This is a genomic window from Steroidobacter sp. (assembly GCF_016790065.1).
Lineage (GTDB): Bacteria > Pseudomonadota > Gammaproteobacteria > Steroidobacterales > Steroidobacteraceae > Steroidobacter.
In genome coordinates this window covers 1-50,404 of record NZ_JAEUPY010000565.1, presented here as the reverse complement: position 1 = coordinate 50,404, position 50,404 = coordinate 1, and the positions used below count along the sequence as shown (strand labels likewise).

At 60.9% G+C, this 50,404-nt stretch carries 47 protein-coding genes; 26 read left to right on the top strand and 21 right to left on the bottom strand.

The window, feature by feature from the left end; all coding sequences use genetic code 11:
• From JNL55_RS23520 to JNL55_RS23510, 3 genes are all read left to right on the top strand, one after another.
• The coding region (locus tag JNL55_RS23520) for a DUF4279 domain-containing protein (protein ID WP_293859838.1) at nucleotides 1–731 on the top strand (731 nt) is incomplete at its 5' end.
• 39 nt (nucleotides 732–770) lie between these two features.
• Nucleotides 771–1,085 (top strand): hypothetical protein, encoded by a 315-nt coding sequence (locus tag JNL55_RS23515; RefSeq protein ID WP_293859835.1) that lies wholly within the window; start codon nucleotides 771–773, stop codon nucleotides 1,083–1,085.
• A 67-nt stretch (nucleotides 1,086–1,152) separates the two neighbouring features.
• Complete coding sequence (locus tag JNL55_RS23510) at nucleotides 1,153–1,689, top strand: DinB family protein (protein ID WP_322111048.1); 537 nt, start codon at nucleotides 1,153–1,155, stop codon at nucleotides 1,687–1,689.
• Nucleotides 1,690–1,702: 13 nt separating this feature from the next.
• Here the strand turns inward: JNL55_RS23510 and JNL55_RS23505 are convergent, their stop codons facing one another.
• Together JNL55_RS23505 and JNL55_RS23500 are read right to left on the bottom strand one after the other, a co-directional pair.
• Nucleotides 1,703–2,152, bottom strand: a complete 450-nt coding sequence (locus JNL55_RS23505) for a hypothetical protein (RefSeq protein WP_293859829.1) — start codon at nucleotides 2,150–2,152, stop codon at nucleotides 1,703–1,705.
• Nucleotides 2,153–2,174: 22 nt separating this feature from the next.
• The gene (locus JNL55_RS23500) at nucleotides 2,175–3,758 is read right to left on the bottom strand and encodes a tannase/feruloyl esterase family alpha/beta hydrolase (protein ID WP_293859826.1); all 1,584 of its coding nucleotides are present in this window, start codon (nucleotides 3,756–3,758) and stop codon (nucleotides 2,175–2,177) included.
• Between the two features lie 311 nt (nucleotides 3,759–4,069).
• On the opposite strand from JNL55_RS23500, the gene JNL55_RS23495 reads away from it, so the two are divergent.
• Nucleotides 4,070–6,301: a TonB-dependent receptor gene (locus JNL55_RS23495; protein ID WP_293859823.1), complete on the top strand. Its 2,232-nt coding sequence runs from the start codon at nucleotides 4,070–4,072 to the stop codon at nucleotides 6,299–6,301.
• A gap of 74 nt (nucleotides 6,302–6,375) precedes the next feature.
• Nucleotides 6,376–7,659, top strand: coding sequence for an MFS transporter (locus tag JNL55_RS23490; RefSeq protein ID WP_293859820.1), 1,284 nt, complete (start codon nucleotides 6,376–6,378; stop codon nucleotides 7,657–7,659).
• A 62-nt stretch (nucleotides 7,660–7,721) separates the two neighbouring features.
• On the opposite strand, the gene JNL55_RS23485 is transcribed toward JNL55_RS23490, so the two are convergent.
• The 3 genes from JNL55_RS23485 to JNL55_RS23475 are packed head-to-tail and all read right to left on the bottom strand — an operon-like array spanning nucleotide 7,722 to nucleotide 10,583.
• Nucleotides 7,722–8,573 (bottom strand): TauD/TfdA dioxygenase family protein, encoded by an 852-nt coding sequence (locus tag JNL55_RS23485; protein WP_293859817.1) that lies wholly within the window; start codon nucleotides 8,571–8,573, stop codon nucleotides 7,722–7,724.
• A 31-nt stretch (nucleotides 8,574–8,604) separates the two neighbouring features.
• Nucleotides 8,605–9,636, bottom strand: a complete 1,032-nt coding sequence (dmpG, locus tag JNL55_RS23480) for a 4-hydroxy-2-oxovalerate aldolase (protein ID WP_293859814.1) — start codon at nucleotides 9,634–9,636, stop codon at nucleotides 8,605–8,607.
• Entirely contained in the window at nucleotides 9,633–10,583 is a 951-nt protein-coding gene (locus JNL55_RS23475) for an acetaldehyde dehydrogenase (acetylating) (protein WP_293859811.1), read from the bottom strand. The genes dmpG and JNL55_RS23475 overlap by 4 nt, the downstream gene beginning before the upstream one ends.
• 93 nt (nucleotides 10,584–10,676) lie before the next feature.
• On the opposite strand from JNL55_RS23475, the gene JNL55_RS23470 reads away from it, so the two are divergent.
• The 5 genes from JNL55_RS23470 to JNL55_RS23450 all read left to right on the top strand — a co-directional run bounded on the left by JNL55_RS23470 (nucleotide 10,677) and on the right by JNL55_RS23450 (nucleotide 16,198).
• Nucleotides 10,677–11,486 (top strand): aspartate dehydrogenase, encoded by an 810-nt coding sequence (locus JNL55_RS23470; protein WP_293859807.1) that lies wholly within the window; start codon nucleotides 10,677–10,679, stop codon nucleotides 11,484–11,486.
• Nucleotides 11,487–11,517: 31 nt separating this feature from the next.
• Nucleotides 11,518–12,249: a GntR family transcriptional regulator gene (locus JNL55_RS23465; RefSeq protein WP_293859804.1), complete on the top strand. Its 732-nt coding sequence runs from the start codon at nucleotides 11,518–11,520 to the stop codon at nucleotides 12,247–12,249.
• A 386-nt stretch (nucleotides 12,250–12,635) separates the two neighbouring features.
• Nucleotides 12,636–13,868, top strand: coding sequence for an FAD-dependent oxidoreductase (locus tag JNL55_RS23460; protein WP_293859802.1), 1,233 nt, complete (start codon nucleotides 12,636–12,638; stop codon nucleotides 13,866–13,868).
• Nucleotides 13,869–13,877: 9 nt separating this feature from the next.
• Entirely contained in the window at nucleotides 13,878–14,408 is a 531-nt protein-coding gene (locus JNL55_RS23455; protein ID WP_293859799.1) for a cupin domain-containing protein, read from the top strand.
• The gene (locus JNL55_RS23450; RefSeq protein WP_293859796.1) at nucleotides 14,408–16,198 is read left to right on the top strand and encodes a gamma-glutamyltransferase family protein; all 1,791 of its coding nucleotides are present in this window, start codon (nucleotides 14,408–14,410) and stop codon (nucleotides 16,196–16,198) included. Before JNL55_RS23455 ends, JNL55_RS23450 begins: the two co-directional genes overlap by 1 nt.
• Before the next feature lie 15 nt (nucleotides 16,199–16,213).
• On the opposite strand, the gene JNL55_RS23445 is transcribed toward JNL55_RS23450, so the two are convergent.
• On the bottom strand, nucleotides 16,214–16,531 hold the full coding sequence (locus tag JNL55_RS23445; protein WP_293859793.1) for a non-heme iron oxygenase ferredoxin subunit: 318 nt from the start codon (nucleotides 16,529–16,531) through the stop codon (nucleotides 16,214–16,216).
• A gap of 125 nt (nucleotides 16,532–16,656) precedes the next feature.
• The gene (locus JNL55_RS23440; RefSeq protein ID WP_293859790.1) at nucleotides 16,657–17,655 is read right to left on the bottom strand and encodes a 2Fe-2S iron-sulfur cluster binding domain-containing protein; all 999 of its coding nucleotides are present in this window, start codon (nucleotides 17,653–17,655) and stop codon (nucleotides 16,657–16,659) included.
• An 84-nt stretch (nucleotides 17,656–17,739) separates the two neighbouring features.
• Here JNL55_RS23440 and JNL55_RS23435 point away from each other — a divergent pair, with 84 nt between their 5' ends.
• The 8 genes from JNL55_RS23435 (at nucleotide 17,740) to JNL55_RS23400 (ending at nucleotide 25,153) form a co-directional block, all read left to right on the top strand.
• Complete coding sequence (locus JNL55_RS23435) at nucleotides 17,740–18,516, top strand: 2-keto-4-pentenoate hydratase (protein ID WP_293859787.1); 777 nt, start codon at nucleotides 17,740–17,742, stop codon at nucleotides 18,514–18,516.
• Nucleotides 18,517–18,558: 42 nt separating this feature from the next.
• Nucleotides 18,559–19,731, top strand: a complete 1,173-nt coding sequence (locus JNL55_RS23430; RefSeq protein WP_293859784.1) for a Rieske 2Fe-2S domain-containing protein — start codon at nucleotides 18,559–18,561, stop codon at nucleotides 19,729–19,731.
• An 11-nt stretch (nucleotides 19,732–19,742) separates the two neighbouring features.
• Nucleotides 19,743–20,579: an alpha/beta fold hydrolase gene (locus JNL55_RS23425; RefSeq protein ID WP_293859782.1), complete on the top strand. Its 837-nt coding sequence runs from the start codon at nucleotides 19,743–19,745 to the stop codon at nucleotides 20,577–20,579.
• 1 nt (nucleotide 20,580) lies between these two features.
• A complete protein-coding gene (locus tag JNL55_RS23420; RefSeq protein WP_293859780.1) occupies nucleotides 20,581–20,847 on the top strand; it encodes a hypothetical protein in 267 nt (88 codons plus the stop codon).
• A gap of 2 nt (nucleotides 20,848–20,849) precedes the next feature.
• Nucleotides 20,850–21,662, top strand: a complete 813-nt coding sequence (locus tag JNL55_RS23415) for a hypothetical protein (RefSeq protein WP_293859778.1) — start codon at nucleotides 20,850–20,852, stop codon at nucleotides 21,660–21,662.
• A 55-nt stretch (nucleotides 21,663–21,717) separates the two neighbouring features.
• The gene (locus JNL55_RS23410) at nucleotides 21,718–22,485 is read left to right on the top strand and encodes a sulfite exporter TauE/SafE family protein (RefSeq protein ID WP_293859775.1); all 768 of its coding nucleotides are present in this window, start codon (nucleotides 21,718–21,720) and stop codon (nucleotides 22,483–22,485) included.
• 119 nt (nucleotides 22,486–22,604) lie between these two features.
• Nucleotides 22,605–24,614, top strand: coding sequence for a M3 family metallopeptidase (locus JNL55_RS23405; RefSeq protein ID WP_293859772.1), 2,010 nt, complete (start codon nucleotides 22,605–22,607; stop codon nucleotides 24,612–24,614).
• Nucleotides 24,611–25,153, top strand: a complete 543-nt coding sequence (locus JNL55_RS23400; protein WP_293859769.1) for a gamma carbonic anhydrase family protein — start codon at nucleotides 24,611–24,613, stop codon at nucleotides 25,151–25,153. The genes JNL55_RS23405 and JNL55_RS23400 overlap by 4 nt, the downstream gene beginning before the upstream one ends.
• A gap of 19 nt (nucleotides 25,154–25,172) precedes the next feature.
• Here the strand turns inward: JNL55_RS23400 and aroE are convergent, their stop codons facing one another.
• Together aroE and hemB are read right to left on the bottom strand one after the other, a co-directional pair.
• Nucleotides 25,173–26,003, bottom strand: a complete 831-nt coding sequence (gene aroE, locus JNL55_RS23395) for a shikimate dehydrogenase (protein WP_293859767.1) — start codon at nucleotides 26,001–26,003, stop codon at nucleotides 25,173–25,175.
• A 4-nt stretch (nucleotides 26,004–26,007) separates the two neighbouring features.
• Nucleotides 26,008–27,021 carry a porphobilinogen synthase gene (hemB, locus tag JNL55_RS23390; protein ID WP_293859764.1) on the bottom strand — a complete coding sequence of 338 codons (1,014 nt, stop codon included), beginning with the start codon at nucleotides 27,019–27,021 and terminating at the stop codon, nucleotides 26,008–26,010.
• A 60-nt stretch (nucleotides 27,022–27,081) separates the two neighbouring features.
• Here hemB and JNL55_RS23385 point away from each other — a divergent pair, with 60 nt between their 5' ends.
• The gene (locus tag JNL55_RS23385) at nucleotides 27,082–27,681 is read left to right on the top strand and encodes a DNA-3-methyladenine glycosylase I (RefSeq protein WP_293859761.1); all 600 of its coding nucleotides are present in this window, start codon (nucleotides 27,082–27,084) and stop codon (nucleotides 27,679–27,681) included.
• Nucleotide 27,682: 1 nt separating this feature from the next.
• Here JNL55_RS23385 and JNL55_RS23380 read toward each other — a convergent pair whose 3' ends face one another.
• The gene (locus tag JNL55_RS23380; RefSeq protein WP_293859758.1) at nucleotides 27,683–28,528 is read right to left on the bottom strand and encodes a 23S rRNA (adenine(2030)-N(6))-methyltransferase RlmJ; all 846 of its coding nucleotides are present in this window, start codon (nucleotides 28,526–28,528) and stop codon (nucleotides 27,683–27,685) included.
• A gap of 37 nt (nucleotides 28,529–28,565) precedes the next feature.
• Here JNL55_RS23380 and JNL55_RS23375 point away from each other — a divergent pair, with 37 nt between their 5' ends.
• Nucleotides 28,566–29,063, top strand: coding sequence for a hypothetical protein (locus JNL55_RS23375; protein WP_293859756.1), 498 nt, complete (start codon nucleotides 28,566–28,568; stop codon nucleotides 29,061–29,063).
• 57 nt (nucleotides 29,064–29,120) lie between these two features.
• Here the strand turns inward: JNL55_RS23375 and JNL55_RS23370 are convergent, their stop codons facing one another.
• The 6 genes from JNL55_RS23370 to JNL55_RS23345 all read right to left on the bottom strand — a co-directional run bounded on the left by JNL55_RS23370 (nucleotide 29,121) and on the right by JNL55_RS23345 (nucleotide 38,885).
• Nucleotides 29,121–32,318: a S8 family serine peptidase gene (locus JNL55_RS23370; protein ID WP_293859753.1), complete on the bottom strand. Its 3,198-nt coding sequence runs from the start codon at nucleotides 32,316–32,318 to the stop codon at nucleotides 29,121–29,123.
• 358 nt (nucleotides 32,319–32,676) lie between these two features.
• Nucleotides 32,677–33,603, bottom strand: a complete 927-nt coding sequence (gene hemF, locus JNL55_RS23365) for an oxygen-dependent coproporphyrinogen oxidase (RefSeq protein WP_415923151.1) — start codon at nucleotides 33,601–33,603, stop codon at nucleotides 32,677–32,679.
• A gap of 54 nt (nucleotides 33,604–33,657) precedes the next feature.
• Entirely contained in the window at nucleotides 33,658–36,162 is a 2,505-nt protein-coding gene (locus JNL55_RS23360) for a DNA topoisomerase I (RefSeq protein ID WP_293859747.1), read from the bottom strand.
• 60 nt (nucleotides 36,163–36,222) lie between these two features.
• The gene (locus JNL55_RS23355) at nucleotides 36,223–36,702 is read right to left on the bottom strand and encodes a DUF494 family protein (RefSeq protein ID WP_293859744.1); all 480 of its coding nucleotides are present in this window, start codon (nucleotides 36,700–36,702) and stop codon (nucleotides 36,223–36,225) included.
• Entirely contained in the window at nucleotides 36,699–37,694 is a 996-nt protein-coding gene (gene dprA / locus JNL55_RS23350; RefSeq protein WP_293859741.1) for a DNA-processing protein DprA, read from the bottom strand. Before dprA ends, JNL55_RS23355 begins: the two co-directional genes overlap by 4 nt.
• 33 nt (nucleotides 37,695–37,727) lie before the next feature.
• Nucleotides 37,728–38,885 carry a LysM peptidoglycan-binding domain-containing protein gene (locus tag JNL55_RS23345; RefSeq protein WP_293859738.1) on the bottom strand — a complete coding sequence of 386 codons (1,158 nt, stop codon included), beginning with the start codon at nucleotides 38,883–38,885 and terminating at the stop codon, nucleotides 37,728–37,730.
• Nucleotides 38,886–39,175: 290 nt separating this feature from the next.
• Here JNL55_RS23345 and def point away from each other — a divergent pair, with 290 nt between their 5' ends.
• From def to JNL55_RS23315, 6 genes are all read left to right on the top strand, one after another.
• Nucleotides 39,176–39,712 (top strand): peptide deformylase, encoded by a 537-nt coding sequence (gene def, locus JNL55_RS23340; protein ID WP_293859735.1) that lies wholly within the window; start codon nucleotides 39,176–39,178, stop codon nucleotides 39,710–39,712.
• 138 nt (nucleotides 39,713–39,850) lie between these two features.
• Nucleotides 39,851–40,792 (top strand): methionyl-tRNA formyltransferase, encoded by a 942-nt coding sequence (gene fmt, locus JNL55_RS23335; protein ID WP_415923152.1) that lies wholly within the window; start codon nucleotides 39,851–39,853, stop codon nucleotides 40,790–40,792.
• The gene (rsmB, locus tag JNL55_RS23330) at nucleotides 40,789–42,168 is read left to right on the top strand and encodes a 16S rRNA (cytosine(967)-C(5))-methyltransferase RsmB (RefSeq protein ID WP_293859729.1); all 1,380 of its coding nucleotides are present in this window, start codon (nucleotides 40,789–40,791) and stop codon (nucleotides 42,166–42,168) included. The genes fmt and rsmB overlap by 4 nt, the downstream gene beginning before the upstream one ends.
• A gap of 21 nt (nucleotides 42,169–42,189) precedes the next feature.
• On the top strand, nucleotides 42,190–42,822 hold the full coding sequence (locus tag JNL55_RS23325) for a DUF4390 domain-containing protein (RefSeq protein WP_293859726.1): 633 nt from the start codon (nucleotides 42,190–42,192) through the stop codon (nucleotides 42,820–42,822).
• 47 nt (nucleotides 42,823–42,869) lie between these two features.
• Entirely contained in the window at nucleotides 42,870–45,032 is a 2,163-nt protein-coding gene (locus JNL55_RS23320) for a sensor histidine kinase (protein ID WP_293859723.1), read from the top strand.
• Nucleotides 45,029–46,390, top strand: coding sequence for a sigma-54-dependent transcriptional regulator (locus JNL55_RS23315; RefSeq protein WP_293859720.1), 1,362 nt, complete (start codon nucleotides 45,029–45,031; stop codon nucleotides 46,388–46,390). The genes JNL55_RS23320 and JNL55_RS23315 overlap by 4 nt, the downstream gene beginning before the upstream one ends.
• Before the next feature lie 45 nt (nucleotides 46,391–46,435).
• Here the strand turns inward: JNL55_RS23315 and JNL55_RS23310 are convergent, their stop codons facing one another.
• The 5 genes from JNL55_RS23310 to JNL55_RS23290 all read right to left on the bottom strand — a co-directional run.
• Nucleotides 46,436–46,780 (bottom strand): STAS-like domain-containing protein, encoded by a 345-nt coding sequence (locus tag JNL55_RS23310; RefSeq protein WP_293859717.1) that lies wholly within the window; start codon nucleotides 46,778–46,780, stop codon nucleotides 46,436–46,438.
• Between the two features lie 18 nt (nucleotides 46,781–46,798).
• Nucleotides 46,799–47,782 carry an ATP-binding protein gene (locus JNL55_RS23305; RefSeq protein ID WP_293859714.1) on the bottom strand — a complete coding sequence of 328 codons (984 nt, stop codon included), beginning with the start codon at nucleotides 47,780–47,782 and terminating at the stop codon, nucleotides 46,799–46,801.
• Nucleotides 47,783–47,869: 87 nt separating this feature from the next.
• A complete protein-coding gene (locus JNL55_RS23300; RefSeq protein ID WP_293859711.1) occupies nucleotides 47,870–48,451 on the bottom strand; it encodes an SPOR domain-containing protein in 582 nt (193 codons plus the stop codon).
• Nucleotides 48,452–48,460: 9 nt separating this feature from the next.
• The gene (gene argS, locus JNL55_RS23295; protein ID WP_293859708.1) at nucleotides 48,461–50,164 is read right to left on the bottom strand and encodes an arginine--tRNA ligase; all 1,704 of its coding nucleotides are present in this window, start codon (nucleotides 50,162–50,164) and stop codon (nucleotides 48,461–48,463) included.
• Between the two features lie 36 nt (nucleotides 50,165–50,200).
• On the bottom strand, nucleotides 50,201–50,404 hold a 204-nt coding region (locus JNL55_RS23290; RefSeq protein WP_293859705.1), incomplete at its 5' end, for a hypothetical protein.

Sequence of the window (50,404 nt, the reverse complement as noted above, 5' to 3'; positions counted from 1 at the left end):
GTCGCAATCAACATTGCGATCTCCGCTGCATGTTACATCTGGGCCGGGGCGATCTCAGCGGCCCTGAGTTCACAGCGTTCACTACCTCATGCGCTCGCAGTGGGCGCGGTGCTTCTTCTATGGTCCTGCGCTTTGACGCTCGTGTCGCAGCCGCTTGTCATTGCCCAGTTGATTGTGGCTCTTGTTCTTCCGATTCCTTTGGCGGTTTGGGGCTCTCGTTTGCAACAGAAACTAGCGAGAGCGTCGCATGGCTGACAGCGCCGAGCTCACGATCCTCGTTGGGTTTTCAGATGGCTACAATTAATAGAACCCTTGCGACACTGCGCATCTCCGGAGAGGATCTAGACCCGGAAGAGGTATCGACTCTGCTTGGTCATCCTGCGGAACGGTCTCAGAAAAAGGGTGAGGAGATCATCGGCCGCAGCACTGGGGAAGTGAGAATTGCAAGATTCGGTATATGGGTGCTTAAAGCACCTGAGGCGCAACCCGGCGATATTGATGGTCAGCTAAACAGTATTCTTGAAAAACTGACGGATGATCTCTCGGTGTGGAAGCAGTTATCGGCGCGATTCGAGATGGACTTATTCTGTGGCCTGTTCATGGAAGGCGGAATGGAAGGATTATGCATCTCGCCGGAATCTTTGCTTCGCTTGGGTGAGAGGGGCATCGAGTTAGGGTTAGATATCTATGCCGGTGATGGTGAGCTCGCACGGGATGCTAACGCCGGTTGAGCGCAGCGATAGGCGGCAGAAAAACATAAGGGGTGATTTATGGGAATCGTGTTAAGCGCATTGCTTCTGTACGTGCTGGTGTCGAGTTTCAACGACGGGATCGAAGACGAGATCCGTTGGAAAGTGTTCGTCATCGCTGGCTTGGTCATTGCCCTTGAGCTGGGCGTTCGATATCTCGGGGTGTCGATGGCCTTGGCTCTGGCGGCTCTGCTGGGTTCAACCATACTGATTGCGCTGTTGCTCGTGGCTTGGTGCAAGCTCTCTCGCGCCGTTGCAGGCAAAGTCGCGGCTTCGTTTCTGGGCATTCGCGTGGCGCTTGGTCTGCTGCCGCTGTTGTTACAACGGATGGCCTGACGACTTATTCGGGAATAGCATGCACTCCAAGCCTGGCGCTCATGCCTTTCGAAAGAACTCCGACTAAATGCGCGATCATTTTATAATCATGGCTTCCTACAACACGTGGATGAACACGAAGTTGTACCAGGCAGCCGGCGAACTTTCCGCGAGTGAACTGAGCGAGAATAAAGGAGCATTCTTCGGCTCAGTGCTCGGAATTCTGAATCACCTGGTGGTTGCAGATCGGATCTGGCTGCAGCGATTCTCGGAGCATCCATCCCGCCACGAGGCGCTGTCGGATGTGCGTCTGCTGCCGAAGCCGCAAGCGCTGAACGAGATTCTATTCGCCGATTTCAAGGAACTGTCGGAGCACCGAAGAATGCTCGATGCAGTGATCGAGCGATGGGTGGGTAGCCTCACCGAGGCGGATATGGACCAGGCCATATGCTATGCAAACTCGAAGGGCGTTCGATTTTGCAGGCGGTTCCCCAGTCTGGTGCTGCACTTCTTCAATCATCAAACGCATCATCGCGGCCAAGCCACGACTCTGTTGTCGCAGTTCGGTAAGGACGTGGGTGTGACAGATCTGTTGGCGTTGCTGCCGAACGAGCTAGAAACATAACGGCGGCGCGTCTCTATGCTTTGGCGCGTGAGCTTTGCAGCTCGACACCTGAATCGTGGGGCGAGACGAAAACGGAGGCCGTGCTGACGTACGAGCCGCCTAAGTCGGTTACAACGCGAGCTTCGAATTCCAAGTCGTAGCCAGTACGAGTCCGGTCACCGGCGACGGCGGTTCTGCTCTCGGGTGAGCGACGAATATCGAGCCGTGCCTCGCGAAGCCACGCCGCGGGAAGACGACCCTTACGAAGCTGATCTTCGAATTTCTGCACGGCTAACCGGCGAGCGACTGCTGTCGGTGTCGAGTCGGCGAGTTCCTCAACCTGCTCGAGCAAATCAAAGTGAAGGCTGTCCGAAACCTCGATCAAGAATCCGAACAGCCAATAACCCCCAAAGTCGGAATAGCGACTCGTCAACGTCCCCAGGAAGTTATGCAGCACTCCGGGAATGACGCGTCGCGTGCTCATGACTAGCCGCCCGATGCATTAGTTACTTCGGCGCTCGAAGCCAATCCAACCGATCATCCGGCTCTTTCTTTGGCGAAGCCTGCACCCAATTCGCGGCGTCGTTCACATCGCCTTTGCCAGTGTACTTCGCATACGAGGGATACGGAAACAGCGGTCGAGTGCGAATCAATCCTTGCGCGCCGCTCTGAGTGGCGACGACGCGATCCGGTGCAACACCTTGTTCGACCCACTTCACCAACTCGGGCAGCAGTTCGAAAGTGTTGGGTGCGTTGCCGCCCCGGCAATGAAACATTCCGGGAACCATGAATACACGAAACCACTCGCGCACTTTCTCGCCGCCGCCTTGGCGAGAGGTCACTTGAGCGTAGTAATCAAGCATCGCCATCGGAGAAACGCCGGCATCGGCCCAGCCGTGATAGACGAGCAGCTTGCCGCCGCGTTGCTCAAACGCGCGAAGATCGGGTGATTCGAACGGAGCGACAGGATCGTACAAAGCGGCCATCTGTTCAGTCTTGGCGACGTCGGTGTCGAAATTGAACGTGCGATAGTTGTAGTCCGCCGGCGGATTGGTCGGGAACGCGAGATAGCGCAAATAGCCTTCCGCCAATGAGCGACGACCAGCGCCACTCCATGACAACTCGCTGCCATACGGCGTCGCCCCGGGCATCAACTTCTCGCCCTTGCTGTTCACTGGCCCGCTGTACAACGCCTTGGCTGCGGACACTTGCTCGGCCGTCAAACAATCCGGGCCGTCACCTTGCTTGCATTGAAGCTTGGCCGGATCAAATTTACACGTACGCGGATCGGTGAGGATGCCGTCGACCAAGCCATCGAGTTTGTCGCACGACTTCATGACACCTGCGTTCAGCACAGCGAGCTTGGCCGGTGTGAACACTTCGGAGCCGTCGTCGCGTAACAGCTTTTGCGCATCCCAATTGTTGGCGATAGCGCCGAGGCGGCCGGGGAAGGCGGGATCGCCGGCGATGATGCCGTCGAAGTCTTCAGGATAGTGCTGCGCTTCGGTGAGTCCTTCGCGGCCGCCGGTAGAACATCCGCGAAAATATGAGCGCGCCGGCCGCTTGCCGTAGTAACGTGCGGCCAGTTCCTTACCTGCAACGGACATCAAATGCGTGGAACGGCCGGCGTAGTCCTCGCGGAGCGAGGGATCGCTACCCCAAATCGGATCTTTGACGACCAATCCCACGTGGCCCATGTTGTGAGCGGCCACAACGAAGTTGGCGGCGAGTGCATCAGCGCAGTTATTGATGTTGATCACGCCGCAGAAACCGCCGCAGCCCACCTGAAAGTAGCGGCCGTTCCAGTTCTTGCTCGGCAAGCGCACTTCAAACTGAATTTGCGGCTGAATGTAGCCGTTGACGGCGCAATACTCGCCGGTGCCGTCCTTGGCCGCGATCAGCTTTGCCGAAAGCACGGACAGCGGCGCGTCGACACTGTTCTTAAAATCCTCGTCGACCAACCGTTCGCATTGCATGGAGGCAGTCAGTGGCGCATCCAGCGGCGCTGCGCCCGCCGCGTAAACGCCACTGCCCACAGCAAGTGACGCTACTAAAAGCAGGGAATGAGCTATGACCCTCACTGCGTTCATCGTGGACTGCACGGGCTTTCCTCTCACGTCACATGGTTGAGAATTCGTTGCGCCCGCGCGGCCTGGAGCGCGATGCCGGTGCAGGGGCCTTGCGTGCCTGCACCAACTTCGCATGCCTCAGTCGCGCGCGCCGGACTTGAATTATCGCTGCCAAGGTCTCTATGATCGTCATACATCATACAAAAATACCATCGTATTATCGGTTCGAATGGTGGTATGCAAGTTGCATTGTTGCGTAGCAATCGGAAGTTGAATGGCTGTGGGGATGCGCGAGGCCCAAAGAGCCTTGCCTAAACTTTTGAGGAGCTTGCATGAGACTCAGCAATCGCCGGGGCCGGTTTGCCGCCCGGATTAGCCAGGCAGTCGCGTTGGCCGCGACCGCGACGGTGAGCGTCGCCAATGCCCAGGAGACGGTCGTCGAGGAAATCGTGGTCACCGCCACCAAGCGCGAAACCACCATGAAAGACACGCCTGCGGCCATCGGCGCGATCAGCGGCGACGCGATCCGCGAAAGCCAGGCGTTCTCGTTGGAAAGCTTCGCGCGTTTGGATCCGTCCGTTCAGGTGAACAATCGCGGCGTGGGCGACAACCAGATCATCGTCCGCGGCATTGCCTCGTCGGGCAAGCCCACCGTCGGTTTGTACTTCGACGAAGCGGTGATTACCGGTCTCGGTCTGGACGGCGGCAGCGATAACCAGCCGAACATTCAGCTCCATGACATGGAGCGCATCGAAATTCTGAAAGGCCCGCAGGGCACGTTGTTCGGCGCCGGCTCGATGAGCGGCACGGTGCGCTTCATCACCAACACGCCGGACCTGGAGAAACAGTCGTTCTCGTTCTCCGGCGCGGCCGCGAGTGTGAAGGACGGCAATCCTTTCTATCAGGGCGAAGCGGTCGCCAACCTGCCCATCATCGACGACAAGTTGGGCATGCGCGCGGTGGTATGGGGCGATTCCGGTGGTGGCTACATCGACCAGAACCGCAATGGCACTCAGCACGATGATGTGAACGATCAATCGGTGTGGGGCACGCGCTTGACGTTGGCGTCGCAGATCACCGAGCAGTTCAAAGTCACGGTGATGGGTTTGTATCAGGAGAGCGATGCCGACGGCTCGCAGTATTTCGAGTTCAGTGAAGGTCCCTATCGCAACATTTCGCCGACCCAGGAACCGTTCGAAGACGAGATCAAGCTGTTCAGCGCGATTGCCGACTACGACGCCGGCTTCGGTACCTTTACCGGCACCGTGTCGTACATGGATCGCGACCTGAATTTCTCACGCGACAGCACGCCAACCGCCAATCGCTTCAATCTCGGCGTCGATCTCGCGTATCACCAGGCGCAGGAGATCTCCAACCTGTCCTCGGAATTCCGTTTCGCTTCGACGTTCGACGGGCCGTTGCAGTTCGTCACCGGCGCGTTCTACGCCGAGCAGAAATCCACAGCGCGAAATGCAGCGCTGGTGGCCGATTCGGCCACCGGTTTGGCTCGCTGTAACTTCCATGCGGACTGCGTCGCATCCGGCTTTGCTCGCGACGACATCAACTCGTCGACCGGCGAAGTGACCATCGATCAGTTCGCGATCTTCTCCGAAACCGAATACAAGTTCACCGACAAGTTCACCGGCACGCTGGGAGTGCGTTACTACACGGCCGACATCGGTCAACAAACGATCACGACGCAGTCGCTGCGGCATCCGGTGTTCTCACCGGTGCAGACTGCGGACGTGCTCTCGCTGGATGAAGACACCAGCGAAAACGAGATGAGCTACAACTTCGCGCTGGCCTATGCGTTGACCAACGACACTACGTTGTACAGCCGCGTGGCTTCGGGCTTCCGTCCCGGCGGTGCCAACGACTCCGACGCGGCAGCTCAGCAAGGCGTGATTGCGCCGGCCAAGTACGAGTCGGACACGCTGTGGAGTTTCGAAGTCGGTGCCAAGAGCTACTTCGCCAATCGCATGTTCTACACCGAAGTGTCGGTGTATCGGATCAACTGGTCCGATCAACAGATCTCGGTGACCGATCCGGGCGGTACGTTCGTGTACATCGCCAACGCTGGTAAGAGCTACGTGAACGGCGTCGAGTTTCAGTTGAACGGTCAGCCCACCGATGCGCTGTCGTTCAATATCGGTGCGACCTACACCGACTCGCGCTTGTCCGAAGATCTGCCGTCGACGGCGCAGACTTCGGGCTTCGATGGCGATCGCATTCCGTACACGCCGAAGTGGTCGTTCGCCGGCCAGGTGACGTACGAAGTGCCGTTCTCGTCGTCGCTCACCGGTTATGCCAGCACCAACTTCAACTATCGCGGTGTCTCGTACACCAACTTCAACAGCCAGTCGGACGACTACCAGGAGCTGGATTCCTACCTCCTGGTCGGCGTGCGTGCCGGCGTGCGGGTGGACGGTTGGGACGCGGGCATCTTCGTCGACAACGTTACCGATGAAACGCCTGAGATCGGTTTGCGCGTGACAGGCGACGGTTACCGCGTCTACACGACGCGGCCGCTGACCGCCGGTGTTCGCGTATCGAAGAGCTTCTGATCGTCGTGTGACGATGGCGGCCGTCTGCCTTGCGGGACGGCCGCATTTTGTTTATCCCTCGATGCGCGATCTCTATGGCTGAATCCCTATCCCAAATGCAGGCGGCCCGCTCCGAACCGGTGTTTTATCGCGGCTGGCTCACCGTCGTGGTGTGCTTGCTCGGCATCTCCACCGGGCCGGCGGCTTTCGGACTGTCCTCGTTGTTTCTGTTGGGCGGTCCGATCGGCGAGGAGTTCGGCTGGAGTCGCACGGCCATCAGTGCCGCCGTGTCGGTGATGATGTTGTGTACGGCCATCTCGCTGCCGTTGATGGGCAAGCTCGTCGACCGCTTCGGCGTGAAGCAGGTGCTGGTGCCCTCGGTCATCATCTTCGGGCTGTGTTTTCTGGCGGCGTCGATGATCCAGAACTACTGGCAGTTCATCGCGCTGTACGTGGCGATGGGGACGATTGCCGTCGGCACCAACAGCGTGCCCTACATGCGAGTGCTCACCGCTTGGTTCGATCGCCGTCGCGGCTTGGCGATTGGCATTGCCGGCAGTGGCACTGGTCTCGGCTTCGGCTATGTGCCGTTGATCACGTCATGGCTGGTGGCGCACTACGGTTGGCGCGGCGGTTACTTCGGGCTCGGCTTGATCATGTTGCTGTTTACGCTGCCGATGATTTTGTTTCTATTGCACGAGAAGCCGCAGTCGCTCGGCTTGCATCCGGACGGCGCGGTATCCGACGAGCCAGCTGCGCATCCGGTGGCGACAGGAGATTCGCTGGCCGAGGCCATGCGACGGCGTGACTTCTGGAGTCTGATCACCATCTTCGCCGGCCTGGCGTTCGTGTTGTATGGATTGATCCCGCACATGGTGCCCATGCTTCAGGATCGCGGCGTGCCGGTCGCACAGGCGTCGTGGTTGGCGTCGGCGTTCGGTTGGTCTGCATTCGGCGGCCGGCTGTTGATCGGCTTCCTGGTCGATCGATACGACGCGCGTCGGATCGCGTTCGTGTTCTTCTCGCTGTCGGCGATCGGCTTGGGGCTGCTGTCCGCGCCGCTGCCGATTTGGGTGTTCACCGTCGCGGCCATCCTGCTCGGCTTGAGCCTAGGTGCCGAGGTGGACATGCTCGCCTATCTCACCAGCCGCTACTTCGGCTTGAAGAACTTCGCGCAGATCTTCGGTGCCATGTTCTCGGCAGTGATGGTGGCGATGAGCCTCAGCCCGCTCGCATTCGGCGCCGTGTACGACTACACCGGCTCATACAAATCCATTCTCGCCCTCGGCGTGCCTCTGTGCGTGCTCGCCATCGTGTTGGTACTAGCGCTCCGTCCGTACGGCGAGCGCGCTCGCGGCGGCCCCATCTCCGTCACCTGAGCATAAAAAAAGGCCCGAGGTCATAACGACCCCGGGCCTCAACAAACATTACCTCGCGTCGACTACGCCGACTCTTTCGGCCCGCCCTTGTCGGCGATCTGCACGCGGAAGCCTGAGCGCAACTGCGGGTAGTAGTCCCAGATGGCCAGGTGCTGAGTGCAGCGGTTGTCCCAGAACGCGACCGAGTGCGGCTCCCAACGGAAGCGCACCTGGAAGTAGGCGTTCTCGCAGTGATGGAACAGGAACTGCAGCAGCGCTGCGCTCTCGGCCTCGGGCACTTCGTTGATGCGGGCGGTGAAGCCTTTGTTCACGTACAGCACTTTGCGGCCCGTTGCCGGATGGGTGCGAATCACCGGATGCACGGCGACCGGGTACTTGCCGTCCGGATTGAAGCGGCCGAAGGCGAGCTTGCCGTCGTGAGTAGCGGTCAGGCCTTCGAGATAAGCCTTCATCCGATCCGAGAGCGCGTCATACGCGGCGTACATGCTCGCGAATATCGTGTCGCCGCCCATCGTCGGCAGGGTGTGCAAATAAAGAATGCTGCCCATCGGAGGAATCGTGGCGCACGACATGTCGGTGTGCCATTCCTCGCCAGCCACGTGTTTGGAATTCGCGTCCGCCTGTAGCTTGCGCACTTCGGGATGATCCGGCAGGCCCTGCAACGCGTGGATCTGCAGCTCGCCAAAATACTGACCGACGCGCTTTAACGACGGCGGATCGAGCTGCTGATTACGGAAGAAAATCACCTGATGATCGGCGATGGCCTGATTCAGGTCGGCCAGCTGCTGAGTGCTCAGTGGCTTGCTCAGATCGATGCCCGAGATGATGGCACCGATGGTCGGCGTGAGCCGGTCGGCGGTAAGCGTCTGGTAGCTCTGGCTGGGCGGAACGGCGGGCTTCGGATGGGCGGCCATGAGGAATCTCGGAAAAAGGGGTCAGATTTATTTACGAAGCAAGTTGGTCGCGTGCGCGTACTAGATCGAGCGCGACGTCGGTGATCATGTCTTCCTGGCCGCCGACCATGCGGCGCCGGCCGAGCTCGACCAGGATAGTGCGGGTATCGAGCCCATAAGTCGCCGCCGCTTTCTCGGCGTGGCGTAAGAACGAGGAATAAACGCCGGCATAGCCGAGCGTCAGCGTCTCGCGATCGACGCGCACCGGTCGATCTTGTAACGGGCGAACCAAGTCCTCCGCCGCGTCCATCAGCTTGAACAGGTCGCAACCATGCTGCCATCCGTAGACGTCGGCGGCGGCAATGAACACTTCCAACGGCGCATTACCTGCGCCTGCGCCCATGCCGGCAAGGCTGGCGTCCACGCGGATCGCGCCGTTCTTCACGGCGAGAATGGAATTCGCAACGCCTAAGCTGAGATTGTGATGCGCGTGAATGCCTCGTTCGGTCTCGGGCTTGAGCACGCGATCGTAAGCTTGGAAGCGAGCGGCGGTGTCATCCATCGTCATCGCGCCACCCGAGTCAGTCACATACACACAATGCGCGCCGTAGCTTTCCATCAGCTTCGCTTGCGCGGCGAGCTGCTCAGGCGGGCTCATGTGACTCATCATCAAGAAGCCAGACACATCCATGCCCAGGTTGCGTGCGTATTCGATGTGCTGCTGAGAAACGTCGGCTTCAGTGCAATGTGTGGCGATGCGCACCGAGCGCACCCCGAGATCGAACGCGTGTCGCAAGTCGTGAACGGTGCCGATGCCGGGCAACAGCAACGTCGTGAGCTTGGCGTGTTTGATGACGCTGGCGACGGCTTCGATCCATTCCCAGTCGGTGTGTTTGCCGAAACCGTAGTTGAATGAGGAGCCAGCCAGGCCATCGCCATGCGCGACTTCAATGGCGTCGACGCGTGCTTCATCCAGCGCTCTGGCAATCGCTTTGACGTGTTCGACGCTGTATTGATGACGGATGGCGTGCATGCCATCGCGTAACGTCACATCTTGAATGTAGAGCTTACTGGTCGGGCTCATGCAGCGATCTCCTCGCGGAGATTGAGTGCCACGCGCTCGGCAGTTCGTAGCGCGGCCGACGTCATGATATCCAGATTTCCCGCGTATGCAGGCAAGTAGTGTGCGGCGCCTTCCACTTCCAGGAATACGCTGACTTTGAGTCCGACGAACGAGGCGTCCACGCCTTCGAACGGCAATTGCACGCCGGGGCCGACGCGCTCGAATTGGACGTTTTGTTTCAAACGATAACCGGGCACGTAGCTCTGTACCTCGGCCACCATCTTCTGAACCGCGGCTGCGATGGCGCTCTCATCCGCAAGGGCGGTGAGACAGTACACCGTGTCGCGCATGACCAGCGGAGGCTCAGCGGGGTTCAGCACGATAATGGCCTTACCGTGCCGCGCCCCGCCTACCTGTTCGATGGCTCGTGCCGTGGTCTCAGTGAACTCGTCAATGTTTGCTCGCGTGCCCGGGCCGGCGGATTTGCTGGCGATGGAGGCGACGATTTCGGCGTACAACACCGGCGCGACTTTGCCGATCGCTGCGACGATGGGAATGGTTGCCTGGCCGCCGCAAGTCACCATGTTTAGATTGGCGGCGCCGAGATGCTGCTCGCCATTGACCGGTGGAATCACGAACGGACCGACGGCCGCAGGCGTTAGATCGATCAACTTCTTACCGTGTGCGCGCAGTACCGAGTCGTGGTGTTTGTGAGCTGCCGCTGAGGTGGCATCGAATACCAAGCGCACTTCTTTGAACTCGGGCATGGCTAGAAAGCCGTCGATGCCCGCGGCCGTGGTCGCGACCCCAAGTCGCTGCGCTCGAGCCAGGCCTTCGGATTGCGGATCCACGCCGACCATGGCCGCCATCCGCAAAGTGCGGCTGGTGCGCAGGATCTTGATCATCAGATCGGTGCCGATGTTGCCGGAGCCGATGATCGCTACCGGGACGCGCTCTGACGGGGCCATGGCTGGAGTCCGGGGTGAAGGGATGTCACTAAGGTAGTATGATCATACAATATTATCAAATACAGGCCGCCGCTGGGGCGGTGGGGCAGGGCCATGCGACGTAATCTGCCGCTGGGCATGATCGGCTTTGGCGCCATGGGGCGCGAGGTCATGACGGCATTATTGAAGCTGGGCGAGACGGCCGCGATGCAGGCGGTATTGGTCCGTCCGGGCCGCGAGGCGCCGCATGCGGTTCACGATGTTCAGGCCTTGATCGCGGCGGGGCCGCGCGTGGTCTTGGAATGTGCGGGCCACTCGGCGGTCCGGGAGTTCGTCGTGCCGTTGCTGCGGGCGGGGATCGATGTGATCGTGTCGTCCGTCGGCGCGCTCGCCGATGATGAGCTCAGAGACGAACTGCTCGATGCTGAACAGGGCGGCGGTAGAGCGCTGCTGCCGGCGGGCGCGATCGCCGGCCTCGATGGTTTATTGGCCGCACGGCTCGCGGGCTTGGACGAAGTGACCTACACCTCGTTCAAACCACCGCATGCCTGGCGTGGCACGGCGGCTGAGCAGGTGCTCGACCTGAATCATTCCGAGCCGGAGCGGGAGTTTTTCGCCGGCTCGGCGCGTGCCGCGGCGCTGGCTTATCCCAAGAACGTCAACGTGGGTGTGGCTATCGCCTTGGTGGGCTTGGGAATGGACGCCACGCGGGTGCGGTTGGTGTCGTCACGCAACGTTACCGACCCGCTCGGCAGGATCGAGGCTCATGGCGCGTTCGGACATTTTCGGTTCGATATTTTCGCGCGTGCAGCCGCCGATAATCCGAAAACCTCGGCGCTGACGGCGTACAGTATCGTGCAATGTGCCCGCCTCGGCGGCGCTTACCCCATCTCCGGGCTCTGCCAGCGATCGACGCTCGCGTAATATCAACGGCAAGCTAGTTTGAGGACCGGCCTTGGAATACCAGGATCTACGCATCGTTGAAAATCCCACGCTGGTGCGTGAGCACGCGTTGGACAAACTCCGCAACGCCATCAGCCGTGGCTTGTATCCACCTGGCATGCGCTTGGTGGAACGTGAGCTGTGTGAGGCGTTGGGTGTCAGCCGCACCTCGGTGCGCGAAGCCTTGCGACAACTGCAGGCGGAAAATCTGATCGAAGTCGGCAAGCGTCGCAACATCACGGTGGCGATTGTTTCTTCGAAAGATGCTGAAGATATTTATCTGATGCGAGAGATGCTCGAGACGCTGGCGGTGAAGCGTTTCGTCGCGCTGGCTGACGAGAATGCGATCAAGAAGCTGGTGCGCATTCACAAGGATTTGCGCAAGGTGCTCAACAAGGGTGACGTGCGCGAGCTGGCCATCATGGCTGGCGAGTTCTACGAAACCATTTTGAATAACTCGGGCAGCAAGGTGATTGCCGACATGGCGCGGCAGTTGCTGACGCGAGTGAACTATCTGCGCATGCGATCGATGGCGGAGCCGCATCGGTTGGAAGATGGCATCCATGAGTGGGATCGCTTGATCGAAGCCATCGTCGAGCGGAATGCGAATGCTGCTGCGAAGGCGATGGGCGATCACCTAGCGAATGCGCGTCGGGCTATCGTCGCTAAGTTGCAGGCGGAAGAAGAGCAGGCCGCGGCGACGGCTGTGCCTGTTCGTGCGGCTGGGGTTCGGCGGTCTGGGTAAGAGAATCGGAATTCAGAGAAGAGGCGTCGGTGGCTTGCAGCGCCAGGGCGGGGATCTCTCCTCCCGGCACCGCGCACGGCCGCAGCGCGTTGCGCTGCTTGCCGCACATCCCTGCTGAGCGCTGCTGCGACTAGCACGTCCCTGTACGTCGAAGCTGCCGGGGGGAGAGACCCCCGCCCTGGCGCTGCCTAAACACTGAGGTGTGTTCGAGCACTCAGAGGCTCCTGTCGTCACGCTCTGCGCGAGCATCTACGTCCCATCCTAATTTGGACCTAAGCTACTACCACTAAGCTGTAGGCAGCGGCAGTATCACTGTATGACTCTATGTTTGTCATACAAAGCAATCCCGAGCTACACTCCGCTCATTGCCAGCGGAAGTTCGGTTCATGGGCACAGCTCGGGCTATAGATCGGGTCATCATTGCCGGTGCGGGGCCGATTGGCGCCATCCTGGCGTACGCACTTCGGCGGCGAAATATTCCGGTCGTTCTGATCGAGGCGCTGGCTGCGCCTGAGATCGACTGTCGCGCGGCTTCGTGTCATCCGCCTACGGTGGCCATGATCGAGGAGCTGGGTCTGCTCGAAGACGGCCTCGATCAGGGACTCGTCTCTCCTGTATTCAATTATCTGGATCGCGTCACCGGCGAATTGATCGGGCGCTTCGACATCGAAGCCATGCGGGAGCGGCCGGCGCATCCGTATGTATTGCAGTGGGAGCAGTACAAGATCGTCGGCTCCGTGATCAATCGCTTGGCCAGCGATTCTGATGCAGACATTCGCATGTCGACGCGCGTCGTCGCTGTCGAGCAGGACGCGGACAAAGTTGACGTCACCGTGACCACGCCCGATGGCGGCAGCGAAATCATTTCCGGTCGCTATCTGGTCGGCTGCGATGGTGGCCGAAGCACCATTCGTAAGCTGGTGGACATCGAGTTCGAAGGCTTCACCTGGCCGGAGCGCTTCCTAAAAATCGATACACGCTTCGACTTCTTCGGATTGCGACCCGAGCTCAGCAATCGCAATTATTTCTCCGATCCCGAGGAATGGTTGAATCTGTTCAAGGCGCGCGGCGCGAGCGGTGAAGGGATGTGGCGTGCGGTGAGTCCGACGTTGCCGGAGCAAACCGATGAGGAACTGCTCTCGCCCGAAGCTGTGGAAGCGCGATTGCAGAAGTTTTGTCCCAAGCCTGGCCGCTATGAAATCGCGACCATCGCGCTCTACAAAGTGCATCAGCGTGTCGCGGCTACGTTCAATCACGGCCGCGTGTTGTTGGCCGGCGATTCGGCGCACGTGAACAATCCTGTGGGCGGCATGGGTATGAACGGCGGCATTCATGACGCAATCAATCTCGCCGACAAGTTACAAGCCATCTGGTTCGAAGGTGCCGAGGCACAGCCATTATTCGATCAGTACACGCGGCAGCGGCGCAAGGCGCAGGTGGATTACGTGCAGGCGCAGAGCATTCAGAACAAACAGACGCTGGGCGAGAAGGATCCGGTGGAGCGTGCACGTAAGCTGGATGGGATTCGCCGTCAGTCCGCCGATCCCGAGTTGCACGATGCTTTCATTCGTCGCGCCTGTTTGATCGACAGCTTGCGCGACGCCAACGCCACTCTTTGAGGAAAGCCCATGTCCATTGCCCGCCATCCTCGCCCGCCTGAGTTGGTCGGGGTTTCGCTCGAGCAAATCATGGATCGTTACGTCGCACGCTTCGCCGACCGGACGCCGGATTGGAACGCGTTTTCCGATGCGAATATCGACGGCTATCGTCGCGCGCAACATCGCTTCGTCGGCGCGGGTGCGTCGGGTAAGCACGATGACGCCAAGATCGTGCCGGCGGGTAATTTCACGCTGTCCATCATGTTGGTGCCGCCGGGGCAGGGCAACGCGCCGCATACGCATGAGGTCGAGGAAATATTCTTTGTCCTGCAAGGCCGGTGCGTGGTGTTCATCGAAGATGAAGAGGGCCGGCGGTTGAGCAAAGAGCTGCAGCAGTGGGAAATGATTTCCTGTCCGCCGGGCGTGATTCATGGCTATGTGAATGAAACCAACGAGCCGGTGTATTTACAGGTCATGTTGGGTCGTGGCCGGCCTGAGACGGCGGGTTTCGTCGATCAGAAGTTGTTCGAGAATCGTGACGCGCATCTGACGCGCACCTGATGTTCACTACGCGGCCGGAGATTCGCGGCACTTTCGGCGTCGTTGCATCGACGCACTGGATCGCGTCGGGCGTCGGCATGGCCATGCTCGAGCGTGGCGGTAACGCGTTTGACGCTGCGGTCGCCATCGGCTTCACGCTACAAGTCGTCGAGCCGCATTTGTGCGGGCCAGCTGGCGAAGTGCCGATCGTTTTCAAATCAGCGCGCGATAACGCGCCCACCGTGCTTTGTGGTCAAGGTGTCACGCCGGCGGCTGCAACCATTGAGCGGATGCGTTCGATGAACCTCGACATGGTGCCGGGCTCGGGGTTGCTTGCGGCCACCGTGCCGGGATCGTTCGATGCGTGGATGACGCTCCTGCGCGATCACGGCAGCATGCGGCTGGCGGATGTATTGGAGCCTGCGATTCATTACGCGGAGGCTGGCCATCCGCTGTTGCCTGGAGCGTCGCGAGCGATTGGCGATGTCGCGGAGGCGTTTCGAAAAGAGTGGCCGATGTCGGCGCCGGTTTGGTTGCCCAACAATGAAGTGCCGGCGCCGAATCAGTTATTCCGTAATCCGGCCCTAGCTGCGACCTGGCGAAAAATTCTCAGCGCGACGGGCGAGGGCAGTCGCGAACAACAGATCGAGCGCGCCCGTGCGGCTTGGTCGAGTGGGTTTGTTGCTGAAGCCATCGATCGCTTCTGTCGTACGCAAGAATTGATGGATGCGAGCGGTCAGCGCCACAAAGGTCTGCTGACCGGCGATGACATGGCGAAGTGGCAGGCCAGTTACGAAGCGCCGCAGACGTTTCGTTATCGCGATTGGATGTTCTGTAAGACCGGGCCTTGGGGCCAAGGGCCGGTGCTGCTGCAAGCGTTGTCGCTGCTCGCTGGTTATGACTTCTCGACGTTGCCGGCGTCCGAGCCCGAGTTTGTTCACATCGTGCTTGAGGCGCTGAAGCTAGCGTTCGCGGATCGCGAAGCTTATTACGGCGATCCGAACTTCATGCCGGTTCCCGTCGAGGCATTGCTGAGCGAGAGCTATGCGGCTGAGCGTCGCAAGTTAATCGGCGATAGTGCCTCGCACGAACTGCGGCCCGGGGTGTTGCCTGGCTTCGAGGCGCAGGTCGCGAAGAGCTTGAGCATGGTGCGCATTGCCACCGGCGAGAGCGGCGGGCTCGGGGTTGGTGAGCCGACCATGATGCATTTGAAGCCGACCTTGAAGCCCGGCGACACAGTGCACTTCGATGTGATCGATCGTTTCGGCAACCTGGTGTCGGCGACGCCTTCAGGGGGTTGGCCGCAATCGTCACCGACCATTCCTGAGCTGGGATTCGCGCTCAATACCAGAGCGCAGATGTTCTGGTTGGAGCCTGGGCTGCCGGGCAGCCTCGCGCCCGGTAAACGGCCGCGTACGACGCTTACGCCGACGCTGGCGACGCGTGACGATGGTACGTCGATGATTTGTGGTACGCCGGGTGGCGATCAACAGGATCAGTGGCAACTGATTTTCCTGCTCAGACATCTTCATCATGGCTTGGATTTGCAGCAGGCCATCGATGCGCCGCTGTTTCATAGCGTGCACTTTCCGGCGTCGTTCTATCCGCGCGAGGCGATGTTAGGCGCGGCTGTGATCGAAGAGAGCTACGGAGAGAAGGTGATCGCTGAGCTGAGACGCCGAGGTCATGACGTGAAGGTCGCGCCGGCTTGGTCGGCCGGAAGACTCACAGCAGCGTCGCGCGGAACGGATGGAATATTGCGAGCGGCGGCTACGCCAAGGCTGATGCAGGCGTACGCAGTCGGCCGCTAAGAAACATTCCAAAGGTCATCTGACCAAATAAACCTTGCCGTCACTCACTTCGATCGGCCAGGTGCGCAGCGACTGCTTACACGGCAGGCTCTTGGCCTTGCCGGAGCAAACATCGAAGCTGCCGCCGTGCATGGGACAGAACACGATGTTTCCTTGCAGTCGCCCTTCGGACAGCGACGCGATGGCGTGCGTGCATTCGTCATCGACCGCATAGAGCTTGCCGTCGACATTGCACACCAGGATCGGGTCCAGTCCCTCGGGCTGAACGCGCAGCATGGCGCCGGGCGCAACGTCATCCGCCGCACACAACAGGCGTCGATCGGCAAAGGTCATGGCGGCTCGTTCGCAGCTCACTGCACGGGGTCCAGAATCCAGTTTCTGTAGTATTGTCATACAAAGTTCGCGCGGTCAACCGGGAATTGCCCGAGGCGCGAACTGATTGAGCGGCGAGCGCGAGGTCAGCCGCCAGGCTGAAAGCGTTCGGCGCGGATGGCCTTGGTGGCGACGCCGTGTGCGCTCAAGGCTTTGCGGGCGGCGTCGACCATGAGTGGCGGGCCGCAGAGGTAGCAAACGGTGGCGGCATCGAAGTCTTCGCGTCGAAGTAACGAGACCGCGGTGCCACTGTGTAAATCGATGTCTGCGCCTTCCATGACGGCGATGCGCACTTCGAGTTCGGGCATGGACGCGGCGAGCGCGGCCAGCTCTTGTTCGTAAAACAATTCCTGTCGACGCGTGCAGCCGAAACATAGCAGTGCCGGCTGACCGCGACCGCGCAGTGAGCGGACCATCGACAACACCGGCGCGAGTCCCGTCCCGCCAGCGACAAACACATGACGAGTCGCGCGATCGTCGAGCCCGAAAGATCCCAGCGGCGCCTGCAATTTCACGCGATCGCCGACCTTCGCAGTCTCCTGCAGCCAGCGCGACATCGTTCCATTCGGCACCAGCCGAATCATGAGCTCGAGCAGCGGCAGATCGGTGGCGGTGCTGGCAATCGAGTAGGCCCGCGCTTCACCGACGCCAGGCGCGGCGAGGCGGACATACTGACCAGGCTGAAAAACAAAATCCTCGGCGCGATCCAGCTGCAACTTGAGTAAGGCAACCGACGGCGCGCCCCGACGCAACTCGACGATCTGCGCCGAATGTTTCGACGGCAAAGATGGCGCGTCATGCAGCGAGTAGGGCAGCTCGAAGGTGGCGTCGGTCTTGATCCGCGTAAGGCACGCGGGCCGCAACCCCTCGGCCAGCTCGTCAGCATTCACGGGCATTTTCCCGGTCACATCGACCACGGATTCCCCGGCCAGGCATTGGACGACACAGCTGCCGCAACTGCCGGAACAGCAGTCATAACGCACCGGTGCATCGGCGGCGAGCGCGCCTTCCAGCAGCGTCTGGCCGGGCGCAACCGCAACGGTCAGCTCGGCCCCGTCCTGAAAAATCAACCGCGCCCGCTGCATTAAGGTAACCGCCTATCCGTTCAACGCCATATTGCATGATTATCATACAATCATATAACGTGGCTCCAGCGAGAGGGGTGGGCAATGGATTCGAGAGTCGGCGAAACCGCGCGAGCTTTGTTGGATGCGTATGGCGGCGCGCCGCTGCCTCCAATCCGCACTCGTTTCGACGCGGGCGACACCCGGACGGCCTATGCCGTTCAGCAGGCTCAGATTTCGCATTGGATCGAGAGCGGCCGCCGGCCCGTGGGTCGCAAGATTGGGCTGACCTCGCCGGCGGTGCAGAAGCAGCTCGGCGTGGCCGAGCCGGATTTCGGCCAACTATTTGCGGACATGGTGTACGGCACGGGCGAGACCATCCCGGTGTCGCGACTTCAGCAGCCACGTGTCGAAGCCGAGATTGCACTGATCTTGTCGCGTGACTTGGATATGGCGCACGCAACAGTGGCAGATGTCATCGCCTCGGTTGGTTGTGTGTTGCCAGCGCTCGAAGTCGTCGGCAGTCGTATCGCCGGTTGGAACATCGACATCGTCGACACCATCGCCGACAACGCTTCGTCGGGCGTGCTGGTGCTCGGCGGGCCTGCGCAGCGCCTCGAAGGACTGGACCTAGTGAATTGCGCGATGACTATGACACTCAACGGCAAGTCGGTGTCGAGCGGTTACGGTCGTGATTGTCTCGGCGGCCCGCTTAATGCAGCGGTGTGGCTGGCGAGACGTTCGCGCGAATTGGGTCGGCCGCTCAAAGAAGGCGAGCTGGTGATGACTGGCGCGCTCGGCCCGATGACATCGGTGAAAGAAGGCGACGTCGTCCACGCGACCATCGCCGGCATCGGCACGGTGAGTGCGCACTTCGCTTGACGATCAACAAATCGAGTTTTTGTTTCGAGGATGCAGTAGATCATGAGTGATGACGCGCAAACCCCGGAAGGCGTCCGTCCCGAAGTCGCCGCGGCAGTGGGCGATTGGCGCGCCTATGTGGAAGCCAAGCTGGGCTTTCGCAATCACTGGTATCCGGTGCGCTTCTCCAATGAGCTGGTCGAAGGCCAGCTGATCACCGTGACGGCGCTCGGCGAAAAGCTGCTGCTGAAGCGCATCGACGGCAAGGTGTACGCGATCCGCGATCGTTGTTTGCATCGTGGCGTGCCGTTGTCACGCAAGCCGGATTGTTACACCAAGGACACCATCACCTGCTGGTATCACGGCTACACCTATCGTTTCCAAACCGGCGAACTGGTGAACATTCTGGCCGTGCCCGACAGCCGCTTGATCGGTCGTCGCAAGATCATGAGTTTCCCGGTGCAGGAAGCCAAAGGGCTGATCTTTGTGTTCATCGGCGATCTGGATCCGGTGCCGCCGCTGAGTCAGGACGTGCCGCCGGGCTTCCTCGATGACGACGTGATGATTCTAGGCAAGCATCGCGTGGTGAACTCGAATTGGCGTCTCGGTGCCGAGAACGGCTTCGACGCCTTGCACATCTTCATTCACAAGGACACGACGCTGCGTCATTACCGCACGTTCAACTTCCCCATCGGCCACACGCCGCTGCCGGGTGCCGTGCAAGTGGTGGAAGATGCGGCTGGTCCCAAAGGTGTGATCGACGACTTCGCTCAGCACAAGCCCGTTTGGGATGGCGTGATCGACGGTCGCGTGGTCGTGCGTGGTCCACGCTCGGAACAAGTGCAAGGCACGTCGGCGTCGGTTGGGACTTCGATCTGGCTGCCGGGTGTGTTGAAAGTCGAATCGTTTCCGCTGCCGGGTCTGACGCAGTTCGAGTGGTATGTGCCGCTGGATGGCAAGACGCATCTGTATGTGCAGACCATCGGCACTCAGGTGCAAACCGACGAGGATAGGATTCAGTTCGCCAACGATTTCGAATCCATCTACAAGCCGCACGGCTTGGACGGGTTCAACGCCGACGACATTTGGGCGCGCGAGGTGACCGAGCCGTTCTATGCCGACGACTTCGGTTGGGTGGATGAAATGTTGTGCGAGCCCGATTCGACCATTCTGGAATGGCGACGGTTGGCGAGCCGGGCCAATCGCGGTATTCAGACTCCTCAAGACCTGCGCTGATTATCCAAGCCATGAGCAGCACGACCGAATTCGCCTCGCACTTCGTCGACACCAACGGCATTCGCACCCACTACCTGGAAGCCGGTAGTGGTCCGACGTTGGTGCTCATGCACGGCGGTGGCGCGGGTGCCGATGCTTACGGCAACTGGCGAGAGTGCATTCCGATCTTCGCCAAGAAATTTCGGGTCATCGCGCCAGACATGGTCGGGTTCGGGCGTAGCGATAAGCCTGCGCCTGAGGTCTACACATACGATCAGCCGGGACGGAATCGTCAGTTAGTGACGTTGCTCGATGTGCTCAACATCGACAGGGCATTCTTGGTCGGCAATTCCATGGGTGGCGCCACATGTATTGGCGCGACGTTGCAGCGTCCAGAGCGTGTCGAGCGGCTGGTGTTGATGGGCAGTGCGGGTCTACCGATTCCGGAAAGGCCGTCACCGCAGTTACTGCACAACTTGAATTACGATTTCACCGTCGACGGCATGCGCCGAGTGATTGCGGGGTTGACCTCGCCGAAGTATTCGCCGCCCGAAGAGCTGGTTCAGTATCGCTACAACCTGACTCTGGAGCCGGGCGCGAAAGCTGCGTTGGCAGCAGTCAACACCGAGACCCGCAAAGGCACGCTGAACTACGCCGAAGATGTTTTGCAACAAATCAAACAACCGGTGTTGATCGTGAACGGCAAGGAAGACGGCGTGTCCACGTTGGCGCGTGCGCACCGTTTTCTGGAGTTGTTCGAAAACAGCTGGGGCTACATCGTGCCCCATTGCGGTCACTGGGCCATGATCGAGCACACCGCCGACTTCTGTGCTGCCGTCGAACGGTTTCTGACCCAGCCGGTGAACTGACGTGGCAGCCGCGCCGCAGGGTGTGCACGAACTGATCGAGCACTTGATCGAGACACCAGCGGATCGCGGTTTGATTCGCACCGATCCGGAATCGTTGTTCGATCGTTTCGGCATCCCCGCGGATGTGCGCCAGACCTTGCGAACCGGCAGTCGTGACGATTTGCATCGGCTCGGCATTCATCCCAATCTGGTGATCAAGTGGCTGATCTGGTCGGGCCGGCCGACCATGCCGTTCTTTGCCATCGACTATTACTTCGCGAGGCGCTGAGCGTGGGCGAGATCGTTGGCGCATTCGCCATGTCACACGTGCTGGGCTCTCCTGTCGGGTTGGAAGAGCAGGCCGAGCGTGTGTTCGTCGGCATGAAAGAGCTGGGACGTCGCTTGCGTGAAGCTCAGCCGACGTTGTTGGTGATGGTCACCAGCGATCATTTGAACAACTTCAAACTCGATCAGCCCATGCCGTTCGCCATTGGCACCGCGGATGCTTATACGCCGTATGGCGATATGGGGTTGCCGACAGAGCAGATTCGCGGTGACGCTGCGTTCTCGACCGGCTTCGCGATGTTTGCTAGCGATCGTGGTTTCAAGCTGTCCAAGCCGGCACGCTTGCGGCCGGATCATGGCGTGATGATTCCGCTTGGCATCGTCGATCCCAAGCGCGAGCTGCCCATCGTGCTGTTGTACGTGAATACGGTGTACACGCCGGCGCCGACGCCGCAAGAGAGTTGGCGGCTGGGGGAGCTGCTGCGTGAGTACATCGCTGAACACTGCAAGGCCGATGAACGAGTGGCGTTGCTCGCGGGCGGTGGCCTTTCGCATTGGCTGGGCGTGCCGGAAGAAGGCCGCGTCAATGAAGCGTGGGATCGCTGGTTCATCGACAAGCTCGGCACCGGGCAGGGCGCGGAACTCGCGCAGCTCAGCAACGATCAGATCCTGCTCGATGCCGGTAATGGTGGCCTCGAAGTGAACGCCTGGATTACTCTGGCGGGCACGATTCCCGGTGCGACCGGCGAATGTTTGTTCTATGAAGCCATTCCGGCCTGGGCGAGTGGCATGGCCGGCATGGCGTTTCAGGTCCGTTGACCGTTTTGTAACGTCGCCGCACGATGTTTTTCTATATGGGCGGCAGCGGTAAGCGATGACTTCCTGGGATTTGTTGATCGCCGCGTTGGCGGCGGTCGGAGCCGGTGCCATCAATGCATTGGCGGGCGGCGGCACGTTGATCAGCTTTCCAGTGCTGGTCGCGGTCGGTGTGCCGCCGGTCGCGGCCAATATCACTAACGCCGTCGCGTTGTGCCCGGGCTACTTCGGCGCGACGCTCGCGCAATTGCCCAATCTCAAAGGTCAGCGCGCGCAACTGCTGTTGCTGGTGCCCATTGCTGTGCTCGGCGGTCTCGCCGGCGGCATGATTCTAGTGCGCACCGGTGAGCGCACGTTCACTGCGTTGGTGCCTTGGATGATCCTGGCGGCGTCACTGCTATTAGCGGTGCAGGAGCCAGTTAAAAAATTCGTCACCAAACGCTTGTCGAATACTTCGCACCAGCACCACACCGTGCTGCTGTCGGCGTTGCCCATCGCAGCGGCTGCCATCTACGGCGGCTTCTTCAGCGCCGGCATGAGTGTGCTGTTGCTGGCCGTGCTCGGGTTGACGGTGGACGATTCGCTCACCCGCCTGAACGCGCTCAAGCAAGTGCTGGCGTTCAGCGTCAACATCGCCGCGGCCGTGTTCTTCCTGTTCTCCGACCAGGTGGTTTGGTCGGCAGCCGTGGTCATGGCAGTCGGCGCGCTGATCGGTGGTGCAATCGGCGGCAAGCTGGCCGGCAAGATGCCGCCGGCCGTCCTGCGCTGGACCGTCGTAGTCGCAGGTATCGCGATTGCCATCGCGTACTGGGTGAAATCCTCCTAGTCGCCCCCAGACTCCCAGTCAGCCCGCGGCCGCTGTACGAATCGGCGCGGGTGTCATTGGCTTGCCAAGCTCTTTAGAATTGGCAGTCCACTGTCCCCTCATCTGGATCCGGGGTCTTTATGACTGCTGCGAGTAGCGATCTGCCGGTATTTTCCGCCATCAAGCCTGCCGAAGTGGAGGCCAAGGTGCGCGTCTTGCTGGACGCCAATCGGGCCGAGCTGGAGCGCTTGCTGTCCGTTCCGCCGAGTTGGAAGTCCGTGGTCGAGCCGCTCGAGGAAATGCAGCACCGGTTGTCGCGGACCTGGTCGCCGGTGGGTCACATGAACGGCGTGGTGAACAGCGATGAGCTGCGCGCCGCCTACAACGCCTGCTTGCCGTTGCTCACCGCTTGGAACACCGATCTGGCTCAGAACGAGCGTCTGTACCAGGGCTACGAAACTGTGTTGCGAACCGAAGGCGCGCAACTCACGCCGGGTCAGCGCAAGCTGGTCGAGAACGCGCTGCGCGACTTTCGTTTGGCAGGCGTGGCGTTGCCGCCCGACAAGAAACAAGAATACAAAACGTTGGTTGAGCAGCTGGCCACGCTGCAATCCAAGTTCGACGAGAACGTGCTGGACGCGACCAACGCCTGGTCTCGCCATCTCACCGATGCCAAGCAGATCGAAGGACTGCCCACGCCCATCGTGGACCGCGCTCTGGCCGCTGCCGAAGCGAAACAGCTGACTGGTTGGTTGTTCACGCTCGATGCGCCCAACTATCAAGCAGTGTTGATGCACGGTGCGCACGAGCCGCTGCGTCGTGATTTCTATCATGGCTGGACCACGCGCGCGTCGGATCAGGACGGCAATGCCGGTCGCTGGGACAACACCGCGCTGATGGATCAGATTCTCGCTGTTCGCAATCAAGTGGCGAACCTGGTCGGCTATCCGAACTACGCCGAGTACTCGCTGGCCACGAAGATGGCGACGTCGGTGCCGGAAGTGCGCGGTTTTCTGGAGCAGCTCGCGACCAAGAGCCGCCCGGTGGCGCAGCAGGAATTCGATGAGCTCAGCAAGTTTGCAGGCCGCGAGCTGAATGCTTGGGACGTTGCTTACTACGCCGAGAAGCTCAAGCGCGAACGTTTCGATCTGTCCGAAGAGGCGTTGCGGCCGTATTTCCCATTGCCGCGCGTGCTGTCTGGCATGTTTGCCGTGGCCGAGAAACTGTACGGCGTGCGGATCGCCGAGCGCAACGGCGTCGATATTTATCATCCCGACGTGCACTTCTACGACATCCTGAATGCTGACGGCTCACGTCGCGGCAGCTTCTTCGTTGATTTGTACGCTCGCGGTAAGAAGCGTGGCGGCGCGTGGATGGACGAATGTGTCGGTCGCAAGCAGCTGGGCGGTGGTGCGACGTCGTTGCCGGTTGCTTACTTGGTTTGTAACTTCATGCCGCCGGTGGGCACGCAGCCCTCGCTGCTGACTCATTCCGACGTTGTGACCATGTTCCACGAGTTCGGTCACGGTCTGCATCACATGCTGACCCGAGTCGATTATCCGAGCATTGCCGGTATCAACGGCGTTGCGTGGGATGCGGTCGAGTTGCCGAGTCAGTTCATGGAGAACTTCGCTTGGCGCGCGGAAGTGCTGCCGATGATTTCAGCGCACGTGGACACAGGTGAGCCGCTGCCGGATGCGGAGCTGAAGCGGTTGCTCGGAACGCGCACGTTCCAAGCGGGCATGCAGACGGTACGGCAACTTGAGTTCGCGCTGTTCGATCTGCGCATTCACAGTGAGTTCGCGGCGGGCGGTTCGAGCAAGATCCTGCAGACGCTGGCGGAAGTGCGCGCGCAGGTGGCAGTGGTGAAGCCGCCTGAGTTCAACAGGTTTCCGCACAGCTTCCAGCATATTTTCTCGGGCGGTTACGCGGCCGGCTACTACAGCTACAAGTGGGCGGAAGTGCTCGCGGCCGATGCGTTCAGTGCGTTCGAGGAAGGCGGCATCTTCAATCCGGCGGTGTCGGGTAAGTTCTTGTCGGCGATCCTGGAACAGGGCGGCAGTAAGGATGCGATGGATGCGTTCGTGGATTTTCGCGGGCGCAAGCCGATCATCGAGCCGCTGCTGAAACAATTGGGTTTGGCTGCGTGACGATACAAACTTATCGGGGCATTGCGCCGACGTTAGGCTCGCGGGTTTTCATCGACGGCTCGGCAGTCGTCATCGGCAAGGTGACGATTGGCGATGACTCGTCGGTGTGGCCGACGGCAGTCATCCGTGGCGATGTGCATTCGATTGAGATCGGTGCGCGCACCAGCGTTCAAGATGGCGCCGTACTGCACGTCACGCATGACGGTCCATTCGCACCGGGTGGTCGAGCGTTGATCATCGGATCGGATGTCACAGTCGGGCATCGCGCAACTCTGCACGCATGCACCATCGGCAATGCGTGCCTCATCGGCATGGGCGCGATCCTGCTCGACAACGTAGTGACTGAAGATTTCGTGATGGTCGGCGCGGGCAGTCTGGTGCCGCCGGGCAAGGTCTTGCAGACAGGCGGGTTGTATGTGGGCAGCCCGGCACGCCGAGCGCGAGATCTGACGCAGAAGGAAATCGAATTCCTGACCTACTCAGCCGCGCACTATGTGAAAGTCAAAGATGAGTATTTGAGGCGCGACGCCAGTCCGTAACTGGCGTCGTAGCTAGCCATCAAGACTGCGCTTTGATGGCTTCCAGCACCGGCTTGGTATCCGGCTTCATGCCTCGCCATAGCAAGAACGCTTCCGCCGCTTGCTCCACCAACATGCCCCAGCCGGTTTCTGCTCGACCGGCGCCAGTGCTCTTGGCCCAGCGCGTGAAAGCAGTATCGCCCTTGCCGTACGCCATGTCGTAGCACAGCGTTGCTGGGCCGATGGCGCTGCGAGGAATGGGCGGAATGTCATCCTGCAAGCTCGCAGACGTGGCATTCAGCACCAGGTCGAACACACCATCGCTGATGTCTTCGAACGTGCAGCCACGCACGGTGCCGAGCAATTCGAACTCTTCAGCCAATTCAACCGCACGCTGCTTGGTGCGATTCGCGATCTCGATGCACTCCGGTGCAGCGGCTAACAACGGGCCCATCACACCGCGAGCTGCGCCGCCGGCGCCGAGCAACAGGATGCGTGTGCCGCCGAGGCTGAAGCCGAGATTGCGAGTGAGATCGATGACCAGGCCGGCGCCGTCCGTGTTGTCGCCGAGCAAACCATCGCCTTTCCACACCAGCGTATTCACAGCACGTGCGATCTCAGCTCGCGGCGTGCGGTACTTGGTCACGATGGTCGCTGCCTGCTTGTGAGGCACGGTGATGTTCAAGCCTTTGCCGCCGGTGGCGAAGAACGCACCGATGTCTCGCTCAAAATTCTCCGGCGTCACCGCCATGCGCGTGTAGCTCATGGCCTGGCCGGTCTGTTTGGCGAACAAGCCGTGAATGAACGGCGACCAACTGTGCTGGATGGGATAACCCACCACTGCGTAGCGATCGATCACGGAGTCATTCATGGCGTCATCTCTCTTCTTTGAGCCACGCCGCTGCCTTCTTGGCGAAGTAAGTCAGAATCCCGTCCGCGCCGGCACGGCGAATGGACATCAATGTTTCCAACACCACGGCGCGCTCGTCCAGCCAGCCGTTACGAAACGCGGCCATTTGCATCGCGTATTCGCCGCTCACTTGATAGACGAACGTGGGCGCACCGAACGTGTCTTTCACCCGCCGCACGATGTCGAGATAGGGCAGGCCGGGTTTGATCATTACCATATCCGCGCCTTCTTGCAGGTCGAGCGCCACTTCGCGTAACGCTTCGTCGGAGTTGGCCGGATCCATTTGGTAGTTGTGCTTGTTGCCCTTGCCGAGATTGCCGGCCGAGCCGACAGCATCGCGGAACGGGCTATAGAAGTTGGACGCATACTTCGCGGCATAGGCGAGGATGCGCGTGTTGCTGTGCCCGCCCAACTCCAGCGCCTCGCGAATGGCGCCGATGCGGCCATCCATCATGTCGCTGGGCGCGACCACGTCGGCCCCGGCGTCGGCATGCGACAACGCTTGTTTCACCAGCGCTTCCACAGTGATGTCGTTGACCACGTAACCATTAGCATCGACGATGCCGTCCTGGCCATGCGTGGTATACGGATCGAGCGCCACGTCGGTAATCACGCCCAGCTCCGGCACCGCTTTTTTCACCGCGCGTACCGCGCGTTGCGCCAGCCCTTCGGGATTCCACGACTCTTTGCCGTCGAGGCTTTTGGCGGACGGGTCGGTCACCGGGAACAGCGCCAGCGCTGGAATCCCCAGGGCCACCAACGATTCTGCTTCGCGTACCAGTTCGTCGATGCTGACGCGCTCGATGCCGGGCATGCTGTCCACGGTTTGGCGCTTGGATTGGCCCTCGATCACGAACATGGGGTAGATGAGGTTGTCGGCACTCAGCGAGGTTTCGCGCATCAGTCGGCGCGAAAAGTCGCTGTAGCGCATGCGTCGCAGGCGCGTGCTGGGGAATTCTCCTGACTGCAAATTAAACATGACGGCTTCCGGCGGGAGTAACTGCCAAACTAGTTTACACCCGACGCATAATAAGCCCGCATGCCTACCTCGAACCGTGAACCCGTCCGCTGCCGCTGGCCGCTCGGCGGCAATGAGCTCTATCTGCAATACCACGACCAGGAATGGGGTGTGCCGGCCTGGGACGATGCCACCCAGTTCGAATTCCTGATCCTGGAAGGCGCGCAGGCCGGCCTGTCATGGTCGACCATCCTCAACAAGCGCGAAGGCTACCGGGCCGCATTCGCCGGCTTCGATCCTGAACGCATTGCCAAGTTCGGCAAACGGGACGTGACGCGGCTGATGAAGGATCCGGGCATCGTGCGCAACCGGCTCAAGATCGAGTCCACCATCGGCAATGCCAAGGCGTTCCTGGCGTTTCAGGGCGACTTCGCCAAACACCTGTGGAGCTTCGTCGGCGGCAAGCCCATCCAGAACAACATTGCCGAGCATGGCAAGGTGCAGGCCACCAGCCCCGAGTCGGACGCGCTCAGCAAGGATCTGAAAAAGCGCGGCTTCCGCTTCGTCGGCAGCACCATCATCTACGCGCACATGCAGGCGACCGGCATGGTGAATGATCACCTCACCAGTTGCTTCCGCCATAAGCAGTGCAAAGCGCTGGGCAAGAAGCCGGCGGCTTAACTCACTCCGGTACTAGCCAGCTGATGTTCACGCCGCCAGCGCCATCCTCGGCCAAGGCGGCATGAGCTTCGCGCAATGCCGGCGCGATCTCTTCGTCGAACTGCCAGGGGGGATTGGCGATGATCAGGCCGGAGCCGTTCAGGCCGAGCGGCGAATCCGCCGGTCGTACGCTCAGTTCCAGCAACAATAATTTTCTGAGCCCGGAATTCTGTAGCGACAGCTGCAATCGCTGGGTTTCCCGGCCCACCTTGATGGGATACCACAGCGCGAATATGCCGTTGGGCCAGCGGCTCAGACCCAGCAGCAGGGCCTTTTCGACTTGAGTGAACTCGTTATCCGATTCGTACGGCGGATCGATCAGCACCAGGCCGCGATTCTCACGCGGCGGTAGATACGTCTTCAGTGCGGCATAACCATCGCCGCAGACTACCGACACACCTCGGCGGCCGCGCGTTGCCTGCTCCAGCGCCTGCGCTTCGGCGATTTGTTTCTCGACCAGCACGATGCGATCGCCGGTCCGCAGCTCGCGGGCCGCCAGGACTGGCGAGCCCGGATAGCGCTGAGTCGAGATGGCTGTGATCTCTTCCGGGGAACTAACCGCGTCCAGATAGCGCCGAAGATCTGGAGAGCTGCGAGTGATGCGTAACGCGCGGCCCACGCCGTCCTGCCATTCCTTGCCGCGTAATGCATCGTGGGACAACAGGTCGTACCAGCCTCGGCCGGCGTGAGTATCGAGATAGAACAACGGCTTGGGCTTGCGCTTGAGTCGTTCGAGCAGGGCCAGCAGCACAATGTGCTTGTGGACATCGGCGAAGTTGCCGGCGTGGAACACATGACGATAATTCACGGTGCGATTCAGACAGAACTTTGTTCGGGAGACAGCCATGATCGTACTGAATTCTCGAGCGCCCGGCTCCGTGCTGTTGCTGTTGGCGCTGTCGACGTTGAGTGCGGCCTGCAGTGGTGGCTCGCGAGCTGAGCCGGCTTCGGTGGAAAGCAGGAGGGCGATCGTGGAAAAAGAGGCCAAGCCGACTGCGCCACAACGCGCTCCCGAGGCTGCTGCCGAAACTACCGGTGAGGTGCCGCCGCAGTTGCTGGCGATATTTCAGGACGACCTGGCGCGTCGCGCGCTGGTGAAGCACGAGGCCATTACTGTGGTGAGCGCGACCGAGCAAGAGTGGTCGGATGGCGCGATGGGCTGCCCCGAGCCCGGGATGATGTACACGCAGTCGCTGGTGCCGGGTTATCGAGTGGTCCTGAAAGCCAACGACGAGAAGTACGCTTATCACTCGGATCGGCGCGGCAACTTCATCGTGTGCGCCAACGGTCAGGCGTTTCAGCCGGCGAAGAAGCAGGTGAAAGGTAAGCCTCCTGCCGAATAAGAAAAGGCCCCGGGTATTGCTACCCGAGGCCTTGTGAGAGCCGCAGCTCTACGCTGCTTAGAACGTGATCTTTCCTCCCGGCGGCGCGACGAACAGCGCCTCGGTGCTGTTGGTAGCACCACCGCAGTTATTCGCGGAGGCGCAACGATCGCCGTCGGTTTGGATCAGCACACCCAGTTCCTTGGTAGTTCCTGGGACCGCGCCGAAGTCGTACACCGTGACGTTGCCGCTCGCGCCGGCTGCCAGATCGCCATCGGGCGCTGCGAAGTAACGCTCGCCGAACGGCACGATCTTCAAGCCTTCGATGGCATCGCCGGGACCGCCGAAGTAGAAGTCGTCGGCGAACACGGAGACCCCGATCACCTTGCGCGCATCCACATCGGCAGAGGTCAGACCGAACTGCTCCAGACAGGCGTTCAGCACCGTGGTGGTCGAGTTGGTCGGATGCTCGACGAACCAGAACGCGTCGGCATCGCCGGTGGCCAGGTTCACCGACCAGGCCAACTGCCGGCCGTCGCTCAGCTCGTTCAACGACACGTCGCGATTCAACAGCCAGTAGTCATCTTCGCCATCGTTGTTGAGATCCAGCGCGATGCGATGATCGACAGCGACCGGCAGTGTCTCGCGTTCCCACATGTTGACCGCGAACGACCACAGGTAACCCGACGAGCAAACATCGACCGGTACCGGGAAGGTCGTCACACCCACCGCACGCAGATCGGGACGCGGCGCATTCTCGCCACGGCCGCCCGGCGGAGTATTCGGGCTGGTTCCGATCAGCGAATAGGTGTTCAACTGCGCTGCGCCGACGCCGCGATTCTTCAAGTTGATGGTGCCGGTGCCGGCGCTGCCAGCCTTCCAGTTCTTGCCGCTGGACACTTGAGTGTTGGCCGATTTGCGCGGCAACACGTGCCACGGCAGCGTGAACGTTTCCGACTTGCCGCCGAACAGCGCGACCTTTTCGAACACCAGATAGCCGTCGTATTCCTGCAAGGTCAGCGGCACTGGATTCGGGCCGTCCGGGCCCGCGTTCATCAAGTTGTTACGCAGCTTGCTGCCTTCGATGGTCATGAACACATCGATGGTGCGATCACCCTTGCCAGGCACCGCGACCAATGGCAACGCATGAATCTTCACTGCGCCGTTGCTGACATCGTTGGCGAAGCGATAGGTCGGCTTCACCTTGAAGATGGCCGGCTGCTTGGCGCGATTGAAGACGCGCACGCGTTGACGAATCAGAACTGCTTTGTCTGCCACATCGACGAAGCCGAAGCTCACGCCACCGCCGCGAGTGCCTTTCTTCACCAAGTCGAAGCCATAAGCACCCGCAGTTGCTTTCGCTGCCAGGTCGACGCGCACTTCACCGCCACCAATCCGTGAGATCGGTGCCAGCGAATCCGGAATCACTCCGTTGGGCGCGCCCGGTTGAGTGATGTCGGTTTCAGCATTGTTGATCAGCAACTGTTTCAGGCGCTGCGGAGCCACCGTCGGATACAGTTGTTTCAGCAGTGCCGCTGCGCCCGACACCATCGGTGCCGCGCCCGAAGTACCGCCGAAGGCATCGGATTGATTGCCGCTGCCCGACATCGCCGACACCGACGCGCCCGGCGCGCCAATTTCAGGCTTGATGCGGAAGTCTTCGAACATCGGACCGCGCGATGACGTCGACGTGACCGAGCTGATCAACGGGAAGGTGTTGGCAGGATCGAACGTCACCGTCGCGCCCGAGCGAATCGCGTTGGCGTCGGCGAGGCTGATCATGTAGCCCGGAATGGTGATGGGCACGCCATCCGCATACGCACCGGTGAACGGCGCGCTGCCGTCGACCAGGCCGATGACACCGATCAAGGCACCACCCGCTTGAATGTTACGAATCTTATCGGCGAACGTGCAGCTGCCACGATTCACCAGCGCGATGCGTCCGGTCAATGTGCCGGCAGCGAACGGTGTGCAACCGAGCGCATTACTCGGCGTGTACTGCACTGGCGCGGTGATCGCTGTCGTCAGCGGAGCGGACCAGTCCTGATGAATCGCGCCACGCTGCGCTGGAGTGACCACGGGCGTAACGATGGTCAACAAGTCGACCACTGCCGAAGGCACATTGGTCTGTGCGACTGACAATGCCGTTACCGCAGCGGCCGGCGAGCCGGTGATGAACGGCTTGTCGGAGCCGTTACCTGCCGAGGCAACGGTGAATGCGCCGAGCTTGGTGGCGCGATCGACGGCAGCAGACAGATCGTCGTCGAACGGTTGGCCGTAATCGGAGCCGAGCGACATGTTGATGATGTCGGCGTGATCTTTGGTATCGCCGTCGCCGTTCGGATCGACCGCGAACTCCATGCCTTGTAACAGCGCGATGCCGCTACACGCAGACGTTGGCACTGCGCACGCCTTGATCGCGTACAACTTCGCATCCGGCGCGACGCCGTTCTTGCCACCGATGATGTCGGCGACATGCGTGCCGTGACCGCCGAAGGTGCTTTGATCGGGCGCGGCGATGGGATCTGCGTCTGGCGTCAGCGGCGGGCCACCGGCGGCGCCGGTCCAAGCTTCACCGACGAAGTCGTAACCACCGATGACTTTCTTGGTAGGGAACAAGCCGTCGGTCGTGGTGTTGCGCGGATCGGCGGCTGATGTGCCCCACGCAGCTGCGTAAGCAGCCGCCGTGCCGGCGCCACCCAACGCTGCGTGCGTGTAATCGATGCCGCTGTCGATCACTGCAACCCGTACACCTTTGCCTGTGACACCCAAACCTTGCAGCGTTTCGGCGCCGATGTAGGGCACGGTCTCGGTGAGATTGCGCTTGTAGTTGCCGGCAGGCGCAACACGAGTGACGGCGCGATCGTTCGATAGCGCTTTCACTTCGTTGGCGTCGATCTCCAGGAACACCGTGTTAGCAACCAACTGCACCGATCCGATGACCGTGGCGCTGGGGGCACTTTGTGAGATACGACCGATGAACGCTGTTTGCTCGATCAGCACGTCCGCTTTGGAAGTGCCTTTGTCGTCGCCGACCGCGGCGGTGTTCAACGAAACGGCGACTTGGACCCGTTGCTGCGACCCTGCGCCACGAAGCAACTGAGTAACGTCATTGATTTGTGCGCGTGCCGGTGCCGGTAGCCGTGACTCCAGTCGTTTGGAGCTGACTGCCGTAGCGCGCTGAGCTGCGCTGGCATCGGCGGCCACCACCGTGAGCACGGTAGTGACGATTAGCGACAGTGAACCGACTGCCGCCCTCCTGCGAATATTTTTCATGATGATCCCCTAGTTCTAAATCTCGCGACGAATGGCGGGCCAACGGCCAACCCGGCACCACGCGTGCGAGCGTGCTGCGAACATCACAACGAGCAAAAGATAAAGAGGTGCGATTCCACGACGGTCGCCATCAAGCAGGCTTGAGTTGCAGTTCCGTGGCCAGACGGTTGAGTCGCATGCGCAATCGCTGCGACCGACGCTACTCCTGCGACGCGGCTAATTCAATTGTGCAAAACGTGCCAGCGCGCGCTGGCGCGCAACGCGTTACTAACAAACGTTAGAAATGTATACAGAGCTGTCAATGAGTCCGACACCCTCACATGCGGGCGCCACTCAACATGAAAGTTTTGTGAGAGTTCTATGGCAGCTCGCGCAGCCAATCGCGCGGCCGGAGGAAGTCTGAATAGAGGCGGGCTTCGGGGGTGCAGGGCTCGGGCGTCCAGTTGTATTCCCAACGCACCAGCGGCGGCAATGACATCAGAATGGATTCGGTGCGGCCGCCGGATTGCAGGCCGAAATGGGTGCCGCGGTCATAGACCAGGTTGAATTCGACGTACCGGCCGCGGCGATACAGTTGGAACTGGCGTTCATGTTCGCCGTGCGGGAGATCTTTGCGGCGTGCGACGATGGGCAGGTAGGCCTCCAGGAAACGATCGCCGACACTGCGCTGATAGGCGAACGAGCGCTCGAAGCCCCATTCGTTCAAGTCATCGAAGAACAGGCCGCCGACGCCACGGGTTTCATTACGATGTTTCAGAAAGAAATATCGGTCGCACCATTCTTTGTGTTTTTTATAAACGTCGTCGCCGAACGGTTCGCAGGCTTGTTGCGCGGTTCGGTGCCAGTGCAGGACGTCTTCTTCGAACGGATAGTAGGGCGTGAGATCGAAGCCGCCACCGAACCACCAGGCGCCGGTTGAGCCATCTTTGGGAATGGCGTTGAAGAAGCGCACGTTGGCGTGCGTGGTGGGGATGTAAGGATTTCTAGGATGAAACACCAGCGAGACGCCGGTTGCCATCCACTCCGCGTCGGCGAGCTCGGGTCGCTGAGCGGTGGCGCTCGGCGGCAGGCGAGAGCCCATCACGTGTGAAAAATTCACTCCAGCCTGTTCGAAGACCGCGCCGTTACGGAGCACGCGACTGTCGCCGCCGCCACCCTCGGCCCGCTGCCAAGTGTCGCTGGTGAACTTCGCGCCGCCGTCGGCCTGCTCGATAGCCGTGCAAATACGATCCTGCAGTCCACGCAGGTAGGCGAGAACGGCATCGGCGTCGACGGCCATCGTCATCTCCAATCAGGCGACGCCGGCCATGATGCGGCCGGGTCGCAATACTAGGGAAGTCTACTTCGGTTTGGCCGGCGACTTTTTCGCGGCTGCTTTTTTCGCAGGCGCTTTGGCGGTGGCCGAAGTCGGAGCCTTCGCCGTCTTGGCCGGCGTGGTCTTGCTCTTGGCGGCAGCCTTCACCGGCTTCTCAGCGGCCTCGTGAGCAGCCGTCTTGGCAGGAGCCTTCTTCGCGAAGCGACCGAACCGACCTTTACCGCGTTCGGGCGCGGCCTTGATCAGCTCCACGCATTCCTCCAAGGTCAGCGTCTTGGGATCGCGGTCCTTGGGAATCTTGGCGTTCTTCACCTTATCGGTGATGTACGGCCCGAAGCGACCATTCAACACCTGAATACCGGCGGCCTCGAAATTCAGAATGGTCCGATTCGCATCCAGCTCTTCCTTGGCCTTGATCAGTTCCAAAGCGCGAGGCAGCTCGATGGTGTACGGATCGTCGTCTTTGATGGACACGAACTTCTTCGCGCCATATTGAACGTACGGCCCGAAGCGCCCGATGGCGACGCGAATCGAATGACCGTCGGCAGCAGCGCCGATGGTTCGCGGCAGCGTGAACAACTCCAGCGCTTCCGGCAGCGTGATGGTGTCCATGCGCTGCGTCGCCTTGAGACTGGCGAACTTGGGCTTCTCTTCATCGTCCTTGGTGCCCATCTGCACGAACGGCCCGTACTTGCCGTAGCGAACCGAAATCGGTTTACCGGTCACCGGATCGGCGCCGATCTCGCGAGCCTCGGACACATCTTCACGGGTCACGGTGTCGTCGACGATGTCGACGCGCTCTTTGAAGTCTTTCCAGAAGCGCTCCAGCACCGGCACCCAGGCCTCGCGACCGTCGGCGATTTCGTCGAGGTCGTCTTCCATCTTGGCGGTGAAGCCGTACTCGACGTAGTGATGGAAATTGCGGGTCAGGAACTTGTTGACGATCTTGCCCAAGTCGGTCGGCGTGAAGCGGCGATTCAGCAGCTCCGTGTACTTCTTGTTGACCAGGGTCGAGATGATGCTGGCGTAGGTCGAAGGCCGGCCGATGCCGTGTTCTTCGAGCGCTTTGACCAAGCTCGCTTCAGAGAAGCGCGGCGGTGGCTCGGTGAAATGCTGTTCGGGACGCAGCCCGACCAGATTCACCTGATCGCCCACTTCCATGGCCGGCAGGATGCGATCGTTGTCGTCCTCCACCGCGTCGTCCTGACCTTCCTTATAGACGGCGATGTAGCCCGGCTTGACCAGCGTGGAACCATTGGCACGCAGCACCGCTGTGGAGCCTTCACGCTTGGCGTTCGTGCCCGGCACCAGATCGATGGCGACGGTGTCATACACCGCCGGCTCCATTTGGCTGGACACCGCACGTTTCCAGATCAGGCTGTAGAGCTTGAACTGATCGGCGTCGATCTTGCCTGCCAGCACATCGGGCGTGACGGCAGCGGACGTCGGACGAATCGCTTCGTGCGCCTCTTGCGCATTCTTCGACTTCGTCTTGTAAGTGCGTGGCGACTCGGGCACCGAATCGGCGCCGTATTCTTTGGCGATGACCTGACGAATCTCGGCGATGGCTTCGTTGGCCAGATTCAGCGAGTCGGTACGCATATAAGTGATCAGACCGACTGCGCCTTCGCCGAAGTCCACGCCTTCGTACAACTGCTGCGCCAGGCGCATGGTGCGCTGAGCGCCGAAGCCGAGCTTACGAGCGGCTTCCTGTTGCAACGTCGAAGTAGTGAACGGCGGCGACGGATTGCGCTTGCGCTGTTTCTTGTCGATGTTGGCGACGCTGAGCTTGCCGCCGGCGGCGCCTTCGATGGCATTACGCACATCGGTGGCCTGCGCCTCGTTGGTCACCGTGAACTGTTCGACCTTCTCGCCGCGGAACTCGATGAGTCGCGCCGGGAATGTTTGCTTGGACTTCTCGGCATCCGCATCGACGGTCCAATACTCGCGCGGCTTGAAGGCGAGGATCTCTTCCTCACGCTCGCAGATCATGCGCAGTGCCGGGCTCTGCACGCGGCCGGCGGAAGCGCCAGGCAAACCTGCTTTCTTCCACAGCAACGGCGACAGATTGAAACCGACCAGGTAGTCGAGCGCGCGACGCGCCTGCTGAGCGTTCACCAAGTCCTGAGAAATGTCGCGTGGCTGGCTGATGGCTTCGCGAATGGCGTTCTTGGTGATCTCGTAGAACACCACGCGATGCACGTCCTTGCCGTCCAGAATGCCTTGTTCCTTGAGCAGCTCGGTGAGATGCCAGGAAATGGCTTCGCCCTCGCGGTCAGGGTCGGTGGCCAGATAGAGCGCGTCGGATTTTTTCAGCGCCTTGGCGATGGCTTGAACGTGTTTCTCGTTCTTGTCCAGGATCTGATAGCGCATCGCGAACTTGCGCTTCGGATCGACCGCACCTTCCTTCGGCACCAAATCGCGGACGTGACCGTACGACGCCAGCACCTCGAAGTTTTTGCCGAGGTACTTCTTGATGGTCTTCGCCTTTGCAGGCGATTCCACGATGACTAGATTCTTCTGCTCCATAAAAAAAGAAACCGCGGTGGCCGCGGTGCTACTGAAAGCGGCGGTGTTTCAACCGCGTTCTCAGTGCACCACTTGCAGACGGTTGTCGAATACCAAGTCCTCCATCCGCAGGTAAGCGCTTTGCTGGCCGGGTTGGCTGAACAGCACCATGAGCACCACCCACTTCACCTGTTCAATGTCGATCTGTTGCACGTCGAGCGCCAGCAGGCGGTCGATCACCAGTTCACGCTGCGCCGGACTCACGATGCCGATGTTCTCGAGGTACAGGATGTAGCCCCGGCACTCGGTGTCGAGTCGCGCCTGCTCGCGTTCGTCGAAGATGCGAATCGCTCGCGATCCCGGAATGGCGCCAGCTCGATTCGGATCCGCCGACAGCTGCTCCAGCCATTCCAGCGCGCGGCCCACTTCTCTTTCGGAAAATCCAGCCCGCTCCAGTTCGTCCCGGAGAGTGTCGCGGTCGGGTTCGGGGGCGCAGTCCAGATCGGCGTCGAAATAATTCTCGAAGAGATAGATCAGGATATCGAGAACGCTTTCCTTCATTTCGCTACCGGAGACTTTGGGGCGCGTCGGACATAAAGCCCGCCTGGGCAGGCGTCGATGCGCGCCTCCAATTCGAGGATCAGCAGCATGGACGCTACCTCGTCGGCCTTGAGACCGGTGCGTGCGATCAAAACATCGACACTGGCGGCCTCGAAGCCGAGCGCATCTAACAGGATTTCATACTCTTTGTCCAATGTCGGGGCTAAAACTACTGCAGTTTCAGTACTGTTGCGTCCGGTTTCGGGGATCCGCAGCTCGGCGAATATATCGTCCGCGGTTTCCACTAACTTGGCGCCGTCACGAAGCAACCGGTGACAGCCACGCGCCAGCGCGTTGTGGATCGAGCCGGGAATCGCAAACACCTCTCGGCCCTGCTCGGCAGCCAGTCGCGCCGTGATCAACGAGCCGCTCTGCACTGCAGCCTCCACCACCAACGTGCCTAGTGACAATCCACTGATAATGCGATTGCGCCTCGGAAAGTTGCTCCGCGACGCCGGAGTTCCCAAAGGAAATTCGCTGAGCAGCGCGCCGGCGGATGCAATTTGCTTCGCCAACCCAGCATTGGCCCGCGGATAGTCGATATCAAGGCCGGTACCGCAGACTGCAATCGTCAGACCGCCTGCGTCGAGTGCGCCCCGATGCGCGGCCGCGTCGATCCCAATTGCCAAGCCGCTGGTGACCGCAAGCCCGGATCGGGCCAGATGCGACGCGAATTCATGAGCATTCTCGGCGCCGGCCTTGGTGGGATTGCGCGAGCCCACCATGGCCAGCTGCGGCAGGCTCAAGACCTCGGGATTGCCACACACGAACAAGCCTGGCGGCGCGTCCGGTAGCTGGGCGAGCAGCGGTGGATAGCGTGGCGAGCCACGAGCAATGAAATGATGTGCCGGCTGTTCCAGCCAGCGCAGATGCCGTTCCAATAGTCGCTCTAGCGAGCCGGCGTGATAGCCGGCCACTCGCGACCCAGCGAGACAGGCTTTGAGCTCATCCATGAGCCCACGAACATACGTCGAACCCCAGCGCGCTTATGGATTTTTAGCGCGGTCGCCCTGACGAATTTCGTGCGTAGTTTCCATGACCAGCGCGTAGCTCAGCTTATCGAAGGCTTTGAACACCATGAGCACGCCGGCGCGCTCATCGGGCAGCTGCACATTGTTGCCGAAGCTGGAACGGGTGCTGCGACGCGCGGCCAGACCGCCTTCGGAGAAAGTGTCTCGCACCTTAGCGCCGCGCTGATACACGGCGAGAATGTGTCCCGGCTCCAGGCCCGAGGAGCTGCCGCGATTCAACGCGACGACTTGATACTGACCCATCACCGTGTGACTGCGCACAGCGATGATGCTGGCGTTCACGTCCGAGGACGGTGCGTGCGGCACGAAGTCCACATTCACGTCCACCGATTCAGGAAACAACTTGTCGCCTTGCAGGACTTCGCGGGTCGAGTCGGTCATCACCAGCTTGGCCGGATCGCCTTGCGTGGCCACCGGGCCCGAGCCCACATACATGCCCGAGTAACCGAGCAGCGCTTTGGTGTCCGGATCGCGCAGCTCTTCTTCGACGTGCACGACGCTGTAACGAGTTTCCGGTGCCGCCTGGCCGATGCCGCGCGCGTACACCTCGTTGCCGATGGCGCCGATCATGTGCGAATCGCGCATCGCGACCACATAGGGCGCGCTCTTGACTTGATCCTTGCTCAACAAGGTCGGCCGGCCCATGAAGCTGGCGACGATGTCGTAGGGAATCGCGGTGATGGCCTGGCTCAACGACTCCCGGCGCACTTCGGGCGATAGGCGCTTGCCGCCACGGCCGCTTTCGACGGTCTCGCCGCCGCGCTGGGCCACGGTCAGGCGGGGTTGGCCGTCCACATAGACCAGCTTCAGCACGTCCCCCGGATAGATCAGGTGCGGATTGGCGACCTGCGGGTTGACGTACCAGATTTCTGGCCAATACCAGGGCTCGCGCAGGAACACCTTGGAGATGTCCCACAGCGTATCGCCGGTCTTGACCACGTATTCATCGGGGGCATTGGCCGTCAGCGGAATATTGCTGCCGGAACCCACGGTTTGTGCCGGGGCGTCCTGGGCCAGGATGCTAGCGGGGGCGAGCACGCCCACGGTAACGGTCAGGCCGGCGACCAGGCTCAGCAGGATCGCCGGACGAAGTGCCAGATTCGCAGTTTTCATGCGTTTCAACGAGCTCCCATTAGGCGCGTAAGGCTTTGTACTGACGCGCAAAAACCCACTGGCTCAGCGACATTAAGTTCAACTGGGGCCGCACTTTAGCAGCATCATTGCAAGGAGTGCAGAAATCGGGCTCCAGCCCGCGACGTGGTTCTCACTCCTGCTGCCGACAGCCCCGGTCTATGGCAGTCTTAGGCGCCCCGGACTTGTATCCGGCCGATTCAGCTGCAAACTAGGCGGTATGACGTGGCCCCAAGGTGGGTCCCAGTGTCCCCCTTCTGACGTTTTCGAACATGGCACTACTTCCGATTCTCGAATTCCCGGACCCACGCCTGCGCACCAAAGCGCAGCCGGTGGAACAGGTGGATGCCGCCCTGCGAAAACTGGTCGACGACATGTTCGAGACCATGTATGCCGCCCCCGGCATTGGCCTGGCGGCTACCCAGGTCAATGTTCACAAACGGCTGCTGGTCATCGACATCAGCGAAAAGCGCAATGAACGGCTGACCCTGATCAATCCCGAGATCGTCAGCCACAGCGGCATGGAGGAAACCGAGGAGGGCTGCCTGTCCGTCCCCGGCATCTATGAAAAGGTGAAACGCGCCGATGAGATTCGGGTGCGTGCGCTGGACCGCGACGGTAAACAGATCGAATTCGACGCCGATGGGCTGCTGGCCGTGTGTATTCAGCATGAGATGGATCATCTCGAAGGCAAGCTGTTCGTCGACTATCTGTCGGACCTGAAGCGCACCCGCATTCGTAAAAAGCTCGAGAAAGACCGCAAGGAAAAGGCCGCCGATGCGGCTCGCGGACGGAGCAAGGCGCTCTAATCGAACACGCTAAAGCGCGAGCTGTGCGGCTCGCGCCGGTGAAGCTGCCGAGGACGGATTCCTCCGGTGCGTCGTGCTACGTAGTGGCATGCTGTCGAATAAGAACACCCCATGTTCGCCACTACCTGGTTGAGCTTGATGCCGTCTGAGTTGTCCATCATTTTCGCGGGCACCCCCGAGTTTTCCGTGCCGGCGCTGGAGGCGTTGGTCGCCTCGCGTCATCGCGTGGTGGCCGTGTACACGCAGCCGGATCGGCCGGCGGGCCGTGGCCAGCAGGTGGCAATGAGTGCGGTGAAACAGTGCGCGCTCAAGCATGAGATTCCGGTCGAGCAACCGCAGACTTTGAAAGATCCCGCGGCAGTTGCGCAGCTCGCTCAATACCGCGCCGATCTGATGGTCGTGGTCGCATACGGTTTGCTGCTGCCGAAGTCCGTGTTGGACACGCCTCGGCTGGGCTGCGTGAACATTCATGCATCGTTGTTGCCGAGGTGGCGGGGCGCTGCGCCGATTCAACGTGCGCTCCAAACCGGCGATCGAGAAAGCGGCGTGACCATCATGCAGATGGACGTCGGTTTGGACACGGGACCGATGCTGCTCGAACGCGTTACTCCAATTGCGGCTCGCGAGACTGGTGGATCGCTACATGATCGTCTGTCGTCGCTCGGCGCCGAAGCGGTGCTCGAAGCCATCGACGCAATCGCTTCCGGCACCGCCACACCGCGCGATCAGCCGAAAGAAGGCGCGACGTACGCAGCCAAAATTCGCAAAGAAGAAGCGTTGATCGATTGGTCTCGATCCGCAGTCGAGATCGATCGACTGGTGCGCGCGTTCAATCCGTGGCCCATTGCCGAGACACGTTGGAACGGGCAGCAACTGCGCATCTGGGACGCTGTGCCGCTGGACAAGAAATCATCGGCGACGCCGGGCACCGTGATTGCTACTAGTAACGATGGCATCGACGTCGCCACGGGCGACGGAACGTTGCAACTCACACGCGTGCAGGCAGCAGGGCGCAAAGCCATGGCCGCCGCAGATTTTCTTCGAGCCCATCGCCCTGAAGGCGCGGTTCTTGGATCGTGAGCGCATCAGCTGCAGTCAGAGCCAGGGCCGCGAGAATCGTCGCGGAGGTCGCTGAGCGCGGTCGTTCGCTCGACGCTTTGCTCGCCGCCGAAGCCACCGCGAATAAACAAGAGCGGGGGCTGCTGCGAACGCTGTGTTACGACAGTATTCGCTGGTATGTGCGCCTCGACGCGCTACTCGCTCGCTTGTTGAGTCGACCGAATCAAACGCTCGAGCCGGAGATTCGCGCGCTCACCATCGTTGGCTTGTGCCAGCTGATCTACACAGATATTCCCGCGCACGCGGCGGTTGCTGAAACTGTCGCCGCTACCAGACTTCTCAACCAACCGCGCGCGTCCGGTTTCGTCAATGCGATTTTGCGTCGCTGCCAGCGTGAGCACGAGCAGTTGCTGGCGAAGATCGACCGCGATCTGGCCGTGCGCACCGCGCATCCGCGCTGGCTGGTGGAGAAGTTGCGCAAGGATTGGGGCGATCAAGCCAACGAGATCCTCGACGCCAACAATCAGCGGCCGCCGTTCTGGATTCGTGTGAATCGGCTGCGCGTGACGCCTGCGAACTATCGAGACCAATTACAGGCGAAGCAGATCGGTGTGACCGCCGGCATGTACCAAGACACTGCGTTACTGCTCGATCGGGCCATGGATGTCAGCGAATTACCGGGCTTTGACGAGGGTTGGGTCTCGGTGCAGGACGCCGCCGCGCAGCTCGCCGGCCACCTGCTAGATCCGCAACCAGGTGAGCGCATTCTCGATGCGTGTGCCGCGCCGGGCGGCAAGACCGGCCACCTGTTCGAGCTCTCACCAGAACTTGCCGCCCTGACGGCGGTCGATGTATCTCCCGAGCGGCTGACGCGCGTCACGCAGAACTTACAGCGATTGGGCGTCTCCGCGCAGGTGTTGGCGGCCGACGCCGCCGAACCCGCGACCTGGTGGGACGGCAAACCATTCGACCGTATTTTGCTCGATGTGCCCTGTTCGGCGACCGGTGTGATCCGTCGTCATCCGGATATCAAGCTGCTGCGACGGAGCGACGATATCGGCGCGCTGGCCAAGCGTCAGTCGCAGCTATTGCGGACTGCGTGGTCGCTGCTACAGCCCGGCGGCCGATTGCTGTATGCGAGTTGCTCGGCCTTACAAGCAGAGACCGGCGACGTGATCGCGCAGTTTCTGCGTGACGAGCCCAGCGCTCGTGACGCCACCGGCGAAAGATTGGCGGCGTTGCCGAGCTTGGCCCGGGAGCTGGCTCCGGGAACGCGTGCGCCTGCTCATGGCTTAAGAATCGCAGCGGGCGCCGCCGGGATGGACGGTTTTTATTATGCTCTGCTGGAGAAGTCGCGCGGCCCAAGCGCGGCGACCCAGCGGCCCGACGTTAGTTAATCTCGGTCAAGGATCCTTGTAGTGGCGGCGAGCCCAACCTGGCGCGATGAGCTTTGCCCCGGCAGCCCGGACTTCCCAGTCCGGCGCGCGTCGGTGTGGCTCATTGCCTTGTTGGCCGTGCTCGGCTGCGTCCTGCTGCCCGCGCATTCGTTTGCGCAGGCCCCCACGCGCATCGAGGTGCGCTCCGCCTATGTCGAGCCGGCCGAGCGCGTTTACGAGCTGAACGCCACGATCAATTTCGACCTGCCCGAGGGCGCGCGGGCCGCGATGCGTGAAGGCGTGCCGATGACCCTGCATCTGGAGATCGTGGTCAAACGCCAGCGCAACTACTGGCTGGACGAGTCCGTCGCCACCCTCGAACAATCCTACGAACTCGCGTACCGCGCGCTCAGCGAGCGCTATCTGGTGCGCAATTTGAATAGCGGCGAACAAGCGTCCTATGCGACGCTGGATGCCGCGCTCGACGCCCTGCGCGTGGTCAGTCGCCTGCCCATCCTGGATCAGGCATTGGTCCAGCAGAACCGGCGGCACGAGATCAGCGTGCGCGCCAGCCTCGATGTGCGCACGATGCCCGATACCTTGCGCTTCGTGCTGTTCTGGTCGGATGACTGGCGGCAGCGCAGCGAGTGGTACACATGGTCCCCGCAACTCTAAAACGCACACTGGTCTCGATCCTGATACTCATAGGATCGGGGCTATGGGTGGCTGCGTTGTTGATCATGGCGCAGACCGTGCAGCAGTCGGCGCACTTCAGCGATCTGCATCCCTTTATCGTCGGCGTGAACGTCGCGGGTCTGTTGGTGCTGTCGATTCTGATCGGCGGTCGGCTCGTGCAACTGGTGCGCGACTGGCGCAAGCGCGTGGTCGGCTCGCGCCTCGAAGCGCGCATGGTGTGGATGTCGGCGACGTTGGCGATGGCGCCGCTGTTGCTGGTGTTCTATTTCTCGGTCGTGTTCCTGAACCGCGGCATCGACAGCTGGTTCCATGTCGAGATTCGCCAGGGTTTGGAAGACGCGCTCACGTTGTCGCGCGCCGCACTCGATCTGCGCATGCGTGAATATTTGGAGCGCACGCGCGCGGTCGCTACTCGCATCGCTCCGGTGCGTGCCGGTGCATTTCAAGTGCTCGATGAAATGCGGCGTGAGAGCGATGCGGTGGAACTGACACTGCTCGCTTCCAATAGCCGCATTCTCGCCACCAGCTCCGATCGACTCGGCGAGATGGTGCCCGCGCCGCTGAGCGATGAAATGACCATGCAGGTTCGGCAGGGGCGCGATTACGTGGCGCTCGATCCCGTTGCCGGCGGCGGTTATCTCGTGCGCACCGCGGTCCGCGTGCCGCAGGTGTTGCCGGGCGATGAGCAGCGCGTACTGCAAGCGATCTATCCCATCGAACGCCGACTCGGCGAGTTGGCAGACACGGTCGAGGCTTCTTATCAGCGCTATGGTGAGAAGGCGCGGTTGCGCGAACCACTGAAGACCAGCTTCACGCTGACGCTGACACTGGTGCTGCTGCTGTCGTTGTTCGGCGCGCTGTACGGTGCGTTCTGGGCCGCGCGGCGCTTGGTGCGGCCGATTCAAGACTTGGTTGCTGGCACGCGCGCCGTCGCGATGGGTGATTTCGATTTGCGTTTGCCGCTGACCTCGCATGACGAGATGGGCATCCTGGTGCACTCGTTCAACGACATGACTAAGCGGCTCGCCAAGTCCCGCGAAGAGACACGGCGTGTCCAACAGGCGGTGGAAGCCGAGCGGGCCAATCTCTCGGTCATTCTGGCGAGACTGTCCACGGGTGTGATCTCGCTCGAGCCGGACCGGACCATTCGCACGGCCAATGAAGCCGCGTGCTCCATCCTCGGCGTGGATGTCGACACGGTGATCGGCAAGCCGTTAGCCACGGGTACTGGAAGCCTGCTGTTCGACCAGTTCCAGTCCGCCTGCAACGCGCACCTGGCCGCGGGCCAAAGCGAGTGGCGCGAACAGCTGGTGCTCCAGGGCGAGTCGACCCGTCGCATCCTGATGTGCGCCTGTACTACGCTCTCCGGCGAGGATCAGACACCCGGCGGCTATGTCATCGTGTTCGACGACATTACCGCCCTGTTGCAGGCCCAGCGCGATGCCGCCTGGGGCGAGGTGGCACGGCGCCTGGCGCACGAGATCAAGAACCCGCTGACGCCTATTCAGCTGTCCGCGGAACGGCTCCGGCGCAAGCTGCTCGGGTCCATCGACGAGGCCCAGGGCCAGGTCCTGGACCGCGCCACGCACACCATCGTCCAGCAGGTGGAGGCCATGAAGGAAATGGTCAACGCCTTCAGCGAATACGCGCGCGCGCCGGAGATGGATGTGTCACGCTTCGACCTGAACCAGCTCATCAGCGAAGTGGCGGAGCTGTACCGCGCGCCAGGCCGGCCAGGCACCACCCTGCAACTGCAGGCGGGACTGCCTGAAATCGAGGCCGACCGGGGCCGCTTGCGGCAGATCATCCATAATTTGCTGGCCAATGCCTGGGAGGCATTGGAGGGCACGCCAGAGCCGTCGGTCAGCGTGGTGACGCGGCTGATCGACAAGGGTAGTGGGGCAACGGCGGGCCGGACGGCGGAGATCGTCGTCGAGGACAATGGACCGGGCTTCCGGCCGGACGTAATCGGCCAGGTGTTCGATCCTTATGTAACCACCAAACCGAAAGGTACGGGCCTGGGGCTCGCGATCGTGAAAAAAATAGTCGAAGAACACGGCGGCACCATAGATGCGGATAATGTGCGCACAGGAGGTGCGCGGGTGTGTATCGAGTTGCCGTTGACTGCGGTCCGCGGCGGCGGTTCGATTCGCGAACGGCGCACCGGACCGAGGAGGGAGCGGGCATGAGTGCAGCACGCATACTAGTCGTCGATGACGAAAGCGAAATCCGCGGGCTTTTGAAAGAGATCCTGGCGGACGAAGGTTACGAGGTGGACGTCGCCGCGGATGCCGCGGAGGCGCGCGCCGCTCGCGCCCAGCACGACCCTGACCTGGTCCTGCTCGATATCTGGATGCCCGATACCGATGGCATCACGCTGCTGCGTGAATGGGTGCAGCCCAATGGCACCTCGTGCCCGGTGGTCATGATGTCCGGTCACGGCACGGTCGAGACCGCGGTCGAAGCCACGCGGCTCGGCGCGTTCGACTTCGTCGAGAAACCCTTGTCGCTCGCGAAGCTGCTGCGCACGGTGGAGCGCGCGCTCGATTCGGGTCGTAACAAACGTTTGAGCGGCCGCTCTTTGGTGCCGCCGTTGATTGCTCCTGTCGGTAAGAGCCGCGCGATGGCCGCGCTCCGCGAGCAAGTTCAACAAGTGTCGCCACACGAGACGCCCGTGCTGATCGTCGGTGAGCCAGGCACCGGGCGTGAAGCCTTCGCTCGTTACATTCATTCCTTGAGTCCGCGTTCCGCCGCGCCGTTCGTGCAGCTGGTCGCTACTGGCGTCAGCGATGAAGGCGCTGCCGCGGCGTTGTTCGGCACTGAAGATTCCAACGGTGTGCACGCCGGTGTGTTCGAGCAGGCCGCTGGCGGTGTGCTGTTCATCAATGGCGTCGAAGATTTGCCGCCCAAGGCGCAAGGCTTGTTGGTCGCTGCTCTAGAGACGCGCACGTTCACGCGCGTCGGCGGCGCGACGCCGGTGAATACCAACGTTCGCATCATCGGCTCCGCGACCTCGCGATTCTTGAATGCCGAAGGGACTGGCGTGCGGCTCGAGCTGCTGTCCCGGTTGAATGTCATTACTTTGAACGTCCCGCCGCTGCGGGACTACTCGCAGGATGTTCCTGACCTGCTGCGTCACTACGTCGATCGCCTGGTCGACGAACAGCACCTTCCTTTCCGCCGCTTCGGCGTCCCCGCGCAGAATCGTCTGCGCAACTATCCGTGGCCCGGCAATGTTCGCGAACTGCGGAATCTGGTTCAGCGCTTGCTGATTCTCGGTGGCGAGGAAGAGATTCGCTTGGATGAGATCGAGCGTGAGCTCGCGGCTCATGCGCCTACTAACGAACCTTTGGTTAAGCAGGACCTGCTCGCTCTACCTCTTCGCGAGGCCCGCGAGCATTTCGAACGAGCTTATTTGCAGCAACAGCTCATCCTGTGCAACGGCAAAGTCGGCCAACTCGCCAAGCGCGTCGGTATGGAGCGCACTCACCTCTACCGCAAGCTTCGCTCGCTCGGCGTCGACTTCCGTCAGCTTGCTGAAGACTAAAAGCCGGCGAGCCATCTCCGGTTGATGCCACTCTAGGTCTATCCTTCAAGCGATGGATAGACCTCCGTCAGCCTTGTATCGCTCCGGATTATTTTGCTCGTGGAAGTCCCGTAAGCGCTGTCCCACCACGAACGTGATGACCGCCCGAGCGTCCTCGGAGCAAGACTTGAAGGACAGCTTTTTTAATAGCCCAGGTCCCTGCGCAAGCAGCAGGGGGCCAAGCAGTTCGTCTGCGAACGACTGAGTCAATGTCACAGAGCTGAAATCGATAATGGCTGCGCCATCGTCATCCAGCATTTTTGACACCAGGGTACGAATTTTCTTTGCGCTATGGCGCGTGCCCAGAACCCGCAGACCGGTAAGTTCTATGAGCGAGATGAGATGCTTCATGATCGCCTCGTTCAGAAATCAGTCAGTGAACGATATGGGCGGAACTTCGCCAGGATGCGGATACTTCGAGAACAGATCTCGAAAGTTGAAGCTAATGAGTCCGGCGCGATGAATCTCGAAGTTGAGCATGGAGCCCTGCCAGGGCTGAATGCGCTTGGCAGAATCTTCCTCTCGCCCTGGTTGCTCAATCCACGCATCTCCGGATCCTGCCCAGACGGCGCCGTTCGATCTTAACGCAATATCTCGGGACACCGTTAATCCGAGCCCGGCATTCAGTGAATCTCTGACGAGCCCGACGCTGCGGTTGCATGAAACGCCGGGTATGAATGCGGCGCGGATGGCGGCCACGTTGCTCTTGGGTTCGACAGCGGAATGGTCATGCAGAGATTTTAGAAATCCGCAGCCGTTGTCGACGATGGCTAGCCGAATCAGGTCACCACTCGAGTAGTACTGTGCGGCGATCCACGCACTGGCATGCGCGAAGCCTTTTCCGCGCCCATGAGTGAGCGAGTTTTCGAGAAGCTCCGTGAGCATATAACCCAGCGGATGTACTACCCCGTCACGAGTCATGGTCTCGCTGTGATGACAGAACTCGGGTGGCACAAACTGCGCAATTTTCTGCGCCAGTGAGTTGGCGATGTCATTCGCGTCATCGATGCAGTTCGCTCGCGCGACCTGCAGAGCCGAGAAGTTGTGCACGGGCGATTTGCTAGCGGGTCTTGCCTCGATCCAACCCCTTAGGACGTTCATCCGCTCCAAGCGATCAGCCACGGGTTGGCGCAATTTCTCGATGGAAGCCTTGCCGCCGAGGCGTTGCAGGTTGGAGAGCTGAGCAGCCAGCAGGCATAGCGGTAGCGGCTCCGCAAACTCGAGTTCCTCGGCATCGATCATGACGGTGTCGTCCGCCATGGGGTTGATTGCCGTTATGGATCGCATTACGCGCGGCAGATCGGCGGCGAGCATCAGCCTTGGAAGCTTCACCGTTGGCTTGGTCTTGACCAACCTTGAGTCTCCGATACAGGAAGGTTTACTGGTTCTCCTTCCTGCTCAAGACCGAGTGACTCTAACTCATGCGCCCCGAGTTTCTGGTTACTCGCCGACGCGAATAACTAACGCGTCGATCTGCGCCTGGCGCAACTTGCTGCGCGTGTCTTCCAGCTTCTGCAAGTTGGTAATCGGCCCGACGCGTACGCGATGCCAGGTGTCCTTATCGATGGTCACCTTCTGAATCTTTGACTCCACGCCCTGCATGGCGATCATCGCGCGCACGCGATCTGCGTCTTTGTTATTCCGAAACGAGCCGGCCTGCAAAATATAAGCGCCGGGCTTCTGCACCGGCCCAGGGCCGGCGACGACGGCGGGCGCGGAGCCGCTGCGAGAGTCTTGCTCGGGAATGACGACTTCATACTTAGGAAGCATTTCGTAGAAGTCGAACTGCTGCGTCTCCTCTTCCTGAGAGGCAGGCGCGGGCTTGGCCTGCGTGTGGGTCTCATCGCGAGTCATGGGCGCAGTTTGCTGAGCAGCCAACCGCGCCTCAGTGCGACGGTCGAACAAATAAACGCCGAGCGCGACCGCCAGGCCGAGGGCCAGGCCGCAGACGAAGCCGGCCATGCCGGATAGTCCGGAGCCGCCGCCGGTGCGGCGTTTGGAATGTTTGTAGTCCTTTGCCATGGGGCCGAATCAGACCGCTTTCTTAGATTCCATTCTCTCGGGTGCGGACACGCCGAGCAGCTTCAGGCCGTTCTCGAGTACCTGGCGGGTGGCGGCCACCAGATTCAAGCGCGCATTGCGGATCTTCACGTCATCGATGATGAACTTGTGCGCGTTGTAGTAAGTATGGAAGTCGCCAGCCAACTCGCGCAGATAGTGCGCGAGCTGATGCGGTTCGAGATCGCGCGCGGCGTTCTCGAGCAGTTCGGGATAGTAGGTCAGCCGCCGGATCAGAGCCTTCTCGTGCGGCTCGCTCAACAGCTCCACATTCGCCTCGCCGATGTCCCGATCGTGCGTGAAGCCTTTCTCGGTCAGCTGACGGAACACGCTACAAACGCGTGCGTGCGCCATCTGCACGTAATAAACGGGATTCTCTTCGCCCTCGGCCAGCGCCAGGTCGATATCGAACACGAACTCCGAGTCAGCCTTGCGTGACACGAGGAAGAAGCGCACGGCATCGCGGCCGACCCACTCGATCAGATCGCGCACGGTCACGTAGTTGCCGGCGCGCTTGGAAATTTTCACTTCCTCGCCGCTGCGCATGACCTTGACCATCTTGTGAAGCACGTAATCGGGGTAGCCCTTGGGGATCCCAATGTTTAGTGCCTGCAGGCCCGCGCGCACGCGCGAGATGGTGCCGTGATGGTCGGTGCCTTGAACGTTGATGGCGCGGAAGAAACCACGCTGCCACTTGGTGACGTGATAAGCCACGTCGGGCAGGAAGTAGGTGTACGTGCCGTCGGACTTGCGCATGACTCGATCTTTGTCATCGCCGAAGTCTGTGGTCCGCAGCCACTGCGCGCCCTCTTGCTCGAAGGTGTGTCCGCTCGCCACCAGACCTTGCACGGTCGAGTCCACCTTGCCGTCGGTGTACAGGCTCGACTCCAGGTAGTAGGTGTCGAAGCGCACGCCGAACTTTTGCAGGTCCATGTCCTGCTCATGTCGCAAACAAGTGACGGCGAAGCGACGGATCGCATCTAGATCGTCGATCTTGCCGCTGGCGCGAATCGGCTCGCCATCGAAGGCATGCACGGTCTTGCGCGCGATGAACTCGTTGGCGATGTCGCTGATGTACTCGCCGGCGTAACCGTCTTTCGGCCAGTCCGGATCGCCAGGCGCGATACCGCGAGCCCGCGCCTGCACCGAGAGCGCCAGATTGTTGATCTGCGCGCCGGCATCGTTGTAGTAGAACTCACGGCTGACCGGATAACCCTGGGTCTGCAACAGCGCCGCGAGCGCATCGCCGAGTGCCGCTTGCCGGCCGTGGCCGACATGCAGCGGGCCGGTGGGATTCGCCGAGACAAACTCGACCACGACGTTCTGGCCGGCGCCGCGCTTGTTATAACCATAGGCCACGCCCAGGTCGAAAATACGCGACAGTTCCTGCTGATAGGCCTGTGGCGACAAATGAAAATTGATGAAACCCGGGCCGGCAATCTCGATCTTGCTGACCAGTTCGCTCGCGGGAATCGCATCGACGATGGCCTGCGCCAATTGCCTCGGATTGCGGCGCGCGGGCTTTGCCAGCTGCAACGCAATGTTGGTCGCGAAATCGCCATGCGCGGCGTCGCGTGTGCGTTCGACATCCACCGAGGGATGCACATCCCCGGGGACAATGTCGGCCGGTAAGCAGGCCAGGGCAGCCTGCACGAGACGTTCGATCTGGATTTTCACAAGCGCTAAGGAAAGCAAGGGTTCGGGACAGTGTACTCAACTCAACTCGGCCGCATCCACATCGATTGACCAGCGCACGCGGCGGGCCTCCGGGAGCATGGCGAGGACCGGCAGCCAGTTGCTTAGAAATCTCTGTAAAGGCGTGTGGCTGGGCGCGCGTATCAGCAGCTGAGCGCGGAAACGCCCGGCGCGTCGTTCCATCGGTGCGGGCGCGGGTCCGAGCAGCTCCACGCCGCGAAC

What these genes read in the sequence shown, in the direction of transcription:
- JNL55_RS23515 (WP_293859835.1), top strand. Translation starts at nt 771, where the DNA reads ATGGGAATCGTGTTAAGCGCATTGCTTCTGTACGTGCTGGTGTCGAGT.
- JNL55_RS23510 (WP_322111048.1), top strand. Translation starts at nt 1,153, where the DNA reads ATGCGCGATCATTTTATAATCATGGCTTCCTACAACACGTGGATGAAC.
- JNL55_RS23505 (WP_293859829.1), bottom strand. Translation starts at nt 2,152, where the DNA reads ATGAGCACGCGACGCGTCATTCCCGGAGTGCTGCATAACTTCCTGGGG.
- JNL55_RS23500 (WP_293859826.1), bottom strand. Translation starts at nt 3,758, where the DNA reads ATGAACGCAGTGAGGGTCATAGCTCATTCCCTGCTTTTAGTAGCGTCA.
- JNL55_RS23495 (WP_293859823.1), top strand. Translation starts at nt 4,070, where the DNA reads ATGAGACTCAGCAATCGCCGGGGCCGGTTTGCCGCCCGGATTAGCCAG.
- JNL55_RS23490 (WP_293859820.1), top strand. Translation starts at nt 6,376, where the DNA reads ATGGCTGAATCCCTATCCCAAATGCAGGCGGCCCGCTCCGAACCGGTG.
- JNL55_RS23485 (WP_293859817.1), bottom strand. Translation starts at nt 8,573, where the DNA reads ATGGCCGCCCATCCGAAGCCCGCCGTTCCGCCCAGCCAGAGCTACCAG.
- dmpG (WP_293859814.1), bottom strand. Translation starts at nt 9,636, where the DNA reads ATGAGCCCGACCAGTAAGCTCTACATTCAAGATGTGACGTTACGCGAT.
- JNL55_RS23475 (WP_293859811.1), bottom strand. Translation starts at nt 10,583, where the DNA reads ATGGCCCCGTCAGAGCGCGTCCCGGTAGCGATCATCGGCTCCGGCAAC.
- JNL55_RS23470 (WP_293859807.1), top strand. Translation starts at nt 10,677, where the DNA reads ATGCGACGTAATCTGCCGCTGGGCATGATCGGCTTTGGCGCCATGGGG.
- JNL55_RS23460 (WP_293859802.1), top strand. Translation starts at nt 12,636, where the DNA reads ATGGGCACAGCTCGGGCTATAGATCGGGTCATCATTGCCGGTGCGGGG.
- JNL55_RS23455 (WP_293859799.1), top strand. Translation starts at nt 13,878, where the DNA reads ATGTCCATTGCCCGCCATCCTCGCCCGCCTGAGTTGGTCGGGGTTTCG.
- JNL55_RS23450 (WP_293859796.1), top strand. Translation starts at nt 14,408, where the DNA reads ATGTTCACTACGCGGCCGGAGATTCGCGGCACTTTCGGCGTCGTTGCA.
- JNL55_RS23445 (WP_293859793.1), bottom strand. Translation starts at nt 16,531, where the DNA reads ATGACCTTTGCCGATCGACGCCTGTTGTGTGCGGCGGATGACGTTGCG.
- JNL55_RS23440 (WP_293859790.1), bottom strand. Translation starts at nt 17,655, where the DNA reads ATGCAGCGGGCGCGGTTGATTTTTCAGGACGGGGCCGAGCTGACCGTT.
- JNL55_RS23435 (WP_293859787.1), top strand. Translation starts at nt 17,740, where the DNA reads ATGGATTCGAGAGTCGGCGAAACCGCGCGAGCTTTGTTGGATGCGTAT.
- JNL55_RS23430 (WP_293859784.1), top strand. Translation starts at nt 18,559, where the DNA reads ATGAGTGATGACGCGCAAACCCCGGAAGGCGTCCGTCCCGAAGTCGCC.
- JNL55_RS23425 (WP_293859782.1), top strand. Translation starts at nt 19,743, where the DNA reads ATGAGCAGCACGACCGAATTCGCCTCGCACTTCGTCGACACCAACGGC.
- JNL55_RS23410 (WP_293859775.1), top strand. Translation starts at nt 21,718, where the DNA reads ATGACTTCCTGGGATTTGTTGATCGCCGCGTTGGCGGCGGTCGGAGCC.
- JNL55_RS23405 (WP_293859772.1), top strand. Translation starts at nt 22,605, where the DNA reads ATGACTGCTGCGAGTAGCGATCTGCCGGTATTTTCCGCCATCAAGCCT.
- aroE (WP_293859767.1), bottom strand. Translation starts at nt 26,003, where the DNA reads ATGAATGACTCCGTGATCGATCGCTACGCAGTGGTGGGTTATCCCATC.
- hemB (WP_293859764.1), bottom strand. Translation starts at nt 27,021, where the DNA reads ATGTTTAATTTGCAGTCAGGAGAATTCCCCAGCACGCGCCTGCGACGC.
- JNL55_RS23385 (WP_293859761.1), top strand. Translation starts at nt 27,082, where the DNA reads ATGCCTACCTCGAACCGTGAACCCGTCCGCTGCCGCTGGCCGCTCGGC.
- JNL55_RS23375 (WP_293859756.1), top strand. Translation starts at nt 28,566, where the DNA reads ATGATCGTACTGAATTCTCGAGCGCCCGGCTCCGTGCTGTTGCTGTTG.
- JNL55_RS23370 (WP_293859753.1), bottom strand. Translation starts at nt 32,318, where the DNA reads ATGAAAAATATTCGCAGGAGGGCGGCAGTCGGTTCACTGTCGCTAATC.
- hemF (WP_415923151.1), bottom strand. Translation starts at nt 33,603, where the DNA reads ATGACGATGGCCGTCGACGCCGATGCCGTTCTCGCCTACCTGCGTGGA.
- JNL55_RS23360 (WP_293859747.1), bottom strand. Translation starts at nt 36,162, where the DNA reads ATGGAGCAGAAGAATCTAGTCATCGTGGAATCGCCTGCAAAGGCGAAG.
- JNL55_RS23355 (WP_293859744.1), bottom strand. Translation starts at nt 36,702, where the DNA reads ATGAAGGAAAGCGTTCTCGATATCCTGATCTATCTCTTCGAGAATTAT.
- dprA (WP_293859741.1), bottom strand. Translation starts at nt 37,694, where the DNA reads ATGGATGAGCTCAAAGCCTGTCTCGCTGGGTCGCGAGTGGCCGGCTAT.
- JNL55_RS23345 (WP_293859738.1), bottom strand. Translation starts at nt 38,885, where the DNA reads ATGAAAACTGCGAATCTGGCACTTCGTCCGGCGATCCTGCTGAGCCTG.
- def (WP_293859735.1), top strand. Translation starts at nt 39,176, where the DNA reads ATGGCACTACTTCCGATTCTCGAATTCCCGGACCCACGCCTGCGCACC.
- fmt (WP_415923152.1), top strand. Translation starts at nt 39,851, where the DNA reads ATGCCGTCTGAGTTGTCCATCATTTTCGCGGGCACCCCCGAGTTTTCC.
- JNL55_RS23315 (WP_293859720.1), top strand. Translation starts at nt 45,029, where the DNA reads ATGAGTGCAGCACGCATACTAGTCGTCGATGACGAAAGCGAAATCCGC.
- JNL55_RS23310 (WP_293859717.1), bottom strand. Translation starts at nt 46,780, where the DNA reads ATGAAGCATCTCATCTCGCTCATAGAACTTACCGGTCTGCGGGTTCTG.
- JNL55_RS23300 (WP_293859711.1), bottom strand. Translation starts at nt 48,451, where the DNA reads ATGGCAAAGGACTACAAACATTCCAAACGCCGCACCGGCGGCGGCTCC.